Below are 57,671 nucleotides of genomic sequence, written 5' to 3' on the forward strand. Positions count from 1 at the left end.
ATAACTGGCTTTGTTCGAACTCTTCTTTCGAACTCACAATCCACCCCTGAAGTGATGTGAAATACTTTGGCAATACCTCACGCTCCAAGTAATCTTGTATTTTTCTGTTCATCTCTTCATTCAGTTCAATATGAATTTTGCTAAAATTGCTGTCTTCAGTAATGAGCTCCGAACACTCCTGCAACATCTTTGGTACGGTTTTAGAAATGTCATTTTGAATCGCTTCTCTTATTGAACGATATGACTTTATAATTGCCTTCGTTTTTTGCGCTTGCGCATCATTCACTTGATTTAGAGCACCAGTTAACTTGATTACCAACTCTTCGTTCCAACGAACCGATTCAATCAGTTGATTTTCGACATTAATTCTTTTTTGTAAAAGATTCGTTATGGTTGAACGGATAAAGAATAATAACTTTGCTAAACGTTTATCCTCCAGATTGCGATTGTTTTTAATTGACTGAACAAACCCTTTAAAGTCGCTTAACTGTTGACTGCTTTCGTACTGAGAAGAAAATGCAAACACCTTGGCATCCGGTAAATATGCATTAATTGTTGCTTTCGTTTCATCAAAAATTTGAATCGCTTCCTGCTCATTCACAACGGTATCCATCTTATTTAAAAGAAAATGAATCGGAATAGCAGGTGCCAGCTCTTGAATTTGTGAAAGGATTGCTTTTTCCTTGTCAGAAAACGGGGCATTGGCATCAAGGACAAATAATACCGTATCTGCCGTATGAAGATGCTGCAGCACCTCATATCGATCCTGTTGACTTCCCTTTAACCCAGGAGTATCAATAAGGGCCAGACTGTTTTCATACAAAAATGGATTTGGCTGTTTGAATTCGAAAATTGACTCCAGGGCATTCCTCCGTCGATCAAGCCTCACTTGAAATTGTGAAAAATCAGGCAGCGATACGATTTCATGATCAGTGATTTCAGTAATCGTTAATTCCTCAAAATCTTTAAACATAATAACAGATGATGTTGGGCTATCCTGTACATCCTCTCCCAGAATGGCATTCACAAAGGTTGACTTTCCGCTTCCGCTTAGACCGGTGATCAAAAGATGGTGTGATTCAAAATCGATTAATTGTTGAACAATCCATTTTAAGCGGTTATTATCGCCCATATCATGAGCATGTGCCCATTTCATGATCGCTTCAAATAGACTTAAACACTCTTCCAATTCATCCATTTCTGTTATAGTGTGACTGATTAAATTTTCAGCGTCACTCACAATGGACATACTAATACTTGCGGGAAAAAGCTCATTCCAAGATAAAACAGAGGCTGATGCGGCTACTGTTTGAGCGTGATCCGTTAATCGCACCCAATTCGTTAAGAGGTCGGGAATGAGATCCTGTAATTTTTTAATAAAGAACCTTCCATCAATTAAGCCAAAATACGTTTCTTTATGTAGGCTGGAAAGACCGTGCCAATTATCCTTCCTGCTAATATCAAGATTTAAAAGTAGATGATTTATTTCTCTTAACCATGCAAAATAGGACTCTTCCTGTTTATAACTGTTCCAAAGAGAACAGCATAGCTGTTCAAACAGTTGTCTATCGAGGCTAAACAATTCTATTAATGCTTGGGAAAAATAGTTTGGGTTTAGCTTTTTTGTTATGCCATTTTCAACATACATATTGATAATCTCAAACCATTCCAGCGAGCCGGTGCGCTTAGCCTCATTTACGGCCAGTTCAATCGCATTGGTCCAATCCTGCCGCTCTTCAAAAAAGGAGCGGGCAATTTGCGTTACATTCGGATAATCAGGGTTTGAAATAATGGTGCTTTTGATGACTGCTACAGCAGGATCCATTTTACCGCGCTCGATATAAAGTGAAAATAACTGCAAATTTACTTCTGTGTTTAAGGTAAGCTGATCTGTTTCAATGGCCAGATAAAAATCCTCAGCATTTGATAACAGTCCCGATTCATAGTATGCATCAGCAATATTTTTCTTTGCCCAAGGCTCGAGCTCATTTGTGATGTTTTCCCATTTAAAAATAGCTGCTTCATAATCTTTGTTCTGGAAATACACTTCACCCTGTGCAAAACGAATGAACGATAAATCAGGTATATCTTTTTTTAGTTCCTCTTGGTATGCTTCACCAAGGACATGAATGGGATGAACGTTTTCATGCTCATTTATGAACATTTCATAATATGTTTTTTGTATTAGTTGCTTCTCTAACGTCATATCTTTCCCTCCAGTTACAAGCACTTCTATGACATTCATATGGTAAAGAGGCATAATTATTCCTCATACTATTCGTACTACTTGCACTTTATAAGTCCCAATTATACGATTCTATCAAACGATTTTATTAAAATGATGACAGTTGTGTTTCAATTTGGAGACAAAAGCTATCACAAAAGTGTAAGCGTCCGTTTACCGGCGTTTGGAATGCAACGTTCTATGATTCATGGATGCATTCAGAATTATCAATAAATTAATTATACCATTTTTAAAGATTGGAAAAAATAATAATCAGTTCATTTGGTACAAGATTCCTTTTTCGTCCAATTTCAACGTATAATGAATATTAAAGACTAAAGGAGTATCGATTGTGGAAAAGGATCAAGCTATTTTTTTAAGCGATTGTCTGGAGAAATGGAACGGTTCCATCTATGAAATCAATAAGTTAAAAACGGTTGGGGGAACCTTACCTAAGTTTCATCAATGGACAAATGGGAAACAAACACTTGCAGGCTATGAGGTCACCAGGCCTGCCCATGATACAGGCTATTTTCTTTTATTGATTGATTGGCATCGGAACGACAACTATTATTTAGTCATTTATGCCCATGATAAATCCACAACGATTGCGGAGATGCGGCAGATTGAGGAAATAGAAGGTTCCCCCCATTTAGTATGGAAGTACAATCCCCTAAAACGGGACGGAAAAAACGATCAACGAAAAGCCTACTTTAAACAAACATTTGGTACGACTACTATACGTATTAAGCTACCTTCATCCGGCAAAGAAGTCGAAGCATTTTTCAACCAGTTGTTTCAGCTCTGTCAAAATCGGATCAGGGCAGACCGAATAGTAGAAGTATTTGATTTTGATAATTAAACCTGAAAGGTGCTGATTAAAATGAAACCCTACAAAAACTGTCAAAGCTGCGGTATGCCTTTCGCAAAAGATGAACTGGGCGGAGGGACAGAAAAAAACGGATCGAAAAGCCCGATGTACTGCAGCCACTGCTATTTGAACGGAGAATTCACGCTGCCGGACTTAACGGCTAAGGAAATGAAGGAAAGAGTCAAACAGAAGATTGTTGAATTCGGAATGCCAAAGTTTGTTGCCGGTTTTTTCACGAGAAATATACATAAGCTGGAGCGATGGGATAACAGGAAATAAGGGAGGCTACGATGGCCTCCCTTTAGACATTATAACACCTTACTTAAAAATGCCTTTGTTCTTTCTTCCTTTGGATGATCAAATAGTTCACTTGGGACATTTTCTTCAACGATTAAACCGCCATCCATAAAAATAACGCGATCCCCCACTTCTTTGGCAAAGCCCATCTCATGGGTAACAACCACCATCGTCATCCCCTCTTTTGCCAACTCCTTCATAACTTCTAATACCTCGCCAACCATTTCCGGATCGAGTGCTGAGGTTGGTTCATCGAACAGCATAATTTTTGGTTCCATGGCAAGCGCTCTGGCAATTGCTACCCGCTGCTTTTGTCCACCTGAGAGGGAATCAGGATAAGCATTTGCTTTATCCTCTAATCCTACTTTTCTTAATAGCTCTAAGCTCTTTGCTCTTGCTTTTTCTGCAGGAACATTCCTTACCTTCATTGGTGCTAACATAATGTTTTCGATAACCGTTTTATGTGGAAATAAATTAAATTGCTGAAAGACCATTCCCACTTCGGTCCGTACCTTATTAATATCTGTTCTTTTATCTGCCAAATCAGTTCCTTCAATATAAATATGGCCATCCGTAATCGTTTCAAGCAGATTAATACATCGAAGAAACGTTGACTTTCCAGAACCGGAAGGCCCAATTACTACTACAACCTCTTGATGCTTGACGGAAACAGTGATATCCTTTAGAACCTCATTATTTCCAAATGTTTTTTTCAAATTTTTCACTTCTATCATTCTGTTGCCAACCTTCTTTCAAGACGAGTTAACAAGAAGCTCAGGGTGAGAGTTAACACTAGATAAATAGCAGCTGCCGTAAGATACGGCTCCCACACACGGTAATACTGCCCTTGCATTGCACGCCCCCAGTACATAAGCTCCGGAGCGGCAATAAGTGCAGCCAAGGATGAATCCTTAATAAGGACAATAAACTCGTTGCCCAGCGCCGGAATCATCCTTTTAAAGGCTTGTGGCAGGATAACAAACTTCATAGACTGTACATGTGTCATGCCTAGTGACCGGGCTGCTTCCATCTGACCCTTATCAATAGACTGGATTCCAGCACGGAAGATTTCTGCTATATATGCTGCAGAGTTTAATGAAAGACTTAAAATTGCAGCTGTAATCGCATTTGTTTCCCCAAGAAAAAGCGGGACAACGGCAAAATGAATCAATAATATTTGCACCATAAACGGTGTCCCGCGGAAAAAGGTAATATACCAGGTAAACGGCAGTGAAAGAAGCTTCTTACTACTCATTTTCCCTAATCCGATTAACAAACCAAGTATGGTTCCTATTAAAATACTTGCAATCGAGAGACCTATTGTTAGCAAGGTTCCCTTTAAGAAAAAAGGGGCATATTCCGCTATTATATCCCAACGAAAATCCATCCGGTATCCTCCTATTCAGACGTCGAACCTAGTCGCTCTGTTTCTTTGTCATTGTACTTTTTTAGTTAATTTTTCCTAGGACAAGAATTAAAAAATTGCGTAACTGCTAGTATTCAAGAGTTACGCAATTTTATTTGCTGTTACTTATTTCTGTTCTTTTAAAATTTTAAGGTCAGGATCTACTTTAAACCATTGTTTGTAAATTTTTGCATAGGTTCCGTTATCAAGCACCTTCGTAATCGCCTTATCAAAATCAGCTTTTAATTTGCTTCCCTTTGCAAACATTAAACCGTAAAATTCTTTATTAAATGCAGTGTCATCTGCGATTACATCCAAATTGTCTTTCGGATTGTTTTTTACATATTGTTCAACAACCGTGTTATCAGCAACAACCGCTTTTGCTCCGCCGCTTTTCAGCTCCATAATGGCTAGGTTATTGTTTTCGAACTTCTTAAGCTTATCACTGTTTTTCCCGAGAATTGCTTCCACTGCTTCCTGACCGGTTGTACCATTTTGTACGGCTACTACTTTACCTTTCAAATCGTTGGCACTTTTAATATCGCTGCCCTTTGGAACTAGAATTTCATTTTTAGACAAGAAGTATGGTACTGAAAAATCATAAGTTTGCTTCCGTTCATCGTTGATCGTGATAGCAGAAAGTCCGATATCGGCCGTTTTACCTTTAATTTCAACAAATAAAGGATCCCAACCAACATTTTCAACATTGACGTTATACCCGGCTTCCTTTGCAACTGCCTTGATGAAATCAACATCGAACCCAACAACTTGCCCTTTATCCTGATATTCAAATGGTGCATAAGATGCATCCGTTACGACTCGTAGAGTCTTCTTTGCATCACTTTTTTGACTGCCACTACTTTGGCTGCCATTTTGACTCGTCCCACACGCAGAGAGAATAAAGAGAAAAGAAAAGACTAGAACCATTGAAAAAATTTTAAACTTCTTCATTTTTTTGACCTCCTATTATTTTTTTATAAAAGTATTATTTGTAATCAGTTATAACTTTCAGAACATTTATGATTATACATTTTCGTGTGTATATATTCAATATTTATCTTTAATAATTTACTACTTTAGTATGATGAATTTATCATCCAAATATAGTAAAAAATAACTTTTAGTATAATACTTTTTCATTCTACTGAATATTCTGTTTTTTAGCAATATAATTTTTTTTAAGTCCATATAATAATCCTTAATCAGAACATACTTACCTAAAGGAACTGGGAGCAATAGAAATTCTTTCACGTGAAGAAGATATCACCGGTGAAAAAATAAAAGCATTAGATAAGCAGCTCCGGGCTGGAACAGTTGATCCTGTAGGCGGTAAAACACTTGCATCCATTCTTAGCAAAATGAATTACAATGGTTCGATTGCAGTGAGCGGTCTCACTGGAGGAGGCGATGTTCCAACAACAGTCTTTTTCTTCATCCTTCGAGGAATAAATTTGCTTGGGATTGATTCCGTGTATTGTCCAATGGAAACAAGAGTGGCGATTTGGAAACGAATGGCCACAGACTTTAAACCGGACGATTTATTAAAAACGATGAATAAAGAAGTCACTTTAGATGATTTGCCTTTGTATTTATCTTCTATATTTAAAAGCAGATGTACGGGTCAGAACAATTGTAAAACTTACTTTAAAAAATCCAATTCCCACTCTAATCCCATTTACCAATATTCCCATTAACTTTTCCTCTAAAAATCAAAACATTATATTTCCAAATTCATTTTTTATGTGAGAAAATCTAACACATAATGTTGTAATTTTTGAAAAATTTAATAAACTACAGTAAACGATAGAGTGTGGTGAGAGAATAAATGAGTAAAGATTTGTCTTATAAAGATAAGAAGGTGATAACGATTGGGATTGTAAGGGATCTAACCGGACTATCCGAAAGACAAATTCGTTATTACGAAGAAAGGAAACTCATTTTCCCCGAAAGATCCCCTGGGGGGTCCCGAAAATATTCCTTTACAGATGTTGAATTATTGATGGATATTGCCAATAAAATCGAAGATGGGCTTCAGACACATGAAATCAGAAAAGAAATGCTTCGGGAGGAGAAGAAACAAAACCAAGAAGATATCCGCAGAAAAATGATCCAAGGACAGCTAAATGCTCAATTTGGATTTCGCAAGCGGTCATAAACATGTTTTATTTAAAAGAGGATGACTCAAAAGTAATTTTGAGTCATCCTCAGATTGTCGAGAAAGGGTATTTTTCTCTGCAATTTTTTATTTTGTTAGAATCTAAATACCAAATTTATTGATTCTCCCTGCTAATGTGCCTGTTGATTTCCGCTCCGGGCACTCGCTTTCCGCGGAGAGGTCCCGGAGCCTCCTCGGCGCTTTTGGCGCCTGCGGGGTCTCCAGTGACCTCTCTATCCCGCAGGAGTCGAGTGCCCTCCGCTCCAATCAACAGGGAGGCAAATCAACCTAAAGTATTGCAACACACTTTTTCTAACTTTGCTAAATGTATTGCAATCTTTTTTATATTTTGGCAGGCTGCAGTAAGAAGAGCCTGTTCACTTGCATTCTTCAATCCCCGTAACCGGCAGTTGCGAAGCCCGTGCAGCTCTTTTGAGTCTGCGAAGCTTCGCTCAATTTTTTCCTTTCTAAATTTATAAAGCATTTTTCCCAATTTAGATAAGCGATTTAACCTTACCTTTCCCTTGTGTTCCTCCCATACATGTCGTGTTGCCACTTTTACCTTATTTTTTGACCGTGTACATTGGGATAGAATTGGGCAATTCTGACATTTCTTCGAATCAGACTTGTATTCTCTATAACCTTCACGGGTTGTTGTTCTGTATGTTAATTCTTGATTATTAGGGCAAATGTATATATCTCGTTCTTTATCATATGTAAAATTCCATTTAGGGAATAAGCCATTACTTTAAATGAGTTGAATCCGTAAATAAAACACGACCGACCACCATCTTGTGACTCATTACAAGAAGAACAATCTCATCAAAAATCTCCTGAAATAATTTGTATCCTTAAAACGGTGTTGACGATTCCAGCTAATCGTAGAGTGATGAGGTACTGGATCCTTGAATTTTATACCTAAAAACCAGCGGTAGGCAACATTTGTTCTAATTTCCCTTTCTAGTTGACGTTCAGAACGAATGCCGTAAATATAACCAATAAACATCATTTTAAAAAGAATAAGAGGATCAGTAGGACGCCCATTATCATCGCTGTAATAAGGACGGACCTTTTCAAGAAGAAACGAAAAATTAATATATTTATCAATCAAACGAAGAAGATGGTCATCAGGTACCAATTCATCAATAGAAACAAATTCATATTCACTATGGCTAGACTCTTTTGGCTTAAACATTGAATTCTCCACTTATTTTTTTATTTATTCGTTGAACTGAAGGTCTGTATTGAAAACACTCTGTTGATTGGAGCGGAAGGCACGAAGACTCCTGCGGGAGTACGGGGCAGGGGAGACCCCGCAGGAGCGAAGCGACGAGGAGGCTTCCCGGCACGCCCGCGGAAAGCGAAGTGTATGGAGCGCCAATCAACAGACATATTGAAACTGATATACTAATAATATTATAACAAATTAACGCGTTTAACCGCTAAAGTAATTGAATAAAATAATTGGCTGCCGAGGTTTTTTCGACAGCCTGAGGATGACTCAAAAGAATTTTGAGTCATCCTCTTTTTGTTAGTCCATTTTTTAAAAATCTTGTTAGTTTCCCTAACAAATTCTCTGACAAAATATAAATCCTCAGCTATCTTTTACATATAAACAATGGAGAGGGAGAAATTAAAATGAACAGAACCAATGCGGTTAAATTAGCGGAAACAATCCTGCAGTTAGATAAATTAAGAGATGAATTGTATGAAGAGCTAATGATCATCCTTGGCCCAAGAGCTCATGAATTTTTACGCAAACTCCAAAATAGTTAGGGGGGAGAAAAAATGCCAAATCAATTGCGAAGGGGAATGGAAAATCTAAAACAGTATTATATAAACAAACTGGTAACATCTGGAATATACCATACTTCTGACAAAGAACTATACTCTTTTACTTTAAGTGAACTGGAAAGTATAGTTAAAAAAGAATTCACCCCAAAAAAATAATTCCTCATCTTCATGAAACTTCAATTTATCTAACATTCATATTTTCATTCGCCCTCACTCCCAAATTGGCAGTGGGGCTTTTCCTGTTGATCCGACATCCCCCTTTCCCACACAATTACTTCGTAGATTCAGAAACCATGTGAGATTTTCTAACAAGATTATAGATTCCATATCTTTATCCATGTAAAAATACAACTACAGAGAATGTTATAAAAATTAACATACTTAAAAGGAGGCAAAATAATGAATACAACATTTTTATTAAACAGTCTGTGGGTAATGGTTGGAGCAGTCCTTGTCATTCTGATGATCGGAGGTTTCATTCTTCTTGAAACAGGATCAACTCGGATGAAAAACGCGGGGCATATCGCCGGTAAAACCATCCTTACTTTTAGCATTGGTTCCATCATATTTTGGGCGGCTGGATTCGCTTTAGCTTTTGGAAAAGGAAATGCACTTATAGGTTTTACTCACTTCTTTTATTCTGGTTATGATATTAAAGATTTAACATTATCCGGTTCTGTCTACTTTTTATTCCAATTGGCCTTTGCCGGAATTTCCTTAACGATTGCGTTTGGCGGTTTTGCTGAACGGGCAAAATTATCAGCCTATCTTATATTTTCAGTACTTTTCTCGCTATTTGTTTATCCTCCTATTGCCCATTGGATTTGGGGCAATGGCTGGTTGGCATCTTTTGGACAACAAGACTTTGCTGGATCAACGGTTGTTCATTTAACCGGAGCAATGGCATCACTTGCAGCTACAATTCTATTAAAACCTCGGATCGGAAAGTACAATAAGGATGGTTCTGCCAATAATATCGCAGGACATAACCAAGTATTTACGGCATTAAGCGTCTTACTTTTATGGGTAGGTTGGTTTGGCTTCAACGCAGGTAGTACATTATCCGCTGACAAAGCATTCTTTGGATTTGTTGCCCTTAATACCAACCTAGGTGCAGCTGCTGGAACAGTCGCGGCCATGATTGTTTCCTGGGCAGTAATGGGCAAAGCCGATGTACCGATGATGTTAAACGGCGCATTAGCAGGCTTAGTTGCAATCACAGCCTCCTGTGGTTTCGTTGATACATGGGCAGCTGTCGTAATCGGTTTTATCGCTGGTATTCTTGTATTTTATAGTATCCGCTTCTTTGAGAATAGAAAAATTGATGATCCAATTGCCGCTCTATCTGTGCACGGAGCAGCCGGAGTATGGGGAACAGTATCGACTGGATTTTTCGCAACGAAAACATTAGCAACAGTTGGGAAACCAGGTCTATTTTATGGCGGCGGTTTTCATCAGTTAGGTGTACAGGTACTGGGTGTTGTTTCTTGCGGTGCTTTCGCATTTATAGTTTCCTTTATACTTTTAGCGATTATGAAAGCAGTTATGAATGGCTTGCGTGTCACAGAGGAAGAAGAGATCATTGGTCTTGATATGAGTGAACATGGAAGCTATGGTTACCCTGAATTATTAGAGGTTGAACAAAAATTAAAAGCCTAATAGAAAAGCGGAAGCGACCGTTTAGCGCACGACAGGATCGGAGCGCTGGAGCCGGGTATTTCTCAAAGTCAAAATTCATACATTCTTTAAAAAGAGCGGTGGTTAATCCCGGTAATATATATACAGGGATTAACACCGCCATTTACTTTTTCTATAAAGGAGGGAAGTAATGGAATACCATTCCTTCTTAGAAATTAGGAAAGTCAGAGATGACAAAATGTTCGAAGCGTCTCGTGATCATTTTAAATTAAATCATTTGCATGAGGAAATCATAAAGGATGTATTGAACGTCGCACTTAAACAAATAACTGATCGTTACGGTCCTCCCCCTTCGCCTTTCTCATTTTTTGTTATGGGGAGTGCAGGACGTTTTGAACAATCGGTGTGGAGTGATCAAGATCATGGAATTATCTATCAAAAACAAAGTGATAAGGCAAGAGTCTATTTTTTAGCATTAGGAAAAGAGATATCGGATGGCCTGCACCAAGCCGGGTATAAATATTGCGACGGCGGAGTAATGTCGTGTAATCCGTTATGGTGTAAATCATTATTCGAATGGAAACAACAGCTGGAGAATTGGACTTTGGAATCCTCCTGGGAATCGATACGCCATTTGTTAATTTTTATTGATGCCCGATCTGTTGTCGGGGAACATCGCTTAGTTGAACAATTAAAAACGGTTATCTTCCAAACGGATCAAAAAGAACATCTCTTATTGCGAGTCCTCAACAATACACTGCATCTCAAAAAAGGAATAGGCGTGTTCGGGCAAATTTTAGTGGAAACACACGGAGTACATGCAGGTTCACTTAATATAAAGGATATAGCCCTTTTCCCTTATGTAAATGCAATTCGGCTTTTATCAATTCAAGAGAATTTAATGGAAACCTCTACCCTATCCAGACTCGACTGCCTCCAAATTAAGGACAAAGAGTTATACAAAAAGATGGTTCTTTCGCTTTTAGATTATAGATTGAGATTTGGAAATCATACAGACTATGATTCTGGGCATTATTTACGAGTTGACCTCCTAACAAAAGAGCAAAAGAAAGATGTAAAAGAGATTATCAAAAACGGAGCTGCTCTTTATCAATATGCAAGGAAGCAAATAGTAAAGGGGCATTAAGATGGGTATGAATGAAATGATTCAATTCTTTAGACAAATGTACGGAAAACTCGGTTCCAATATTTATGCAGGTGTAGGGGGGCAATCCTATCCACACCAAATCTCTTTCCTGAGACAGCTGCAAAAAGAAATGAAAGAGAATAATAATCTGGACTCCCCTCTTAACGAATTAAAAGTAGTGGTATTCGATATAGAAACGACTGGTTTCTACCCGGAAAAAGGTGATCAAATACTCTCCATTGGAGCGGTTAAAATGACCGGACATCAAGTCCATACTGATGACACTTTTTATTCCCTCATTCATTCCGATCTTCCTCTTACCGACGCCATTTCATCTTTAACCAATATTCAAGAGGAACAACTGCGCATTGCTCCTGCTGCCAGGGACGTTTTAATGCGATTTTTCAAGTATGTTCATAGCGATATCCTTGTTGCCCATCATGCCAAACACGAACAATCCTTTATCCAGAAAATGACATGGGATATATTGAGAACCAGATTCGAACATCGAATTATCGATACATCCTTTTTAACCCGTCTTTCGAACCCCATTAAGAAATCATTGACACTGGAAGAGGTTTGCGAACAATGCAGTGTTGAAATAAAAGACCGTCACCATGCCCTTGGGGATGCACTCATGACAGCTTATATCTGGGGCTACTATATACAAAAAGCACAAACGATGGGCTTTTATAATTTACGGGAGATATATGAACATATTGCTAAATTAAGATAGTAATAAACATACAGAGAAAGTAATAAAAAACCATCCATTTATGTTAGCAGTTTAATAGTTTATATCCACTTTTCCCTATCAAAATTTTCCTCCCTTTTTCCTCTTTTTAATCCTCGTGAATGTCCAAATAAAAATTTTTTTAAAAAAATAAAAAAATTTTTGCACCGCTTTAACCTTACTATAACAAGAATGAAAACGCTATCACAATTTTTGATTGTTTTGAATTATCTGATTTTTATATTGACCATGTTTTCGATTGGTTGTATGATTACTGACAATAAAACATTGTAATTAAACACCGCCTTTGTTCATCAGCTTTCATTAGATGATGTGGCGAGGCTATTCTTTTACTAAGAATTTTTAATCATTTAAAGCGGTTTATCACTAAAGAGGAGTGGTTATGTTGGGAAGTCAATGGATTTTCCTTGGCGGGGAATTCGTCAAGAAAGAGGATGCTGTTATTTCAGTTTATGATCATGGCTTTTTATATGGGGACGGAGTATTTGAAGGCATACGCGTATATAGCGGCAACGTCTTTAGACTCGATGCCCATTTGAAAAGACTATACGAATCAGCACAATCCATTATGCTTAGGATTCCATATTCACAGGAGGAAATGACACAATTAATCGTTGAGACAATCAGAAAAAATCAACTCAACAGCGCTTATATTCGTGTCGTTGTATCCCGCGGTAAAGGAAATCTCGGACTGGACCCTTCCTCTTGCTCGAATCCAAATGTGATCATTATCGCTGAGGAATTATCGATGTTTCCTAAAGAGTTTTACGAACAGGGCATTAAGATTGCCTCAGTTGCGAGCCGAAGGAATCGTCCGGATGTTCTTAGCCCTCAGGTAAAATCGCTTAATTATTTAAATAATATCCTTGTAAAGATTGAAGCCAATCAGGCCGGGGTTCAAGAGGCATTAATGCTAAATGACCAAGGGTATGTAACAGAAGGATCAGCTGACAATATCTTTATTGTAAAAAATGGTGTTGTATATACCCCGCCTGTTTACTTAGGAGCTTTAGAAGGAATTACCCGAAATGCTATCATTGATGTAGCGAGAGCTAAAGGATTTGAAGTAAAAGAATCTCCATTTACAAGACATGATGTATATGTTGCGGATGAAGTTTTCTTAACTGGAACCGCAGTTGAGGTCATTGCTGCCGTTGAAGTGGATGGCCGTAAAATTAACGATGGAAAACCAGGTCAAGTTACCAATCAATTATTAGAAGAATTTAGACGAATCGTAACGACAGACGGGGTCCCTTGTTACCCTTCAGAAACAAATCACGCAATCGTCAGTTAGGAGGCGCTAAAGTGCGCAGCGATATGATTAAAAAAGGGATCGATCGTGCTCCCCATCGAAGTCTATTATACGCAACAGGGGTAAAAGTGAGTGACTTAGAAAAACCGTTTATCGGTGTATGTAACTCATATATTGACATTATCCCAGGTCACAAGCACCTTAATCATTTCGGTCAAATTGTTAAAGAAGCGATCCGGGAAGCCGGAGGCATACCATTTGAATTTAATACCATCGGTGTGGATGATGGAATTGCTATGGGTCATATCGGAATGCGTTATTCCCTGCCAAGTCGTGAAATCATTGCCGATAGTGCAGAAACAGTTATTAATGCACACTGGTTTGATGGAGTATTTTATATTCCGAACTGTGACAAAATAACACCGGGAATGTTAATGGCAGCAGCTAGAACCAATGTTCCTTCTGTATTTGTTTCCGGAGGACCAATGGAAGCAGGTGTTTCCTCTTCAGGAAAAAACCTCTCCCTCACTTCTGTTTTTGAGGGTGTCGGCGCTTACCATAGTGGGTCCATGAGTCAACAGCAACTACTTGAGATTGAAACTCAAGCATGCCCTACTTGCGGTTCTTGTTCCGGTATGTTTACGGCAAACTCAATGAACTGTTTAATGGAAGTTCTCGGAATGACTGTCCCGGGTAACGGTACAATTGTCGCAACTTCCGATGAAAGGCATGAGCTAATCCGCCAAGCCGCAAAACACTTAATCGAATTGGTGAAAAAAGATATTCGTCCACGCGACATCATTACAAGGGAAGCAATTGATAATGCCTTTGCCCTTGATATGGCCATGGGCGGTTCAACTAACACAGTTCTTCATACCTTGGCTATCGCTCATGAAGCCGGTATTGAATATGATTTAGGTGAAATTAACAAAATTGCTGAAAAAGTCCCTTATTTAGCAAAAATTATGCCAGCATCCGATTATTCGATGGCAGATGTCCATCAGGCTGGCGGTGTAAGTGCCATTCTTAATGAGCTTTGCCAAATGGATGGTGTGCTCCATAAGGATTGCATAACCATTACAGGTAAAACAATTGCTGAAAATGTAAAAGACGCAACCATTACCGATGAGAAAGTCATTCGGAGTAGAGAAAATCCATATAGCCCTGTTGGTGGACTATCCATCCTGTATGGAAACCTTGCTCCGGATGGCAGTGTTATCAAGGTTGGTGCTGTTGATCCATCCATAAAAACCTTCCTTGGTGAAGCAATTGTTTTTGAATCCCAGGAAGAAGCACAAGAAAACATTAATAATGGCACTGTTCAAGCTGGTCACGTTGTTGTCATCCGCTATGAAGGTCCAAAAGGCGGTCCGGGAATGCCGGAAATGCTTGCTCCTACATCAGCTATTATGGGTCGTGGATTAGGTAAAGAAGTGGCCTTGATCACTGATGGCCGTTTCTCTGGTGCCAGCCGCGGGATTTCTATCGGCCACATTTCACCTGAAGCCGCTGAAGGCGGTCCAATTGCATTCGTGCAAAATGGTGACAAAATATTAATTGATTTACCAGCACGTTCGATTGAACTTCTTGTTGATGATCAGGTTTTAGCTGAAAGACGCCGTTCATGGCAAAAACCGGAACCAAAAATCAAAACAGGCTACCTTGCAAAGTATGCAAAACTCGTTACTTCTGCCAATACTGGCGGAATCATGAAATTTTAGGGATCAATTAGTACCCCTCCCCTTCCTGAGAAGTAAAGGTACTATATAAAATTAAGTTAACATCATTGAAAATAGAATAATCATAAATCGATGACGGGAATAAAGGAATAAGATCTTGTATTTTCAGAGAGCTGGGGTTGCTGGAAGCCCAGTAATACAACTTATTCTGACATCATCCCTGAGTGTTGAGCTGAACGAACCAGTTTTAGTAGGCTCAATCAGGTGGTCTAAGCATTGATCACCTGTTACCAAAAGAAGCGTTTTATTTATTTAAGTCGCTTCATAAGGCAGTATTCGTGAGGATACTGTAAATCCGGGTGGTACCGAGAAAAGAAAGGCCCTTTCTCCCCGATTATTCTGCGTAGTAGTTTATTTGCTGCAGTTTATTCGGAGAGAATAGGGCTTTTTTTACTATGAATTTTTCAAATATTCAAATACCCTTAAGGAGGGATTAACACGTGAAAACAGAAGCAAAACTGGAAATCCAAACCGGCACAGCACCAAAAACAGGTGGAGACCTTCTTCTTGAATTATTAATAAAAGAAGGGGTTGATACAATATTTGGGTACCCGGGTGGTGCTGTCCTCCCGATATACGATTCCATTCATCGGGCGCAAGGATCCATAAAGCACATCCTCTTCCGTCACGAGCAAGGCTCTATTCATGCTGCAGAAGGCTATGCCCGTATTACAGGCAAACCTGGAGTTGTAATCGGGACATCCGGTCCCGGGGCCACCAATCTGGTTACCGGAATTACAGATGCAATGATGGACTCCTTACCTCTTGTCGTCTTAACCGGACAGGTTGCACGCAGTGTGATCGGAAGTGATGCTTTTCAGGAAGCCGATATCATGGGAATCACTACACCAATTACAAAGCACAATTATCAAGTTCAATCGATTGAGGATTTACCAAGAATCATCAAGGAAGCTTTTCACATTGCTTCTACAGGCCGGCCCGGACCTGTCGTTGTTGATATTCCTAAAGATATCTCGTCTGGAATTGTTCAAGAAGAACCTAAAGAGGTCAACATTCAATTGCCCGGATACCAGCCGACAATAAAGCCGAATCCATTGCAAATTAAGAAGCTTGCTGATGCAATTGCAAAAGCAAATCGACCTGTTATTCTTGCCGGCGCGGGTATCCTACACGGGAAAGCAGCTGCAGAATTCAAATCTTTTGCGGAAAAACATAGTCTTCAAGTAGTCACAACCCTTTTAGGAATTGGAACCTTTCCTGCTAATCATCCCCTTTCATTAGGCATGGGAGGTATGCACGGGACATATGCAGCAAATATGGCTTTATATGAATGTGATTTGCTTATCAATATTGGAGCCCGCTTCGATGACCGATTAACCGGAAATCTGAAGTACTTTGCACCAAGTGCTAAAGTAGCTCATATTGACATTGATCCTGCGGAAATTGGTAAAAACGTACCAACTGATATTCCAATTGTTTCTGATTCGAAAGAGGCATTAATTGAGCTTCTAAACCAAGCCGGTGATTCACCGGAACAACAAGCCTGGGTTGATAAGCTGAATGAATATAAAGAGAATTTTCCTCTTTGGTATAAACATAACCAAAAGGAAATTTGCCCGCAATGGCTTATTGAATCGATTCATAAGGTGACAAATGGTGACGCGATTGTAGCAACTGATGTTGGACAGCACCAAATGTGGGCAGCACAATATTACACTTTTAATGATCCTGATCGCTGGATTACATCAGGCGGACTTGGAACAATGGGCTTTGGCTTTCCTGCTGCCATTGGCGCACAAATCGCTTCACCGGAAAGTACAGTTGTTGCAATTGTTGGTGACGCCGGATTCCAAATGACACTGCAGGAGCTTTCGATTATTTACGAAAGAAATTTACCTGTCAAGGTGATTATCGTCAATAATGGCGCACTTGGAATGGTTCGCCAATGGCAGGAAGCATTTTATGATGAACGTTATTCTGAGTCCCTCTTAATGTCCCATCCGGATTTTGTAAAACTGGCAGATAGTTATGGTATCAAAGGGTTTAGAATTAACACTCCGGAGGAATTGATTACAACTCTACCGGAAATTTTTGCCTATGATGGCCCTGTGCTTGTTGACTGCCGTGTAATTCAATTAGAAAATGTCTACCCTATGATTGCTCCGGGCAAAGGGCTGCATGAAATGATTGGGGTGAAACCATGAAACGGATAATCACAGCAACTGTTCAAAACCGTAGCGGTGTTTTAAATCGGGTGACTAGTTTATTGCAAAGACGACAGTTTAATATCGAAAGTATTTCTGTCGGGCAAACAGAAATAGAAGGCATTTCTAAAATGACCCTGGTTATTGACGTGGAAGATGAGCAAAGGCTTGAACAGGTAACAAAGCAACTTCATAAACAGATTGATGTTTTAAAAGTTTCCGATATTACCGATAAAGCAATTGTTGCCAGAGAGCTCGCACTGATTAAAGTGGCCAGCACCAGTCAGCTCCGAAGTGAAATCAACGGTATCATCGACCCATTCAGAGCTTTGGTTATTGACGTAAGTAAAGATAGTTTAGCAGTTCAGATTACCGGAAGACCCGAAAAAATTGACGCATTGATTGAGCTTCTTAGACCTTATGGAATCAAAGAGATTGCCAGAACAGGGTTGACTGCCTTCTTACGCGGGCATCAGCCGCAAGTAAACGAACTAACTAATTATTCCCTATTAAAATAATAATATACCTTGAAAGGATGATCGATAATGGCAAAAGTACTTTATAACGGAGATATTAATGAAGAGGTTTTACAAGGAAAGAAGATTGCGGTAATTGGATATGGATCACAAGGTCATGCACACGCACTTAACTTAAAGGAAAGCGGCTTTGATGTAGTAGTTGGACTTCGCGGCGGAAAATCATGGGATAAAGCAGTTGAAGACGGTGTAGAGGTTACTTCAGTTGCTAAAGCAACAGCTGCAGCCGATGTCATCATGATCCTTCTACCGGACGAATATCAGCCAAAAGTATATGAAGAAAGCATTAAACCAAACCTTAAAGCCGGTGACGCTCTTGTTTTTGCTCATGGTTTTAACGTTCACTTTAACCAAATCGTACCTCCGGCAGATGTGGATGTATTCCTAGTTGCTCCTAAAGGACCGGGACATTTAGTACGACGCACTTACACTGAAGGTGCCGGAGTTCCTGCCCTTTACGGTATTTACCAAGATTTCACCGGCCAAGCACGCGACCTTGCCCTTGCATATGCAAAAGGTATTGGCTCAGCACGTGCCGGTGTTTTGGAAACAACTTTCCAAGAAGAAACAGAAACAGATCTATTCGGAGAACAGGCTGTCCTTTGCGGTGGAACAACAGCTCTTATCAAAGCAGGCTTCGAAACTCTTGTTGAAGCAGGTTATCAGCCGGAAGTTGCCTACTTTGAGTGTTTACATGAATTAAAATTAATCGTTGACCTTTTATACGAAGGTGGATTAGAAAACATGCGCTATTCTATCTCTGATACAGCTCAATGGGGAGATTTCGTTTCTGGACCACGCGTTGTAAATGAAGATACAAAAGCACGAATGAAGGAAGTATTAAAGGATATTCAAACAGGAGTATTTGCAAAAGGCTGGATCTTGGAAAACCAAGCTAATCGCCCTCAATTTAATGCAATCAACCGCAGTGAAAATAATCATCAGATTGAACAAGTAGGCCGTGAGCTTCGCGAATTAATGCCATTTATTAAAAAGCCAGTAAACGCGAAAAAGGAAGTGGTGGTAAATGGTTCACGTTAAGGTCTTTGATACGACTTTACGCGATGGTGAACAATCCCCAGGTGTAAATTTAAACCAGCTTGAAAAGCTGGAAATCGCCCGGCAACTTGAAAAGTTTGGCGTAGACATCATGGAGGCCGGATTTCCGGCTTCCTCCCAAGGGGATTTTGAAGGAGTTCAAAGGATCGCCCGTACCATCAAAAATGTTTCCATTGCAGGCCTTGCAAGAGCGACAAAGTCGGACATTGACATTGCGTGGGATGCCTTAAAAGAGGGTGTAGAACCTAGGTTGCACATCTTTCTTGCTACTTCCCCCATCCATATGAAATATAAATTGATGAAAACACCTGAGGAGGTCACTCAGTTAGCTGTTGACATGGTTTCCTATGCGAGGAAAAGTTTCCCTCATGTAGAATGGTCAGCAGAAGATGCTACTCGTTCTGACCTGGATTATCTTGTTCACATTGTAGAAAAAGTAATCGATGCCGGTGCAACGGTTATTAATCTTCCCGATACTGTCGGATATGCAACCCCGGAAGAATATGGGCGTATGTTTCGCTATGTAAGAGAAAACGTCCCTAATATTCATAAGGTTCAGCTATCGGCCCATTGCCACGACGATCTTGGAATGGCTGTTGCCAACACCCTTTCTGCTCTTGAAAACGGTGCGACCCAAGTCGAGGGTACAATTAATGGAATTGGCGAACGAGCAGGTAATGCATCATTAGAAGAAATTGCGGTTGCTCTTAATATCCGTAAAGATAAGTATGATATTACAAATAATCTTGTTTTAAAAGAAATCAAACGCACCAGTGACCTTGTTAGCCGCTTTACCGGCATGGTTGTCCCACCTAACAAAGCAGTTGTAGGTAAAAATGCTTTTGCTCATGAATCAGGTATTCATCAGGACGGCGTGTTAAAAAATTCGTTAACCTATGAAATTATTACTCCTGAATTAGTTGGGGTACAATCAAACGATTTAGTTCTTGGAAAACATTCAGGTCGCCACGCTTTTAAAGATAAAATCGAGCAAATGGGCTTCCAATTACCGAATGAAAAGCTTATCGAAGCATTTACTTCTTTTAAACTATTGACTGACCGTAAAAAGGAAGTTACGGACGAAGACTTATTTACGATTTTGACCGATATTCAAACAAACGTAGCAGATGTTAAAAAATATGAGCTTGTTGCGTTCCAAGTTCAGTACGGTTCAGCAAACCTTCCTACTGCTACTGTTGCTCTAACAACTCCTGAAGGAATCCGGGTTGAAACAGCCCGTACAGGTCAAGGAAGTGTTGAGGCAGTATTCAATACGCTAGAGGCTCTAGTTACAGAGGAAATTCATCTAAAAGATTTCAAATTGAGTTCGATCGGTCAAGGACGGGATGCCCTTGCCGAGGTTCATGTGAAAATGACCGTTAACGGTTCCCCTGTAAGTGGGCGCGGTTCTGCACAGGATGTTTTAGAAGCTTCTGCTAAGGCGTTCTTGAATACGGTCAATCGTAAATTTTTTAACCAAAAGGCAGTACTTAAAGAAACAGCCATTCTATAAGAAAAGCCGAAGTGCCTCGGAAGCTTTTGTTCCAATGGTACTTCTTTCAAAATATATTACCCTTAAAACCTAGCGCTTTCGAAGATTACCCTAAAGGTGCTAAAAAATGATGAGGAGGTTGCTTTGATGAAGAAACATGTTGTATTACTCCCCGGTGATGGTATTGGCAAGGAAGTTATTAATTCTGCAAAAGATGTGTTACATGCGATTGCAGAAGAATTTAATCATGAATTCAGCTTCGAAACACATGAAATCGGAGGGGCAGCCATCGATCAGTATGGCACTCCTCTGCCGGAGTCAACGGTAGAAGCATGTGGGCGGGCTGATGCAGTATTACTTGGAGCTGTTGGCGGACCAAAATGGGATAACAATCCCTCCCATTTACGACCTGAAAGAGGATTGCTAGGCATTCGAAAAGCGCTTGATTTGTATGCCAATTTAAGACCGATTAAAGGCTTCAAAAATTTGCTCCATGCTTCGCCTTTAAAAGAAGAAGTAGTGAGTGGAAGCGATCTTTTGATTGTCCGTGAGCTTACAGGCGGTCTTTACTTTGGAACACCAAGCGAACGTCGGGACAACGGGCAAACTGTCGTCGATACCCTTGCCTATACTCGTCAAGAGATTGAAAGAATTGTAGACAAAGCCTTTCAAGCGGCAGAACAAAGACGCGGACACCTAACTTCCGTCGATAAAGCCAATGTCCTTGAATCCAGCAAGCTATGGCGCGAAATTGTTGAGGAGAAAAAAGCGCAATATCCTAATGTAACAGTTGAACATGCTTTAGTAGATTCTACTGCCATGAAGCTTATTACAAATCCTACTCAGTTTGATGTTATCGTTACGGAAAATATGTTTGGCGATATTTTAAGTGACGAAGCTTCCGTATTAACCGGTTCACTTGGAATGCTCCCTTCTGCCAGCTTGCGTGAAGATGGTGTTGGGCTGTATGAACCGGTTCATGGCTCTGCTCCTGACATCGCAGGTAAAGGAATTGCTAACCCAGTCGCGATGATTTTGTCAACAGCACTAATGTTAAGGTATTCCTTCCAATTGGAAAACGAAGCCAAGTTGATTGAAGATGCCGTACAATCAGTACTCGATTCCGGTTTCCATACAGCCGATCTTCAAATTTCTAACGGCCGTCTTGTTGGAACAGCTGAAATGACAAAACATATTGTTGATTATATTAAGTCTCAAAATGCAGCAAAGTGCATTATGAGCTGTTATCTTTAAAAGCTCCAGCTTAGTGCGCTTGCGCTGGACTGTTATCGAAATCAAATAATATAAATTCTGATATTTCAAAAAAACCGGCGGTTAAACCGCAGTACTGGCAGTTTACCCGCCGAATCTAAGAAAAAAACATAAATCTACTAATGTGAGGAAGGAAACTATGCAAAAACCAAAAAATATTATCGAAAAAATTTGGGAACAGCATGTTGTACATCAAGAAGAAGGAAAGCCGGATTTGCTTTATATTGATTTGCATCTGGTTCATGAAGTTACCTCTCCTCAAGCATTTGAGGGATTACGCATGAACGGCCGAAAAGTCCGCCAGCCTAATCGAACCTTTGCAACTATGGACCACAACGTTCCTACTCGTGATCGAAGTGTTATCAAAGATGAAGTTTCTAAAAAACAAATGGACACGCTAAAAAATAACTGTGAAGAATTTGGTGTTTCCCTTGCCGGTATCAATCATCCGGATAACGGAATTGTCCATGTCATCGGTCCTGAGCTTGGTTTAACCCAGCCTGGAAAAACAATCGTTTGCGGTGACAGCCATACATCTACACACGGGGCTTTCGGGGCTTTAGCCTTCGGAATCGGTACAAGTGAAGTAGAGCACGTCCTGGCAACACAAACGCTTTGGCAGGCACCTCCAAAAACACTTAATGTAAAAGTAAATGGAAAGCTTGGAACGGGTGTAACAGCAAAAGATTTAATTTTAGCCATCATTGGTAAATTCGGTGTTCAATTTGGAACCGGCTATGTGATGGAATTCACAGGTGAAGCAATTCGTTCCCTTTCGATGGAAGAGCGTATGACTGTTTGTAATATGTCAATTGAAGCCGGTGCAAGAGCAGGATTAATTACTCCGGATGAAACTACTTTTGAATATTTAAGAGGCAGACGACATGTGCCTCAAGGTGAAGCTTTCGATGCAGCTGTAGCCAATTGGAAGGCTCTTGCCTCTGATGAAGGTGCTACCTACGATGCAGTTGTTGAAATTGATGCTGCTGAAGTAGAACCACAAGTGACTTGGGGAACAAACCCGGGCATGTGTATTCCTGTCACTGGTTCTGTTCCAAATCCGGAAGACGCAGTTAAAGCAAGCGAAAAAGAAGAAATTAACCGTGCCCTTGAATACATGGGTCTTGAAGCCGGGCAGCAAATCACAGATGTTAAAATTAGCCATGTATTTATAGGTTCCTGTACAAATTCCAGGTTGAGCGACCTTCGCAAAGCAGCCGGAGTGATCCAGGGCCATAAAGTTAACCCTTCTGTTACTGCCATCGTCGTTCCAGGATCTTTTAGCATCAAACTTGCAGCAGAAAAAGAAGGATTAGACCAAATCTTTAAAGAAGCCGGGTTTGAATGGCGCGAAGCAGGATGCAGCATGTGCTTAGCTATGAATGATGATATTTTATCACCGGGGGATCGCTGTGCGTCCACATCAAATCGTAACTTTGAAGGCCGTCAAGGAAATGGGTCCCGTACCCACCTTGTAAGTCCGGAAATGGCCGCTGCAGCTGCGATTACTGGCCATTTTGTCGATGTACGTCAATTCAGTGCTCAAACTGTTAATTCCTAGGAGGTATTAGAATAAATGGAACCGCTACGCATTCATCAAGGCCTTGTTTACCCAATAAACCGGGCTAATATCGACACAGATCAGATTATTCCAAAACAATTTCTTAAACGAATTGAGCGCAGTGGATTTGGACAATTCCTTTTTTATCACTGGCGTTTTGATGACAACGGAAATCCACGTGAAGATTTCTCATTGAACAATCCCAAATATAAAGGTGCATCTGTTTTAGTTGCAGGAGAAAATTTTGGCTGCGGATCCTCTCGTGAACATGCACCTTGGGCTGTGCAGGATTACGGCTTCAGAGTTATTATTGCACCAAGCTATGCGGATATTTTTAAAAACAACTGTGTAAAAAATGGCATCCTTGCTATCCAGGCTAGCGAAGAGCAAGTTCAAACCATCATTAAAAAAGCGGAATCCGATAAGTACGAATTAACTGTGAACCTTGAAGATCAAGTAGTTTATGATAATGAGGGATTCGAGTTAAAGTTTGACATTGCACCGTACCCTAAGGAAATGCTGCTTAATGGCTGGGATGAAATTGGTGTAACATTAACATACGAAGAAAAAATCAAGCAATATGAACTTGTAAGAAAAGCGTAAGCGCCCGTTTACTTTCTTATCTTGTTAATAATTAAAATTATCTTTCTATAACATAAATGAGCCGGGAGACATCTCCCGGCTCATTTAATTGTTTATTATTATTGCCCCATAATCTATTATTAAAAATAAGTATTCATTTTCTACCACAGTAAGAAGCGAGGAGAAATTTATGGCCGAAACAAGAACAAATAAAACGCCTTCCTCAAAAAAGAAGAGAAAGAAAAAACCTTTTTTTGAAAATTTAAATATCCTTCGGTTACTTAAGGTAATCTTGCTTATTATCCTATCACTGCTATTTGTTTACTTGTATTATTTACATACAAAAGGAACTCTTACATCCAATTTTGTTTCACTCTGGAAATTACATAAGAAAATTATTATGATTATATTCGGTTTCGCGGCATATAGTTTGGCTGTTTTTTACTTGGGTGTGAGGGAAGGGAGAAAAAGATAATCGTTGATTATTTCATCCGAAATAGAAAAAAACCGAGTAGTATAAAGATACCACTCAGTTTTTAAAATTCAGGTAAATAATCAAGGTTATTTTCTTTTATCCCATCCGGTTCACTGCGAATGATGTCTCTTCCATACTTGTGAAAGACATCAATATGTGCGACCTTTCCTGCCTTGGCCTCATCTAGAGCAGTGACATAATCCAGCTCACGGCCTGTGTTCGTTTTAAAAGCGATAATGTCCCCATCGTTATTTTTTCTTACCGCAACGAACTCTTCCTTTCCATCTGCGTTGTCTAGATTTACTTCTATTTGGGCTTGCTGTTCACTTTGCTGTCTATACTGATCATAAATTTTTTCAAAATCCTTTTCTTCCATTATAGACACCTCCAAACATACGATAGTATTTACGTTCAAGGCAAAATTATGTATGTACCTGCGGTTGTTTAAATCGGATTTATATTTTTCAAAGGATTCAGAAATAGGTTTAAATAGGAAACATCAAAGGTTCGAATCACCTTTGGCGCTTCCCATCTTTTTCTATTACCATGTCATCGACTAGCTTTTCTGCTACTCTTCGATATATGTTACTCATATGAACGAGTGTAGAAATCATTAACACCTGCTCAAGATTCGAAGAATTTCCATCCTCTATTTTGTTTACTTCGTTCTTTATATCCTTCACCCTGGCATTAATATCCGCTTTAAAGTCAACAACATTTTTGCCAGTCAGATTAAGATAGCTTTTATAAAACGAATCTACATTACCATTCTCTTTTATAATCATTTTATTAATCCCATCAAGCGTTGTTTTAATATCATTAATCGATAGAGCACCTTTCAACTGATAAATCAGGCTCATCAAGATCAGATGCTCTTTCGAATACTTTTTGTTTTTAATCGGAAAAATCAGTTTTCCTTTGGCATAGTTATTAATCATTGTTTTGGTTAAAACCTTTTCTTCTTCATTCCGCTTCGAATCTCCGAATTTGTTTTCAAATAATTGAATCACCTGGTCCATGTATAAGTCTATATGGGGGATTTCTTCTAAGGTAAGGCTTGTTTCCAGACCCAGTTGTTCGAGAATTATCTTGATATTGTCCATGCAAAAACCCCATTCTAAGTAATTTCTATTTTTATTATACATTTTTAAGTATTGATTGACTAGTTCACGTTTTATTAGTATGATTATAAGTAGTTATAAAAACTACATGTTGTTTGGGAGGTATTTTAAATGAACCAATACATTCGGGAACCTATCAATGGGCTAACCCATTTAGCAGGAGCAATCTTATCGTTTGTCGGACTCCTTGCAATGGTGATTAAAGCTGCAATGACAACTTCATCTTCACTGGTGATCACTGCTGTTATCATTTTCGGCGTGAGCATGATCCTTCTTTATTCGGCATCAGCAACCTATCACATGGTGTTAGCAAAAGATAAAGTCATCGCCTTTTTACGACGACTCGACCATTCGATGATTTTCATCCTAATTGCCGGCACATACACCCCTTTTTGCTTTATTAGCTTGAATGGGCAAACAGGCTGGATTCTTTTTTCAATTATTGCCTCCGTTGCCATCTGCGGGGTTGTTTTTAAAATGGTGTGGTTTAACTGCCCTCGCTGGATATCCACAGCTTTGTATATTGCAATGGGCTGGATGATTGTGTTCGTTTCCTCTCCACTCACCGGCAGTTTAAATCCGTACGGTTTGTTCCTTCTTTTTCTGGGAGGAATATTCTACACCATTGGCGGCATTATCTACGGGGCCAAGCCAAAATTTTTACAACTAAAATATATGGGGTTTCACGAGATTTTTCATATTTTCATTTTGCTGGGAAGCTTAGCACATTTCTTATGTGTATTCTTATATGTTCTTTAAATAAAAAAAACGACCTTTCATAGGTCGACAGGCTGTCGAAAAACCTTCGGCAGCCTCTTGTTTATTTATTTGCTTTAACAATTCACCGCGTTATTTTATTATAATATTATTGGTATATAGGCTTTTAAACAGGTCTGTTGATTGGCGCTCCAGGCACTTTGCTTTCCGCGGGCGTGCAGGAGTCTTCGTGCCTTCCGCGCCAATCAACAGAGTGTTTTCAATAAAGACCTCCAACTAAACTAATAAATAATTAAAATAAGTGGTGAAATCAATGTTTAAGCCAAAAGAGTCTAGCCAAAGTGAATTTGAATTTGTATCTATTGATGAATTGGTACCTGATGACCATCTTCTTCGTTTGATTGATAAATATATTGATTTTTCGTTTCTTCTTGAAAAAATCCGTCCTTATTACAGCGATGATAATGGACGCCCTACTAATCCCTTTATTCTTTTTAAAATGATGTTTATTGGTTATATTTACGGCATTCGTTCTGAACGTCAACTAGAAAGAGAAATAAGAACAAACGTTGCCTACCGCTGGTTTTTAGGTTTTTGAATTTTTGTCCTTTTTTATCCAAAATAAATCCCTCCTATGTAGCAGTATGTGTTTTTTTCATACTGTCTACACAAGAGGGATAATATCATAGCAAGGTTAGAAAAAGTGTGTTGCAATACTTTAGGTTGATTTCCCTCCCTGTTGATTGGAGCGGAGGGCACTCGACTCCTGCGGGATAGAGAAGTCACTGGAGACCCCGCAGGCGCCAAAGCGACGCCACTGAAAAAGTCCTTTTCTGCTAATAATGAGATTTCCTGCCAACTAAAATCCCAAAAAATTGCGTTTTTCACCATCAAAGTAGGGAGAGGAAAATGGTTTTCATCGATTTTTCAGTCAATAGTGGGGATGGTTTTTTCAGGGAATCACCTATTGCAAAATATCTTGGACTTTTTCAGTGGCCTCCGCCAAAGCGCCGAGGAGGCTTCAGGACCTCCCCGCGGAAAGCGAGTGCCCGGAGCGGAAATCAACAGGCCCATTTGCATGGACAATCAATAAATTTGGTATTTGGATTCTGACATAATAAAAAATTGCCGAGAAAAATACCATTTCTCGACAATCTGACGACCTTTCATAGGTCGATTTTTTTATTTATTCTTATGAGTAGCTCTTCTAGAAGGACTTGGGCATGGTTATGAATCGGGTCCTTTGCAGCGTATAAAAGGGTTACCGGTCCGGAAGAAGAAAAGCCAATAATTTGCTCTACAGCAAACGATTGCTTCTCATTCAATTGCAGCTCTTTTAAATATTTACACCGGAACTCTGCAAAGCGCTCCGGTTTATGGTCAAACCATTTTCGCAGCTCATTGCTTGGAGCAATGTCCTTTAACCAAAACGCCAATTTTGCATCATCTTTGGAAATTCCTCTCGGCCACAATCTATCAATTAAAATTCGCATGCCATCCAATTCATCATAAGGTTGATAAATTCTTTTTAAAAATATATTGTTCATTTTTCGCCTCGGTTGTATCGATAATTAACCTAAACCCTTAATTCCCTTTGCTGCTTTACTTCCTGGCGTTGTTCCTTAATGAGAATTCCTCCAATTAAACCTACCAATGAAAATATAACCGGAATCATAAAACCGTAGTGGTATCCAACACTACTTTCAGCCGAATGAAAATGGTCTAACACTTTTCCAAAAATACTTGGTAAGAGGACAGCACTTAGAAATCCCCCGGTATTCGCAAATCCTGAAATAACACCGACCTCTTTCATTGCAAAGGACTTTCGTACGACGGCAAAGGTTAACGAACTTGAACCATTTCCGTAACCAATGATAAAGAAAAGAATAATAAGCATGAAAAATGATGGCTTCCCGCTAAATAGAAGAAAAGCAACCCAACTAAAAAATACAATCATATGAACAATAATATAGGGGCGTTTTATCGATTCTAACCGGCTTGAAATCCAACTTGTAAGAGGAGCGCCTATGATGGCACCAAAAAGGCCCATCATAATAAGCTGGCTCGCACCCGAACGTGTCATTCCATACACATGCATCCCATAAGGTACTGCCCAAGAACCAATAAATCCTACATATGTACCGACAAGACCAAAGTGACATAAGAATGTTGCCCATGCTTGACGATCAGAAAAAATCCGACGTAACATAGTAAGCGTTTTTTCAGGTTTATGCACCATTTTAACAGAAGATTTTTTCGTAACAGAATCGTTCTTTATCAGTTGTTTTGGCTTTTTAACGAGAACAAAATAAAGAAGAATTCCACACAGAAATAAAATAATTCCCATTGTAAAAAATGGACTTCTCCAACCGGTTAAGGCAATCCACGCTGAAAAAGGAACGGTCGCCACCAAAGAACCAAGACTCCCCGCCATTCCCGCAAGGCCAAGTAATCCAACAAATTCTTTCACTTTAAACCATTGACTTAATATCAAAACCAAATTCACCCAAATGGTTGCATCCCCCATTCCCACCAGTAATCTGGCAAGCAGTAAAACGAATTCATTGGGTGCAAGACTATAAACTATTGTACCTAAACCATTAAGTAGTGCCCCTCCAATCAGAAAAAGATTAGGACCAAAACGATCAGACAGGATCCCAATTGGAATTTGGAAGCCGGCATAGGCCAAAAATTGAATACTCGTCAATAATCCAATGGTAGATGCTGTAACATTAAAATCTTTCATTAATTGATCGGAAATTAATCCCGGTGCTGTTCGTTGAGTCACGATTAAAAAATAAGTTAACAATACGGTTGCAAAAACAACCCATCTATACCTGCTATTTTGTTTTTCCAATTACCTCTACCCCTGTTTGTATTTATTACTTTCCTATTATACGCTATTTTTTTCTTAATTGAATTCTACTGCTCAAGCATTACTACGCCAACATGAGAACTTTTAATTAGTTACTTACTACCCAAAACGATATTCATTCATAATCCTTCCAGTTAAGGAAACAATATTATTAAGGATGAGTATGGCGGTGAGACAACAATGGGATGGTTTACAAAAAAGCTAGGACAAAAAGATGAAAAAGAATCACTGGAACAATATCTTGAGCGTTCAACCGATTTTAAAAAGGTTCATTATATCAATCAGCAAACTAATAAATATTTTTGTTTTATGTTTATTTCTACACTAATTGACGAAAGCATTATACAGAATAATGCACTTCCTTATTTAATGGAGAGATCCTTCGAAACGATTGAGGACGTTAAGAAGCTTGTCGCGATAGCAGACGTTGAAATCAGCAATGACAAAAGCGTAATCGAACAAAAATTGTTTAATGGCTATGTACTGTTAACAATGGAATCTGACAGTCAAAATTTTGCATTTTTGGCTGCGCAAAAGGAGATTGTCCGAAGTATCACGGCGCCGGAGGTTGAATTTAGCGTCATCGGCCCAAAGGAAGCCTTTGTTGAATCGTTAGATCAAAATTTAAATTTGATCCGCAAAAGGCTTCCCGTAAAAGAACTGATTATTGAAGAGTTAACAATCGGCTCTCTTTCAAAATCAAAAATAGCCATTCTGTACATGGATGGCATTACAGATCCGGATAATGTCCAAACCGTTAGAGAAAGGATACAAAAAATTCAATTTGATGCAATCACTGATAGTTCCTATATAGTCCAATTACTATCAGACAATAAAAATTCCCCTTTTCCTCAGCTTCTGGATACGGAGCGTCCCGACAGGGTAACGGCCATTCTCGCAGAGGGTAAAATTTCCATACTTGTGGATGGGTCTCCCCATGCACTGATTGGACCAACAACGCTGGTTGAATTCTTCAGCTCTTTTGAGGATTATTTCTTAAATTGGATGTTATCTTCTTTTTTCAGGCTGATCCGGCTTTTCGCCGTTGCGTTTTCTATATTAATTACGCCTGTGTATGTCGCGACCTTATCGTACCATTACGAACTCATCCCAAAGGATTTAATGAATACTTTGGTTACGTCCCGTCGGGAAATACCGCTACCGCCTATTTTGGAAGCCCTTTTTTTGGAGCTGACAATCGAACTGCTCAGGGAAGCGGGAGCACGTCTTCCCACCAAAGTTGGCCAAACGATCGGTATCGTTGGCGGTATCGTTATCGGAACGGCCTCTGTTGAAGCAGGGTTGACAAGTAATGTCCTCTTAATTATTGTTGCGCTTGCTGCACTGGCATCTTTTACGACACCTGTTTACAAAATGGGCAATGCGATTCGTTTACTGCGATTTCCATTCCTGCTTTTTGCAGAACTTTGGGGGCTGATTGGGATTGTTTTCTGTTTTTGTCTCCTAATGACACACTTAATCCGGCTTACTTCCCTTAATAGGCCATTTTTAGAACCATTATATCCACCAAGAATGAAGGATCTTAAGGATGCTCTTATTAGACTCCCTTTCAGCAAACAATCTTTAAGACCGCAATATTTACGGACACAAAATCCTGTTCGCTTTAACATTACGGAAAAAAAAGAGAAAAGAGATATAGACGAATAGGTCGGAGGAAGGGCTATGGAACATTCAGTGCATGATAAAGCAAAAATATCTCCTTTTTTAGTTTTTTTTCTGATCCACAAGATGCAGGTTGGTATCGGCATTCTTGGATTCCAGCGGATTATCGCTAAGACAGCAGGATATGATGCCTGGATTTCAGTCCTTCTTGCAGGCTTAAGTATCCATATCATTCTTTGGATCATGTACAAGATTGCAGAGACTGTGGATGGGGATATTATATCGGCTCATATATTTGTTTATGGAAAAAAACTGGGCAACCTCCTGACCCTGCCATTTGTTTTATATTTTTCACTGATTACTGTCACGTTGCTTAGGGAGTTTATTGAGGTTATCCAAGTATGGATGTTTCAGGATATTAGTCCCTTTTGGTTTTCCTTGGCTTTTTTCGGTTTAGCCATTTACATTATTTTCGGCGGATTTAGAACAGTAACTGGTGTGGCATTCTTTGGAGTCGTTCTGCCAGCCTATTTAATCGTGACTTTTTTCGCGACCATACCCTATGCAAATATCAGAAATTTACTGCCCATTTTTGACCATTCAATCAAGGATTTGGCTTTGGGCGCTTATCAAATGTCACTCACCTATCTTGGCTGGGAGGTATTGATGTTTATTTATCCTATGATCAAAGATCCCCAAAAATCAAAGAAATGGGCCCATCTTGGTGTCCTATATACCACCTTTCTCTATACATTGATTACCATTATAACCTTTACCTATTTTTCAGAGGGACAGCTTCAAAAGAATGTATGGGCGACCTTAACAATATGGAAAATAATTGAAATGCCTTTTGTGGAGAGATTTGAATACATTGGCATCGCCAACTGGATTATTATTATTCTCCCCAATTTTTGTATTGGCATCTGGTGTGCGACCCGCATTTTAAAAAGAGTGACCAAAATGAAACAAAAACACGGGGTACTTTTGTTTTCCCTGGTTTCTCTAATTGCCATTAATTTTTTTAAGACACGGGAACAAATTAACAATCTGATCTCCTATACAGGTAAAATTTCTTTTTTTATTAATTATGGGTATATCCCTCTCCTCTTTTTTCTAGTGTTAATTGTCAAGAAGGTGAAGCACAAATGAAGAAAATTATGAAAGCCCTCTTAATCGTAACCATTGTTACGACCGGGTGTGTACAAAAGGAGATCGTAGATGATGTCAATCTCGAAACGGGAGGGGCATATGATTTAGTTGGAAATAAGGTCCGCGGGACGGCATTAATCCCGGTCTATTTGCCGGATAAAGCCGTAGAGAATAAAACCTTCACGGCCTCTTCAAAGTTAAGCAGAGACTTCTTAAGGGATGTGCAGCGCCAATCTCCGGACCCGATCGTAACAGGTAGCCTTGAAGTGGTCCTATTTGGTGAACGACTATCAAAAAAAGGCATATTAGACCTCCTCGATGCTTTTCAACGCGATGCCAGCATTGGTGCAGGACTTTACCTCGCCGTAACAGAGGGTGAAGCAAAGGATATCATTACAGGCAATTTCGGGGAAAGAGGAAATGCCATATATATTTCCAATCTCATTCGCCATAATATGAAAAACAAAGATATGCCAAAAACAAATCTTCAGCGTTTTTTATTTGATTTTTATCAAAAAGGAAAATCCGGCTATCTTCCCCAGCTAAGAAAAATCGGGAAGGATCAGATTGAAATCAGCGGAATTAGCTTATTTCAAAACGATCGTGTTGTAGATACCATTCCGGCTAAAAAAATGTTCTTTTTCAAGCTGCTGGTCGATGACTATAGTAAAGGAACCTTAAAGGTGAACATGGGCAAGGAAATGGCAGCCGTTGAAAGCATCCGTTCAAAATACAAAATGCAGCTAACAACAAGAGATCCATTTACAGTAAACGTCCAGCTTAAGGTAAAAGCTGTCTTAAATGAATACTCCGGTAAACTGGTTACACCAGTGCTAATTAAAAAAATAGAAAAAAAACTTGTAGAGAAAATTGAATTTGAATGTGCAAAGTTAATAAAGAGGTTCCAGGAAAAAAATATTGATCCTGTAGGATTTGGGCAATTTGTAAAAAGCCAGACAAGGGGATTCAATTTTAAGAAATGGGAAAATGTTGACTATCGACAATTAAAAGTGAACGTTCAGGCAGATGTATCGATTACCGAGTCAGGGGTTATTGAATAATAGGGATGTTAAGCGCCTTCTGTAACTTTTTCTTTTCCGCCATTGTTTTAAATAACCATGAGGAGTTCATGATGCCCGAAACCAGAAAGAAAAAGAGAAAGCGGGTACCATGGGGCGTTCATGATGCCCGAAACCAGAAAGAAAAAGAGAAAGCGGGCACCATGGGGCGTTCATGATGCCCGAAAACTGAAAGAAAAGAGAAAGCGGGCACCATGGGGCGTTCATGATGCCCGAAAACAGAAAGAGAAAGAGAAAGCGGGCACCATGGGGCGTTCATGATGCCCGAAAACTGAAAGATAAAGAGAAACGGGTCACCATGAGGAGTTCATGATGCCCGAAAACAGAAAGAAAAAGAGAAAGCGGGTACCATGGGGCGCTCATGATGCCCGAAAACTGAAAGAAAAAGAGAAACAGATCCCAATGGAAATTCTTACAATTAGGACTAAGTATCTATATTTTGCAAGGTTCTGGTTATTTAAATGAAAAAATCGACCTTTAGTATCATAGGTCGATTTTTTATTTATTTTTCTTGTAGATTTGGTTAAAGATTGGATCTTTGTTACGTTTAAAGGTAATGACTTTATAGTTGCTGAGAATCGAAAACCTAAGCTTTGTAATAAGGCGGAATACGAAGCCACTCATGCTTATCCAAATACTGTTTCACAGTTAAACCAAAAGTTGTCTTCCTTAAGATAATTTTTGAGAAAATTAAACCAACATCTGCCCGAATGGATTCAGTAAGTCCTCTGGCAGCATAATTGACCCCCATAGCAAGATTATAGGACATTAGATTAGCCAATTCTTCATCATTTAATTTGGCACCCTCCGGTATATTCCGAAAGTCACCAACCGGTTTTTCCGGAGTTGATTGAGGTAAAGGGACTCCTTCTTTCATTAAAAATCTGCTGATCTCGTCTCTAATCGGGATGTGTAAAGTTTCTCTTATATCCTTTAAAATTTGTTTCAGTTCCGGATCTTGGGCAAGATTGTAGCCGATTTCTTCATTACGCATTGTCGTTTCTGTACCTAAAAGAAAAAACCAAAGGTTGGTAACTTCCATCACATTCAATGGTTTTTTCTCGCCGTCCATAAATGGTTCAAATGCATCATGAATCACGTCAAATAGTTTCATGTTTGATAATCCCACCAAACTTTGGATATGATTTGTTATGATGGTATCTTTTCCATTTAGAAATTAAAACATGCTAATTGAAATACTTTTTAAATAGTTTTTCTGCTGTACGAGTAGCTAGTGCTTGTGTCGTAAGGGTTGGATTAGGTCCGCCCAAACTATTATAATGGACGCTATTGTCAGCAATATATAACCGTTTTACTTGGAATGATTCACAATTCTGATCAACAACAAAGCCAATTCGCATCGTACTTTCCATATGAATCATCATACCGGCTGGCCAATCAGACCAAATAATTTTTTTTGCCCCCATTTTTCGTAACATGTCAGCAGCCATCTTAACCAGCTCGTTTCGCTTCCTTATGGATGGTTTGGCAGGTTTATAAATCACAACGGGGACCGGGCCATTTTCATCACTAATTAACGGATCAAGAGTAATTCCATTTTGCTGATCCACTTCATCATCGGTACTTACTAAAATATTTAAAGTTCTTCGGTAGGAGGCCATTGATTCTTTTAATTCATAACCGAAAAGACGCCCCCTTATATCCCATGGATCGCCCTTAGTAGGCGGTGGTTGTAAGAAAAAGTAACCTGACTCACTTACTCCATAAAAAGAAGCTGTTAATCCAGGGCTCATCCCAACCGACTGCAAAGCACCAAGTCCCGGATAATCAAACCTTGCCCCACATGTATTTCCCACAAAGGGGTTAATTTCCGGACTTCCCAATATAGAAATCAAATCTTTTTCATCAAATATCCCGGATAACCAGTCCATATAATGATTAACCAAGCCTTTTCCTACCCAGGGATTGTCAGGAAGAGCTGAATTTAACCAAAGACGCGGACTTTCAATGGATCCCGAAGCCATCACTACGATTTCCGCCCTTAGCTCTTCCTGCTCCCCCGTCCATGTGTCCCTTATTTTTACTCCAATGGCGCGCAATCCTTCAGAAGCATTTTTATCCGTTAATATTTTTATAGCAAAAGTATTTGGCCTAATGCTGACATTACCTGTCTCTAATGCAAGCGGAACATAGCTGACATTTGTCGAGCGCTTCGCAATTTTATCCACTGATGGTCCATGCGGACATCCGTTAATACAATGCCCCGAAAGCGTACAGCCTTCCATCCGTGATAGTTTCTCTACGGAGAGGTTTGGATTTGTGATGTTTTCATTAGGAGGCAATATTGCATTAGGCTGCGGCCTAAACCCGGGGACTGTCACATCCAGTGTAGGAATCAAGGGCCACCCCGCCTTCTTCGCTCCATAATAAAATAATTCTTCTTTTGCAGTTGTAGCCGCAAAGTTCACGGGTAATGTAGCTTCAACCTTTTCATAATAGGGAATTAGTTCCCGATAAGAAAGGGGCCATACATTATCAATAGCCTCCGGAAATGCCCGGGGGCAATTAGCCGTATACGTTTGGGTCGTTCCTCCGACACCGGAGCATTGCCAAATCATCCCCTTCTGTTTAATATTCCGAAACCATTGGGAACGACTGCGGTCTGCAGGGCCCCACCGAAACCTGCCTGACACCAAATCATTCATATTTGATTCATACTTATTTAACAATCGTTTATATAGGATTATATCCAAATCATCCAATGACGAACTTAATTTGGCTCCGGGTTTTAAATTGGGATTGGTCCACTTTTTATTCCCGTACCAGGGGCCTGCTTCTAGAACTAAAACCTTTAAACCCATCTCTCCTAACTCTTTTGCTATAACGGCTCCCCCGCCGCCTGCTCCGATTACAATCACGTCCTGACTCGCCATTCGTCTTTCCCCTTCTTGTGCGGAATAACTGCTAAGAATCCTCGAAAATCACGATATCCAAATGACGGACCCGGATATTGGGACTGGATCCATCCATATGGAAAATATTCTATTCTCCTGTAATCAGGAGAAAATAGACGTGTGGTTCCGTACGCTATCCATTCCGAATAATGGCCAAACATGGTAAGTTGATTTAGTACATCCATCATATTTCGAATAAGTCCAGGGTTATTTTTATAAGGTGGATTTAAGTTTTCAAGATTAATTTCAAGCCTCTCTAATAGAGATAGGGCTCTTAACCTGTCAATCGGCCATAGCTTAGTGAATGGACCGCCTTCAGGAAATGCATATACATTAAGCGGGTAATGAATCTTCTTTGTTCTGATTAATTGAGTGGCAGCAACGTCGAGCAATTCAGCAGTTGCTTTCGACATCGATCTAGTAACTAAATTTAGTGGCACTTTTGCCGGAATAGCAATAGAATGATCCAATACCCAAATGGCATACTCATAAACATCCAATTCCAACGCCCCGTCCACTTGAACAGTTCCTAATGATTCAGTAAATCCGGGAGTCGGTGGAATAATAGCCTGAACAAGTGACTGAAAAGTGGACTTGGTATAACTATTTCTCTTTCGCTCACTTCCTTTTGCTCCTGTTATTTTCCACACCCCCTTCTAATATTTTAGAATGATTCCTTGCCTTTCCTAATAGTATTTATGAACCCGTTTTTCTATGTCAGGAAGTTTTTAAACCGGTAAAATGAGGTATAAAAAATAAAGAAATCCTACATATTGCATATCTTTTCTTGACTACAATACCCTACTTTTATATAATTCTGTTAAATAAAAAAAGCACAAAATGGGGAACACCACCGAAAGGGTGTTAGTCTCATTTTGTGCTTTTTTATTGTAAAAATTTGGAAAGAAAGTGAAAAAATGAAGGTAAATGGCACCTTTATAGAATTGGGGAAAAAGCAGACTTTATTTGATTTTTTAACCATGCAAAAATTTGAAATGGCTACTATTAGTTGAACGGAATGGCGAAATTATTCCAAATGCCGTATATAAGGAAGTTCTCCTTGAAAATGAAGACAATCTGGAAATTGTTAGATTTGTAGGAGGTGGTTGATCTGTGAAAATATTATTTTAAATGGCTTTCAAATAGAAAAAGATTTCCAACTATCAGAAAACAATGGTACTTAAAAAAAGATCGAAGAAATTAACCCATTTATTAAAATATACACCCAAAATATAAAAATAACCGAAGAGAATTTATTGGTAGGACAAGAAGATATATAAGAGAGGATTTTAAAAATGAATGATAAGTTAACAATTGGCGGACATGAGTTTCAATCAAGATTTATTTTAGGATCAGGAAAATTTTCATTAGAAATGATGCAAGCAGTGATTGAACATGGTGAAGCAGAAATCGTAACCCTTGCACTAAGGAGGGCAAACACAGGCGGAGAAGAGAATATATTGGATTATATTCCAAAAAACCTTACATTGCTGCCAAACACTTCCGGGGCAAGAAATGCAAAGGAAGCAATGAGAATTGCACGTCTATCAAGGGAACTAGGCTGCGGTGATTTTGTAAAGCTCGAGGTCATTCATGATTCTAAATATTTGTTGCCTGATAACTATGAAACAATTAAAGCGACAGAAATGCTGGCTAAAGAAGGGTTTATTGTGATGCCCTATATGTACCCGGATTTATATGCAGCGAGATCGTTAGTCAATGCCGGTGCAGCTGCCGTTATGCCTTTGGGTGCACCAATTGGAAGCAATAAGGGTCTTTGTACAAAGGATTTCATCAAAATCTTAGTGGATGAAATAGATTTGCCTATCATTGTCGATGCAGGAATCGGCCGTCCTTCACAGGCATGCGAAGCAATGGAGATGGGTGTTGATGCTATTATGTGCAATACGGCAATTGCTACAGCAAATGATGTGGCTTTAATGGCAAAAGCTTTCAAACAGGCTATTGAGGCAGGCCGGTCTGCCTATCTTGCAGGATTAGGTCGAGTATTAAACTTTGAGGCAGAGGCTTCCAGCCCTTTGACCGGATTTTTGGAGGATTAATGATGCAACGAAAAAAAGTCGATCACATGCAATATATGGATGGAATGGAAGCCATCAAGTCTGATCTGATGGAAAAAGTTTTAACAGCTGTAAAAGAATATGATTATGATCAATATACCAGCAGAGATGTGGAAAAGGCCTTAAGTAAAGAACAGCTTTCGATTGAGGATTATGCGGCAATTCTTTCCCCTACAGCCCTTCCATATTTAGAAGATATGGCAAGAAAAGCAATGAAAGAAACAAGGAAGCATTTTGGAAATTCTATTTCTCTCTTTACACCTTTATACATTGCTAATTATTGTGAAAACCAATGTGTTTATTGTGGATTTAAAGCTACAAATAAAATTCATCGAGCAACCCTTTCCTTACAAGAAGTGGAGGATGAATTAAAAGCAATTGCTGCCACAGGTTTGAAAGAGATTTTATTACTCACTGGGGAATCTCGTCATAAATCAAACGTTGAGTATATTGGAGAAACAATTAAATTAGCAACGAAATATTTTTCGACAGTCGGGATTGAAATCTATCCATTAAACACAGACGAATACGCATTTTTACATAGCTGCGGTGCGGATTTTGTCTCAGTCTACCAAGAAACCTATAATACGGATACTTATGAAAAGGTTCATTTATGGGGGTCAAAACGTATTTTCCCATACCGTTTTCATGCCCAAGAGCGGGCTTTATTAGGGGGAATGCGTGGTGTTGCGTTTGGTGCACTGCTAGGACTGGATGATTTTCGAAAGGATGCATTCGCAGCTGGTTTACATGCCCTTTTAATCCAACAAAAATATCCGTATGCAGAGATTTCTTTCTCTACACCGCGTTTAAGGCCATATATAAACAATGCGGAAAATAACCCAAAAGATGTGCATGAAAAAAAACTTTTGCAGGTCATACTGGCTTATCGCTTGTTAATGCCCTATGCTGGAATAACCATTTCTACAAGGGAAAGAGCAGGATTTCGTGATAATGTCATTGGAATGGCAGCTACGAAAATATCAGCAGGCGTTAATGTTGGTGTGGGTGGCCACAATGAAGAACAAAAGGGAGATCAACAGTTTGAGATTTCGGATGAACGAAATGTGAATGAGGTTCATCAGATGATTCTTAGCAAAGGATTACAGCCTGTTTATACAGATTATATTAGAGTTTAATAGAGTATTTCCATTGATAAATAGCCTTTGCTCCCGATGAGTAAAGGCTACTTTTGACGAGTTTCTTTTATTTTGTTAATTAGTATAGCTACAGCCAGGGAAGGTGTCCCGTTTCCTTCGGTTATAGAGACGGCGTTGATGAAATTTATGTCGTAAATTAAGATAAAAACCGCCTCTATTTATAGTACGGTTCACCGCCCTTAATCCTCATCCTTTACATCGGGATCTTCCGGAATCGGTTCACTAAGTATTTCCTCAACTAATTGTTTATACTTCTCCATTTGTTTTAGATGACTGTTGAATTGCTCTTTATATATCAAATACTCCTCACCATCATATATAGCTCGGATTTTCTTCTGCTGAATCAAGCTTTCGACCGTAGCCTCCGGAATGGACAAATATTCTGCTGTCGCTTTTAATGTAAGATACAATTCGATCAATCCTTTTTTATAATGGAATTTTCTGAACAACCCTGCCTGCTCGCCCTTTTGTTGTCACCGAATTCTCCCCTGTCTCATCCAGAGAAAAATCAAGTGTCACATGTCCAACCATAACACCGTTGACATCGGTAATACAATTTTTTTCACCTGTCGGCAGCTTGCCGATTATCCATCCGTTTTCTCGAACCTTCATCGTCCCACCCCCGGGCGACGGTCGAGAAAGTTTTGGCAGGCAAATCCTTTTACCTCTTCTTCGGAATAGTATTTTAAAAGTTCATTAATGAGGTTTTGGCTTTTAGATGCATCCTCTAAATCCGTAATAAAGGTAGCGATCCCATCAAAATCCGAACCCAAACCGATTTGTTTCACACCGCCTAACGAACAGAAATGATCAATATGCTTTACAAGATCCTGTATCGATGCTTTTCCACTTTCATTAATAAACGGCGGATTGTAAACAACGTGAATCAGGCCGCCTTTATTAAACATAGCAGTTGCTTGCTCATCGGTTAAATTGCGGGGATGGTCACAAAGCTTTTTAGAATTTGAATGACTGGCTATTGGGTATTTGGCAATCTCCATCACATCCCAAAATGCTTTTTCGCTTAAATGAGATACGTCTGTGAGAATTTGATACTCATTGTTAGAATGAACAATTTCTTTCCCAAACAGTGTAAGACCGCCACCGCGCGGTTCTCCTGCCCCATCTGCAGCAAGATTGGCATTGTTCCAGGTTAAACCGACAGAACGGACGCCGAGCCGGTAAAGAATGCGCAGTTTTGTTAAATCATTGCCAATTGCATCAACGCCTTCGAGTGTTAACATTGCACCGATCTGCCCGAGCTTTAATTGATCAAAATCTGACCAATTCTTCAGATGTACCATATCAGGGTTTTTCCCTATGACTTCCTTATAAAAATAATCTATTTGTTCAAGAACGACTTGAAATTTTTGCTCTGAATGAATCTCAGGTTCAATAAAAATGGCAAAGCATTGAACCTTGATCTTTCCTAGCTGCAATCGGGTTTTATTTGTTTCTAATTCAGGTGCATCAAAATATCGTAAAGACCCTTTTGCTTCCTGCAATTTCATTAATGCATCACAATGCAGATCAATTATGTACATTTGCGTAAACTCCTTTTTTTAAAAATTTTATCATATCTAAAAGGTAATGGCTAAATGTTCCAATGACCATCATTTCTTATTAAAATGCAAAAAGCTAGCCCTTATGGTTTAGGCTAGCAGCTTTATTAATTTAATATTTTCTAAGAAACACCGGCTCTTTTTCAAACAATTTCCCCCTTATGCTCTCGTGACAGAGGTTTAGGATATTTTCAACCTCTTGTGTTGTATTCCCTAATACCCGAAGAGCAAAACCGGGAACCGACAACCTTGATAGACCAACCCTGCACGCAGATAAAGATTGAAACATAGTAGAGATATCTTCTAAAAACAAACGATTCACCCGATTATCAATGACTAACATGGTACCAAAATGAGTATACCCCTCCATATAACCTATGCCTGTAATTTCTTTATCCGGTTCTATCTTAATATGATCAAATAAAATTAAATGATCCTCGAGATAAACCTCTAATTTGGATTGAAGCAGGTCATAACGAAAGAGCGTTCCATCCGGAGCCCATCCGGGGGTTAAAATATCCGTAAAGATTAGTGATGCCCCGTGCTCCATCCTAATCACAGTCTGCTGCTTAAAACGTGCATTTTGATAAGCAATAATCGGATCAGGTAGATATTCGAAGACACTTCCTTTTTTCAAGAAGATTTCCATTTCTTGAAAAGCAGGCCGATTACGTGTTTTATAAATTTTCGTGGAAGATTGAGTCGTAACCGCAGCCTCAGCCCCTTCTTCCAAATAGATATCCATCCTATAAGTATCGCCATCAAGGAACCCGCCACCAGGGTTCATCACATACAGATACGCCTCTCCGCTCCCTGTTAGATAAACAGGTCTCGTAATTTTAAGGGCCCCCTCTGAATAGGCTTCTTTTAAAATCGTTTTTTCCTTTTTCTTCTCACAAAATAGCTTTAAATATCCCGTTCTCTTCTCCACTTACCCTAATCCTACCAATAAAGCATTTTTCTTAATCCAGTCAATGACCTCACTGACACCAATATCCTCTTTTAAATTTGTAAAAATATAAGGCTTTCTCCCTCTGGAAATTTTTGTATCAGCTTCCATCACTTCGAGGCTTGCCCCGACATATGGGGCCAAATCAATCTTATTGATGATAAATAAGTCAGATTTAATCATCCCTTGGCCGCCTTTACGAGGAATTTTTTCTCCCTGCGCTACATCAATAATGTAAATCGAAAAGTCAACAAGTTCCGGGCTAAAGGTTGCCGCCAGGTTATCGCCTCCGCTTTCGACAAAAATAAGGGACAAATCCGGGTGTTTTTCCTTCAATTCTTCAATTGCCGCAAAATTCATGGAGGCGTCTTCCCGAATCGCTGTATGCGGGCAGCCGCCCGTTTCGACACCAATAATCCGATCTTCAGGCAGGACACTGTTTTTTATTAAAAATTGAGCATCTTCTTTTGTATAAATATCATTCGTTACAACTGCAATCTTACATTCATCATTCATGTATCTCGTTAATCTCTCAACGAGCATGGTCTTACCGGCACCAACCGGCCCCCCGATTCCAATCCGTATCGGCTCCATCATCATTCCTTCTTTCCTTATTTTCTATGACATAAATAACCGTACATGCAGCTGTTCGTGGCGCATTTGCGCGATTTCCAGTCCAGGCGCAACTGCCCCAAAATCGTCTACATCCAAAGTATCAATTTTCTCAAAAGCTTTTAACAAATAGGGCTGCACTTCTATCAAAATACGCTGACCGTCTGTTTGCCCCAGCGGAATCCCGCGAACACCGTTTTGAACAAGCGTTACAATAGTAGAATATAGATAAGTCAAGATCGCTTGTTTTTTATCTATTTGTAAGAAATGGCTGATAATCGCAAATGCAATCGCCGGATGTCCGAAAGCTTCCTTCGTTCGGATTTTCCCAATATATTCATCTAATAAAGGAACTGAATATAAGTCCATCCCCATTCGGACCAGCCTCTCCCCAATTCGTCTGTTTGCTTCCCGGGCCTCTTCAGGCATATTTTGAACGAATAATTTACGATCTAATTTCCATATCACACTTATTTCATTAGTAGACAATGCTTCAAAGGCCAATCGGCAGGCAAAGCCATCTGTAAAGGTCAATTGTTTTTCCAAAAAAATGCGAATCCATTCAAAAAACGTTTTTTTATTATGGACCGCTTCTTCCTGGATGTAGGTTTCCAATCCAAATGAATGTGAAAACGCCCCAGAAGGAAAATTGGAATCACCTAATTGCAATAAAGTTAAAAGCTGATTATCCATGATGATGACCGATATGTCGAAACGCCTGCTTAACGGTTCTTTTTTCTCTAGCGTAAGGGATTTCTAATTGTTTCAGCAGATCCTCGACTAAATAATCATATTGTACGAGCATTTCCTCTCCTTCAAATTGAGCAGGCAAATGTCGGTTACCCAGCTGATGGGCAATTTCCCCCATTTGTTTCATACTCACCGGTCGAAGTACGAGCAAGTCATCCGCCGTAACATTAACAATGATCATGTTTCGGTCATCCATGTACAATATATCGCCATCCAATAAATCTTTCGGTTCCTTTAAGCGGATTCCCACTTCCTTTCCATGGTCAGTCGTTACCCTTTGAATTCGCTTCACTAAATCATCACTTGTTAAATAGACTCTTTCAATATGCAGGCCTTTAGGTCCTAAATTGGCAACATTCCCAACGATTTGCTCTATGATCATTCTTCTCCCCCTAAAATAAGAAATAGCGCTGAGCCATCGGCAGCACATCCATCGGTTCACAGGTTACAAGTTTTCCATCCACTTTTACTTCATACGTTTGCGGATCGACTTCAATCCCGGGCATTTCAGAATTTAGTTTCATATCTTTTTTTGATAATTGCCTGATACCATGTGCCGGTTTGATTTGCTTTTGTAAGCCTAATTTTTCATGTACACCAAGCCTAATGGCTGCTTTTGACAAAAACGTTATCGACGTGGAGTTCTTTGCTTTCCCAAAGGCTGCAAACATTGGGCGGTACAAAACCGGCTGCGGTGTTGGAATAGAAGCGTTTGGATCCCCCATAAAACTGTGGGCGATCATACCGCCTTTAATAATCATTTCAGGCTTAACGCCAAAAAATGCCGGATCCCAAAGCACGAGGTCTGCCAATTTCCCCACCTCTACCGAACCGACCTCATCGGCAATTCCGTGGGTAATCGCCGGATTAATTGTATATTTGGCAATGTAGCGTTTCACTCGATAGTTATCGCCGATACCCTTATCTTCCGGAAGTTTTCCCCGTTGCTTTCTCATCTTATCCGCCGTTTGCCAAGTACGTGTAATTACTTCTCCTACTCTGCCCATCGCCTGCGAATCGGAACTTATCATGCTGAATACACCCAAGTCATGCAGAATATCCTCAGCAGCAATCGTTTCTTTACGAATACGTGAGTCAGCAAAGGCAATATCCTCCGGAACATCCGGATCTAAATGATGACAAACCATTAGCATGTCGAGGTGTTCATCTAAGGTGTTTTTTGTATAGGGTCTTGTGGGATTCGTTGACGATGGCAGAATATTAGAATAGCCGGCAACCTTAATTATATCTGGAGCATGCCCTCCGCCGGCGCCTTCTGTATGATAGGTATGAATAACCCTTCCTTTAATGGCTGCTAAAGTATCTTCTACAAATCCTCCCTCATTTAAGGTGTCGGTATGTATCGCTACTTGAATATCATATTGGTCTGCTACTCGGAGGCTAAAATCAATGGCAGAGGCAGTGGTTCCCCAGTCTTCATGAAGCTTAAGACCAATTACCCCTGCATTTATCTGTTCGATTAACGGAGCTTCTGCTGAAGCATTTCCTTTTCCTAAAAATCCAAGATTCATTGGAAATTCCTCAGCAGCTTCCAGCATACGATGAATATTCCATTCACCAGGAGTACAAGTGGTGGCATTCGTCCCGGTGGCCGGACCCGTACCACCGCCAATCATCGTGGTAATCCCGGAGGCCAAGGCGGTTTCGATTTGTTGCGGGCAGATAAAATGAATGTGTGCATCAACTCCGCCCGCAGTCACTATCATTCCTTCACCGGCAATTACCTCTGTTGAAGCTCCAATAATCATATCCACTCCTTCCATTAGCAACGGATTCCCGCTTTTGCCAATTCCACAAATCCTCCCGTCACGAATGCCAATGTCTGCTTTATAGATTCCTGTATAATCAACAATAATCGCATTGGTAATAACAGTATCCAGCACCCCTTCTCGTCGAGTTGCCAATGGATGCTGTCCCATCCCATCCCGAATGACCTTGCCGCCGCCAAATTTCACTTCATCTCCATAAACGGTAAAGTCCTTTTCAATTTCTATAAACAAGTCTGTATCGGCAAGACGAACAGCATCCCCTGTTGTGGGACCAAACATGTCTGCGTACTGCTTTCTCGACATCCGAAAACTCATGATTTGCCCCCCTTTCTTTCGTCTAATCGACCATCGGTTTTATTATTTAGACCGTAGACCTCCCGCTTCCCGGCAAACGGAACAAGTTCAATTTCTTTCGCATCTCCCGGTTCGAAGCGGACAGCAGTGCCGGCAGGGATATTCAAATGCATGCCAAAAGCTTGGTCACGTTCAAATTGAAGCGAGGCATTTACTTCAAAAAAATGAAAATGCGATCCCACCTGTACGGGTCTATCTCCTCTATTTAACACCTTTAACTTACTTGCCGTTCTTCCCTGGTTACAGACAATTACTTCTTTACTTAGTCGATACTCACCCGGAATCATAGAATCATCTCTTTTCTATTAATAATTCAATCTACCGAATTGGTTCATGAACAGTTACCAGCTTTGTCCCGTCCGGAAAGGTAGCCTCTACCTGTATCTCTCGAATCATCTCCGGAATCCCTTCCATCACATCATCGGCTGCTAGAATTTTTGTTCCCTCACTCATTAATTCGGCAACCGATTTTCCATCTCTCGCCCACTCCATTATTTCAGATGTAATAAGGGCGACTGCTTCAGGATAGTTTAGTTTTAATCCCCGTTCTTTTCTTCGTCTTGCTAAGTCTCCTGCGACAACAATTAATAATTTTTCTTGCTCCCGCTGTGTTAATTTCATCCTGCTCCTCCTTTATCTTCCTTACTCTACACTTCATGTTAGCTATTCTAACACCAACTCCATTGAAATTAAAGACAATTTTCTGTAAATTTAAAAAACATTTCCTGTTGTTTTTTAAATAAACCTTATTCTATTAAGTTTAAACAGATTTTTTCAACCAGGTTATCGGAGGGGGAGAAAAAAATAATGTAAGATTTTATACCATACTACTATTGTTAATAAATTTTTACTTATAAAATGTTTGCAAAAGCGTGACACCCGTACAACAAGAATCACTTTAGATCAAGAAAGCCTGAAGATTTTCACATGAATATAACAGGGAGGTATATTCATATGGTAACTATTAAGTAGTTAAATGGGATGTAAATCAGATATTAATATGGATGAAAGGAAGATCATGATGGATAGAGCCATGTACTATGGAAAAGGAGACGTTTTTGCTTATCGGACTTATGTTAAACCGCTTGTCGGGGTCCGTCGGATTCCTGAATCCAATTTTAGCGGACGTAATAATATTGTATTTGGAATAAATGCTAAAGTTAGTGTTGGCGGTAAAGACTTCCTCCCGTCCTTTACAGAAGGAGATAATTCAGTAGTTGTAGCCACTGATTCGATGAAAAATTTTATCCAACGCCATCTGGCAAGCTATCAAGGATGCACCATCGAAGGGTTTTTGTCTTATGTGGCAAAATCTTTTTTAGAAAAATATTCTCAGATGGAAACAGTAAAAATAGTTGGCGAAGAATTGCCTTTCGAAGCAGCTACTGCCCTTTCACCGGACGGAACCAAAGAAAGTGATCTTGTTTTTAAAAGATCTCTAAATGAAACATCACAATCCATGGTTGAGATGGTCCGCACAGAGAACGGAACCATGATTACCAATCATTCCAGCAGCGTTAAAAAGCTGCAACTCATTAAAGTTCGTGGAAATTCCTTCGCCGGTTTTGTACGTGATGAATTTACTACTCTACCGGAAGACAATAACCGGCCATTATTCGTTTATTTAAATATTAGTTGGAAGTATGAGAATGTAAAAGACTCCTATGGAGAAAATCCTGCTATATATGTAGCTTCTGAACAGGTTCGCGATATTGCCACTTCCGTTTTTCATGAAACAGAGACTCCGTCTATCCAAAATCTCATTTACCTTATTGGCTGCCGAATATTAGAAAGATTTCCTCAACTTGCGGAAATAACATTTGAATCACAAAATCACACATGGGAAACAGTTGTCGATTATATCCCGGACACTATTAGTAAGGTATATACAGAGCCGCGGCCCCCGTATGGATTCCAGGTGTTTTCCGTATTAAGGGAAGACTTAGGTCAAGGTATAAATGCAAAAAGTACGACTAAAAGTGCACCTCAAGGAAGCTGACGCCATGAACGGATTAACAACACACGTACTTGATTTAACCCATGGCAAGCCTGCAGCAAAGGTAAAAATTGAATTATTTCAGTTAAAAGATGGGACTAGAACTCTATTAAAAGAGACGATGACAAATGAAGATGGCCGGATCACCCATCCCCTTTTAATGGCTGAAGAAATCGAGACAGGAGAGTACGAGCTTTTATTCTATATAGGGGATTACTTTAAAGCAAAGGGACTTCAGCTGCAGGAACCTCCATTTTTAGAAAAGGTAGCGGTAAGAGTTTGCCTCGAAGGAACAGCCTTACACTATCATGTACCGCTTTTGATATCACCTTGGGGCTATCAGGTATACCGGGGAAGCTGACTTCCTGATAGCCCTATTTGAGCGACGGTTTTTGTACAAAAACTCTATCAAAAAACCGCAGTCTGCTTTTAGAACTGCGGTTTTATCATTATTATTGAGTACCTCACAAAATACAAACTCCATTTTGCTCTTTTGTCACCCCCGTTTGGTCATCATAGACAACCTTTCCCCGCAGGAGCGTTTTTTTCACTTTCAGCCGAAAGGTAAAATTTTCATAAGGTGAGTATGCATTACGAAAAGCCATGGATTCTTTTTCAGCTATTGTGGTTTCATCTAACCGAATGAACACAAGATCTGCATCTAAACCTGTAGATATTCTTCCCTTTCTTTTCGAAATTCCGAAACGATCAGCTACATTTGATGTACCTAAAGGAATAATGCTTTGAAGACTGATCTTTCTTTTAAGAGCCTGATCAATCAATGCCAGCCATGTGTATTGAACTCCTTGAATACCGCCCCAAGCATCCCAAATAGAAGTAGTCGACTTCATCGAAAATAAACATGGTGAATGATCGGAACCAATCGTATCAATCCATCCTCTCCGGATACAATCCCATAAACCTTCAACGTCTTCCCTTGGTCGTAATGGCGGTGCACATTTTAGTATTGCTCCCTTACGAATAAAATCTTCTTCATCAAAAATAAGATAATGCGGGCACGTTTCAACTGTAACATTAACACCGCTTTCCTTCGCCTGTTGAATGAGTTCTACCGTACCGGGTGAACTGATATGGACGAAATGAAGTGCTGTTCCATATTTTGCAGCCAATTCTAAAGCATAGCTAACCGCCTTTTTTTCAGCGGCGATTGGCCTGCTTGCTAAAAACGCTCTACGCTCGTTCGCTTCATATTGCTTTTGAAAAATGGTTTGTTCTTTTATTTCATCATCCCATTCAGCGTGAAGGGCAAGAATTTTCTTTTGATCCTTTGCTATTTTCATCGCACGATTCAATTGAACCGGGGATACCATTTCAAAGTCGTCAATCCCGCTCTCACTCATAAAAGCCTTCCAGGCGATGATACTCTCACTCATTTGTGTGAGTTCCTGACTATGATTGAGAGTAGTTCCGGTCAATCCGCCCCAGAGAGCATAATCAATATGAGAGAGCTTGGTTAGGTATTCTTTTTTATTGAGCAAATTCTGTAAATTTGTCACAGAAGGTGAACAATTCAGCGGCATATCAAAAATAGTTGTCGTACCTCCAATAGCTGCCGCACGGCTCCCTGTCTGAATTCCCTCCCAATCCGTTCGACCCGGGTCATTGAAATGAACATGCGAATCTATAAACCCGGGGACGACTAGACATCCGCTGGCATCTATCACATTCGATTGTTCCTCCGATATAGGTCCTCCTTGACAATCTGAAAAAGAATCAATCCGCTCGTTATTGACCATAATATTGGTTTGCCTAAATCCATTTTCGGTAAAAACAATTCCATTTTTCACCCAAAGATGGTTCATACCGCTCACCCCTTACCTGCAAATATTACTGTTAATTTCCCTTTCTTTTTAAAGTGTTTATATTACGTTGCTTTTGCTCGCTCGGTACTTCGCTTATTAGCTTCCTCACATGAAACGGAATCTCACCCTGCCATTTACCAAATATATGCTGATCATTTACAAAAAATAAATAATCAGTAACAGAGTATTTATCGGTTAATTTTCTAATCATCGTTACCCGGTATCCACTATCAAGATAAACCTCTTTTCATTGTCTTTTGAACAATCATAAACAAAAGGTAGGGTCCTATCTATTTGAATGTCATATTGTCTAACAAACAATTGTGCCAACAAAAAAAACTCAGTAAGAATTAGATACCTACTGAGTTTTTAATATTATTATTAATTCAGGAAAACTGTTCTTCATACTATTATAAAACTACCGACCCCTGTCTTTTTATCTTTCTATTATAATACCGTTCTAAAACATGTCCATTTAATGAGGCTAACACTTGTTGAAACAGCATGCCGACCACGACCGGGACTGCTACGGATGCCGGAAAATAGGAAACAGCAATGACCGCACCGGCACTAATGTTTCTCATCCCTCCGGTAAAGGTCAGTGAAATTACGGTATTTCGATCGCTATGAATAAGCCGTCCAATTAGAAAGGAGAACAAATAGCCGGTCAAAGCAATGAAAAAAACAACTAGTGTGATACTTACCAGTTTTAGATTAATATGCTTTAAATACGGAGCTACAACTGCCCCATTCAGCATAACAACAAAGCCAATGCTGATTTTCGAAAAAGGAGCGAGTCTTGATCCGAGAGAATTTTTAATTCTCCCTTTTGTCAGCTGATTGAGAAACATGCCAATCAGCGAAGGGATAACGACCATTCCCAACAGACCCTTCATGATGCTGAAAACGTCCATTTCAATTTTTTGACCTATAAACAGCGAAAGCGAATAGGGAACGATGATTGGGGATAGCAGCGTATCAATTAGTATAATCGATAAGGTCATCGGAATATTCCCTTTGTATATCGATACCCAAATAAAGCTGGTTACACCCGTTGGAATGACCATTGCTAAAGTTAGGCCCGTGATGGTATAAACATCACCGGTAAAGACAATATGTCCAACACCCATTGCCCAGATCGGCATGATCACATGCAACATTCCCATTGTCATCAGAACAGGAAAAGGATGGGAGACGACCTCTGTCAACGATTTGAAATTCGAGCTCAAACTCCCGGTAAAGGTCATAAAGGCAAAAATCCATGGAATGAGAAAGGATAAGTCTTTAAGATAGCCAGTCAGCAAAACCCCAAGTACAACACTAACAGGAGTGATCAAGGGCATAATTTTTTCCAGTTGTTTATTTAGCTTTAGAAGCATTTACGACCACTCCAACTGATTATTCCAATGTTTTTTTATATTCCTTCCAAGCCGTAAGACCGCCCTCTAAAACCGTTACGTTAAACCCTTGACCGTCCAGGATTTTTGCACACTTTGCTGCTGAATTCCCTGTTGTACAAGTCACGATAAATTCATTCTCCTTCGGAAAGGATAATGGTTCACCGGTTTCTTCATGACCAAAAATCACCGTTTTCGGGATATTCATTGATCCTTCTATATGGTATTCCCGGTATTTTTCTTCTGCTCGGACATCGATTAGCGATACTTTATCATTACCTTTTAACTTTTCATGTAATTCATTTGGCGTAATTTTTTTTATCGTCACCGTAGACACCTCCAGTACAAGAATACCACAATTTCAGGTTTAATATTACGTCTAGCGAAACAATCATGGCAGTTACTTAAAATCAACAGAGGAGTAGTGTCATTATTAGCCCCTGTTTGTAACTTATATAATTCAAATGACATATCGTATAGTGCCTTGTGTTTTTATCACGGAAGGAGTGTTTTGATGTATTACAACCCTTTTCCTTATTCTCCATATCCTCCTTTTATCCCCCAACCAGGGTATTTTCTAAGTCATCCATTTCCGAGAACTTACCCGCCGGTCGATGTAAAAATATTTTCTCATTCCGTTAAATCTTTTCGGCTTCTAATGGAACAAGCAAGCATTTTGTTAGACCGCTTGGAAGATAATCTGTTTGCAAAAAAAATCATGAGTGCTGCCCAGCAAGGTAAAAAGGCCGAAGTGGACCATTTAATCAAATCCATTGGTCTAAAAGTGCCTGTGATAACGAAGTTTACGCCGTCCGGTGTCATTTACGAACTTAGCACACATCCAAACCAAAGCACCCCCGTCAGCTGTTGTACTTTAACCGTTTCGATGAAGTGGGGTACTTAACCTATTTTACTCAATCATAGATATGATTTTTATCTGCTAACAGGCAACGCCGGGATTCGGCTTGTCTGTTGGTTTTTTTGTTATCCTTCATTTCTTTACGGACAGAAAAAAGATGTGAGGTTCTCTTACAAAAAGATAGAATTTAATTGCTCAATGAAGAATAATGTATTCCAAGGCAGAGAACCAATACTGGAGTGATATAGGATGACAGATTTTCTTTTTATGGAAAAAGCTGTTCAAATAGCATTGGAGAATGTTTTAACCAATCAAGGAGGACCTTTTGGGGCCATAGTTGTCAAAGATGGAAAAGTAATAGGAATAGGAAGAAATCAAGTAACGGCCGCCAATGATCCCACCGCACATGCCGAGGTGCAGGCGATCAGAGATGCCTGTAAATATCTAAATGACTTTCAACTAAGTGACTGCGAAATTTATTCAAGCTGCGAACCCTGTCCGATGTGTATCGGCGCTATTTATTGGGCTAGACCAAAGGCCGTTTACTTTGCTTGTACGAAAGAAGAAGCTGCCAAAATAGGATTTGATGATCAGTTTATTTATGAACAGCTCTCTCTTCCGAGGGAATCGCGAAAAATAACAATGAAACAGCTTTTTCCAAAACAAGGTGACTTACCATTTAGAACTTGGGAAAATTCACAAAATAAAGTAGAATACTAAGAAAAGCGCAAGCGCCCCGTTTAGCGGCGTATGGACTGGAGCGCTTCGACTGAGATAAAGGAAACACGGAGAGCGTTAGCGATCCGATGTTGACTTATCGTAGGGAGAAGAGCGAAGTACACTAGCCGCTGGGCGCTGGAGCTAGACAGTTCTCAAAGTTCATAAGATTTTTTATCCTACTTTAAAAGGATGTTGCCAATTGGAAAATCTAAAAAGAAGAATCGCTGTAGCTTCCGGCAGAAAACCTGCAGATAGTGTAATTAAGAATGGCAAAATAATTGATGTTTTTAATGGTGAAATTATCGAGGGAGACATCGCGATTGTGGACGGATACTTTGCCGGAATCGGAGAATATACGGGGAAAACCATCATTGATGCTAAAGGCAGTTATATTTCACCTGCATTTATAGATGGTCATGTTCATATTGAATCTTCCATGGTCCCACCGGATGAGTTTGCAAAAATACTCCTGGTACATGGTGTAACCACCGCTATTGCAGATCCGCATGAAATTGCCAATGTTTTAGGTGTCGAAGGTATCCAATATATGCTCGACTCTTCAGAAAACCTCCCATTTGATTTTTACATGATGCTTCCTTCCTGTGTTCCGGCTACTGAATTTGAAAATGCAGGTGCCAATCTTATAATAGAAGATTTAAAACCTTTCTATGATCACCCGCGTGTACTGGGATTAGCTGAAGTGATGAATTTCCCGTCTGTCATTAGTGCTGAAAATTCCATGATGAAAAAAATAATCGAAACCAAAAATATGAAAAAAAAGATAGACGGCCATGCTGCGGGGTTATCCTCCAATGACTTAAATGTTTATATGGCTGCAGGCATCCGGACTGACCACGAGAGCGCTACGGAAGGAGAAGCGAAAGAACGGTTGAGAAAAGGAATGTATTTGATGATTCGCGAGGGTACCGTTGCCAAAGATTTGCGGCAGCTGATCGGTGTCGTGAATGATCGAAACGCTCGCCGTTGTTTATTTGTCACTGACGATAAACATTTAGATGATCTTGTTCACCAAGGAAGCATTGACCATAACGTACGGTTAGCAATTGCTGAGGGAGTCCCGCCTCTTACTGCCATTCAAATGGCCACTCTCAATGGTGCAGAATGTTTCGGACTTGAAGAAAAAGGGGCAATTGCACCTGGATACAAAGCCGATTTTCTGCTTATTAATAACCTGGAAACACTTCAGATTACGGATGTTTTTAAGGATGGAAAAAAAGTTGTCGAGAATGGCAAATTGGTTCATTTTCCCAAAAAGCTCGTTCTGAAAGAGAACCCGCGATTAAAACAGACAGTCCACTTTCATGAACCATCCTTAAACGATTTATCTATTCAGTTAAAGACCAATAAAGCTAATATTATTGAAATTATCCCAAACAGTCTTATTACAAGACATATTATTGAAGAAGCGGATAGGTGTGAGAGTGGATTTTTTCAACCATCAATAAAAAAGGACCATTTAAAACTGGCTGTCATTGAGCGCCATCAAATGACTAAAAATATCGGTTTAGGCATTGTAAAGGGGTTAGGATTAAAGACAGGAGCGATTGCCACTACGATTGCTCATGATTCCCATAATCTCATTATTGCCGGAACATGTGATCATGATATGATCGTTGCAGCGAAAGCCATTAAAGAAATGCAGGGCGGACTTATTGTTGTAAACCATGGTAAAATAATTGCTTCATTAAAATTACGGATTGCCGGCTTAATGTCTGATCGTACTTATCAAGACGTATATTCAGGTCTGACCGAAATCAATCATGCGTTAAAGGAGTTAGGTGCAAACCGCCATTTCAATCCATTTTTAACCTTATCCTTTTTAGCTTTGCCGGTAATCCCAGAATTGAAGCTCACGGACATGGGATTATTTCACGTTTCTAATTTTAAACATATTAGCATTGATGTAATGTAATAGTAATTAATTGAATTGTCCAAGGATGATACTTTTTACAAATAGGAGGATAAATCCTTTGGCTAAAAGCTGTTAAATAAAAATGGTATCCCTATTGAACAGGGATACCATTTTTCAGTAGAAATTCCTTCATCCGGTCTGCAGGCAATGGATGGCTAAAGTAATAGCCTTGTCCTATCTCACACTCATTTTGCTTTAAAAAATTGACCTGTTCTTCAGTCTCTATTCCTTCTGCAATAACATTAAACTGCAAATTTAGTCCCATATCAATAATCGTTTTCACCATCATTCCTTGATTGGAATGACCAGCAGCACCGAAAAAAGGATTAACCCTAAAATGAGTATCCAATTAAGTGTAATTTTTATATTTGTGGTCCTCACTTTAGTTTTTCTCCCTTATTTTTACATTCATTGAGATTCTTCGACCAATGAGAAATATTGTATATATTTAAAATATCAAAAATTTATCCAGTTAACAATCATAGGTTTTTGAAAATGAAAGCGGTTACATGTAGTGTTATTTTCCTTCAATTTAATGTGGTTAGATTGGTGTCGTAAGCTCCACTTTAATTCTGTCATGGTCCTCGAAGTAGACCCCTACTATAAAGTGATTAGGAAGATTATCTGCAAAATGGAAAAATCTAGTATTGCTAGAGGAATAATTTATTTATATATTTATATTACAATTATGACAATCTCTTTAAAAATAAATTATATCCTGAGGGGGAGAGAAAAAAATGAGGAAAGTTTTTTCATCGTTTTTAGTCCTATTACTGCTGCTTTCATCTATTCCTTTTATCAATACTGCTATGGCCGACGAACTACCTTCCATCTCTATTAAACTAAAAAACTACATAGGAAATCAGAATCAAGTCAACATCACCATTAAAGGTGAATATGACATTACCGGGTCCGATTTTTCATTAGTAGAAGGAAAAACGTATACGGTGAAGGTGGAAAATAGTATCCTTTCCCTTTACGAAAATGGCACCCTACTTTCTAAATTTACAAGTTTTACTGCTGTTCCAAAAGAATATGGCACAAACAACTATATCTCTATTAACAACCGCCCTTATTTGGGAATGATGAAATTTGATCTTGAAAATAATACCTATATTCGCCCCACAAACACTCTTCTATTAGAGGATTATTTAAAAGGTGTCGTCCCTTTTGAAATGGTGGCTTCATGGAATAAAGAAGCATTAAAGGCACAGGCAGTTGCAGCCAGAACCTATGCTGTACGCTACAAAACGCTAAACATGGATGATACGATCAGTTATCAAGCATACGGCGGATATACTTGGTATAGCAACAGTTCAAGCGCAGTGGACGAAACAACTTCCCAAACGCTCATGTATAACGGTAAACTTATTGATGCCTTTTATTCAGCTAGCAATGGAGGAAAAACGGAATCTAATGCCAATGTTTGGGGCGGAACACCATTAGACTTTTTCCCAATAAAAGAAGATCCCTATGATACAAAAGTTCCGTGGAGCTTTACCTTAAAGAAAACACAGATAGATACGACATCATTAGATTTAGCGAATCCGCAAAATTGGTGGAACTCTATAAATGAAACTGATACTTCACTTGTTTCGAATATTAAAAGTTGGATGTATCTAAACGGATACGCCAATAATGAAATTAAAGTTACGTCTATTCCAACGTTATCTTTTTCGGACAACAAAACAACCGGCGGACGGGTAAAACTCGCTTCTATTAATCTACAATTCTTTTTAAAAGATAAAACTACCGGAAGGTTTGTTATGGATGACCAAAACAAACTAAAAACCAACACCATCACCTATACTGATACAAGTGCTTCAAAAGTACGTGCTATGATTGGGATTAATGTAATAAAAAGCTATTTAGTTACAAACTATCAAGATAACGGTACTTCCTATTCTGTTAGCGGTTTGGGGAATGGTCACGGTGTAGGTATGAGTCAGTGGGGAGCCAAAGTAATGGCTGACCAAGGAGTAGGCTACCGGGGCATATTAAGCTTCTACTATCCGGGTACCACCTTAACAAATACTGATTCAGTACCGGCAGCAACTTCAACGGTACCAGCAACAACTACGACACCTGTAACAGCAACTACGACAGCACCGGATACTGTAACAACAACAGTAACCGTACCGGTATCCACTACGGTAGCAGCTGCGGCACCGGCAACTAATGTTATGAGTCCGCCAATCATTTCAAATGTAAGCTCGTTCTATACTGCTTCGGCGCACCAAATAGCAATTGATTACGTCCTAAAAGAAAATGTCACGACAACCGTTTATGTTAAAGACTCTAAAGGGACAATTATTGGTTATCCAATAAAAAATAGAAACCAAATTCCAGGAAAGCAGCGTATTACCTTTGATGTAGCAAAGGTACCGAATGGTAACTACACATTTGGTATTACGATTACGAATACGAATACATTATCTGCTTCCGCCATAAAGAATGTAACGGTAAACAAACTGCTTCAAGCACCTAAGATAACGTCTGTTTCCAACAAAGATACTGCTGTATCCGGAACAGCTGAAGCAAAAGCTTCTATAACGATAAAAGTTGGAACTAAAGTGATTGCAACCGGCTCAGCTGATGCAGCAGGTAAATATAAACTAACCATTGCTAAACTAACGGCTGGAACAAAACTAGCTGTCACAGCCAAAGATGGTGCAGGTAATGTAAGCTCTGCCGGCACGACTGTACTAGACAAAATAGCTCCTGTTGCTCCAAAAGTAAACAGTGTAATTTATACTGATATAGCGGTAACCGGAACAACCGAAGCTAATGCTACTGTGGCCATAAAAGTTGGAACCAAAGTGATTGGAAACGGTAAAGCAGACACTAAAGGGAAATTTAGAGTCAGTATTCCAAAACAAAGAACCGGTACGACACTTTTAATAACTGCCAAAGACAGTGTGGGTAATGTAAGTACGGCTGCAGCTTTGAAAGTGAAGATACGAAGATAGAAAAAGGGACTGAACCTGGCAATTTATGCTGTTGGTCAGTCCCTTCGCTCTCTACGTATTATTTATTATTGTTCGGCTTTGTCGATGTATTAATAAATATGTACCTTTTTGGAGAATCAAAAAAAAAAGCCGGGCGTGTTTTCAGCGTTAATCTGATTATAATTGGTGTAATGGGATTAAGGGCAATTTTTACAACATAGGCGGTGCCTTTCGATAGGTTACCATCCGCCAAATCCATTCTAAGGGACCGAAATTGAAGAGCCTTAGCCATGTTACACTAAAGATGAGCTGGATGGCATAGATGGCTAAGCATACATACATTGATTGCAGATGGGTAATCTGCCCGAACAAGTTGAATAATTTTCCGGCTGCCAAAATCAGAGCTGTTTGCATTACATAGTTGGTCAGGGCCATTCTTCCATAGCTTTTTAATGGCGATAATACTTTTTGTATGATTGAAAATTGAAGAAGCAGGATTAACATCCCTACATAAAAAGCCGCAATGAAAGGTCCTGCCGTGATTCCCAAATGCAGGAAGCTGACCATCTGTAATGAATTACTTTTCTTCTCATCAACAAAACGATCAAAGGGAAGGTTTGGCACATGCCGGTATTGGCAGATTAAGCCGGTAATACTTAAAACAAACATAATCACCGTAAAAATAGCAACATTCCTTCTTTTTGGAGCGATATTTTCAAATACCTGATATTGACCCGCAGCAAGCCCTAATAATATCAGTGGTGGGGCCATAAAAACCTTTGCAGCGAAAATGGCCGTAATGATTAAAAGCAATACTCCTAAAACGAGATTCACCTCTTT

Annotated in this window: 57 protein-coding genes and 4 pseudogenes (2 of these 61 running past the window's edge); 33 read left to right on the forward strand and 28 right to left on the reverse strand. The window is 39.5% G+C overall.

Features of this window, described 5'->3' with window-relative positions; translation table 11 throughout:
* Nucleotides 1-2,260 carry the 5' portion of a dynamin family protein gene (locus AC3ANV_RS24165; RefSeq protein ID WP_488311142.1) on the reverse strand. 548 nt of this gene lie to the left of the window's left edge, so 2,260 of the gene's 2,808 nt are visible here — the first part of the coding sequence; the start codon lies at nt 2,258-2,260; its stop codon lies beyond the left edge, outside the window.
* A 316-nt stretch (nt 2,261-2,576) separates the two neighbouring features.
* Between AC3ANV_RS24165 and AC3ANV_RS24170 the strand changes: the two genes are divergently transcribed.
* A complete protein-coding gene (locus AC3ANV_RS24170; RefSeq protein ID WP_488311143.1) occupies nt 2,577-3,086 on the forward strand; it encodes a hypothetical protein in 510 nt (169 codons plus the stop codon).
* Between the two features lie 21 nt (nt 3,087-3,107).
* Nucleotides 3,108-3,374, forward strand: a complete 267-nt coding sequence (locus AC3ANV_RS24175) for a zinc ribbon domain-containing protein (RefSeq protein ID WP_488311144.1) — start codon at nt 3,108-3,110, stop codon at nt 3,372-3,374.
* Nucleotides 3,375-3,403: 29 nt separating this feature from the next.
* Here AC3ANV_RS24175 and AC3ANV_RS24180 read toward each other — a convergent pair whose 3' ends face one another.
* The 3 genes from AC3ANV_RS24180 to AC3ANV_RS24190 form a co-directional block, all read right to left on the reverse strand.
* Nucleotides 3,404-4,126 carry an amino acid ABC transporter ATP-binding protein gene (locus AC3ANV_RS24180; RefSeq protein WP_488311145.1) on the reverse strand — a complete coding sequence of 241 codons (723 nt, stop codon included), beginning with the start codon at nt 4,124-4,126 and terminating at the stop codon, nt 3,404-3,406.
* Nucleotides 4,123-4,779 (reverse strand): amino acid ABC transporter permease, encoded by a 657-nt coding sequence (locus AC3ANV_RS24185; RefSeq protein ID WP_488311146.1) that lies wholly within the window; start codon nt 4,777-4,779, stop codon nt 4,123-4,125. Before AC3ANV_RS24185 ends, AC3ANV_RS24180 begins: the two co-directional genes overlap by 4 nt.
* A 144-nt stretch (nt 4,780-4,923) precedes the next feature.
* Entirely contained in the window at nt 4,924-5,748 is an 825-nt protein-coding gene (locus AC3ANV_RS24190; RefSeq protein WP_488311147.1) for a basic amino acid ABC transporter substrate-binding protein, read from the reverse strand.
* Between the two features lie 407 nt (nt 5,749-6,155).
* On the opposite strand from AC3ANV_RS24190, the gene AC3ANV_RS24195 reads away from it, so the two are divergent.
* Together AC3ANV_RS24195 and AC3ANV_RS24200 are read left to right on the forward strand one after the other, a co-directional pair.
* A complete protein-coding gene (locus AC3ANV_RS24195) occupies nt 6,156-6,491 on the forward strand; it encodes a hypothetical protein (RefSeq protein WP_488311148.1) in 336 nt (111 codons plus the stop codon).
* A 131-nt stretch (nt 6,492-6,622) separates the two neighbouring features.
* The gene (locus AC3ANV_RS24200) at nt 6,623-6,952 is read left to right on the forward strand and encodes a MerR family transcriptional regulator (RefSeq protein WP_488311149.1); all 330 of its coding nucleotides are present in this window, start codon (nt 6,623-6,625) and stop codon (nt 6,950-6,952) included.
* 283 nt (nt 6,953-7,235) lie between these two features.
* On the opposite strand, the pseudogene AC3ANV_RS24205 reads toward AC3ANV_RS24200, so the two are convergent.
* Nucleotides 7,236-8,147, reverse strand: a pseudogene (locus AC3ANV_RS24205) (transposase).
* A gap of 443 nt (nt 8,148-8,590) precedes the next feature.
* Between AC3ANV_RS24205 and AC3ANV_RS24210 the strand changes: the two are divergent.
* From AC3ANV_RS24210 to leuD, 14 genes are all read left to right on the forward strand, one after another.
* Nucleotides 8,591-8,728: a hypothetical protein gene (locus AC3ANV_RS24210; protein WP_488311150.1), complete on the forward strand. Its 138-nt coding sequence runs from the start codon at nt 8,591-8,593 to the stop codon at nt 8,726-8,728.
* Between the two features lie 12 nt (nt 8,729-8,740).
* The gene (locus AC3ANV_RS24215) at nt 8,741-8,902 is read left to right on the forward strand and encodes a Fur-regulated basic protein FbpA (protein ID WP_488311151.1); all 162 of its coding nucleotides are present in this window, start codon (nt 8,741-8,743) and stop codon (nt 8,900-8,902) included.
* Nucleotides 8,903-9,145: 243 nt separating this feature from the next.
* Nucleotides 9,146-10,405, forward strand: coding sequence for an ammonium transporter (locus AC3ANV_RS24220; protein ID WP_488311152.1), 1,260 nt, complete (start codon nt 9,146-9,148; stop codon nt 10,403-10,405).
* Nucleotides 10,406-10,574: 169 nt separating this feature from the next.
* Nucleotides 10,575-11,531: a DUF294 nucleotidyltransferase-like domain-containing protein gene (locus AC3ANV_RS24225; protein WP_488311153.1), complete on the forward strand. Its 957-nt coding sequence runs from the start codon at nt 10,575-10,577 to the stop codon at nt 11,529-11,531.
* Nucleotide 11,532: 1 nt separating this feature from the next.
* Nucleotides 11,533-12,267 (forward strand): exonuclease domain-containing protein, encoded by a 735-nt coding sequence (locus AC3ANV_RS24230; RefSeq protein ID WP_488311154.1) that lies wholly within the window; start codon nt 11,533-11,535, stop codon nt 12,265-12,267.
* Nucleotides 12,268-12,670: 403 nt separating this feature from the next.
* Nucleotides 12,671-13,579, forward strand: coding sequence for a branched-chain-amino-acid transaminase (gene ilvE / locus AC3ANV_RS24235; protein ID WP_488314325.1), 909 nt, complete (start codon nt 12,671-12,673; stop codon nt 13,577-13,579).
* 11 nt (nt 13,580-13,590) lie between these two features.
* On the forward strand, nt 13,591-15,258 hold the full coding sequence (gene ilvD / locus AC3ANV_RS24240; protein ID WP_488311155.1) for a dihydroxy-acid dehydratase: 1,668 nt from the start codon (nt 13,591-13,593) through the stop codon (nt 15,256-15,258).
* A 458-nt stretch (nt 15,259-15,716) separates the two neighbouring features.
* Nucleotides 15,717-17,441: an acetolactate synthase large subunit gene (ilvB, locus tag AC3ANV_RS24245; RefSeq protein WP_488311156.1), complete on the forward strand. Its 1,725-nt coding sequence runs from the start codon at nt 15,717-15,719 to the stop codon at nt 17,439-17,441.
* The gene (gene ilvN, locus AC3ANV_RS24250; RefSeq protein ID WP_488311157.1) at nt 17,438-17,959 is read left to right on the forward strand and encodes an acetolactate synthase small subunit; all 522 of its coding nucleotides are present in this window, start codon (nt 17,438-17,440) and stop codon (nt 17,957-17,959) included. Before ilvB ends, ilvN begins: the two co-directional genes overlap by 4 nt.
* 27 nt (nt 17,960-17,986) lie before the next feature.
* Nucleotides 17,987-19,018 (forward strand): ketol-acid reductoisomerase, encoded by a 1,032-nt coding sequence (gene ilvC, locus AC3ANV_RS24255; protein WP_488311158.1) that lies wholly within the window; start codon nt 17,987-17,989, stop codon nt 19,016-19,018.
* On the forward strand, nt 19,005-20,549 hold the full coding sequence (locus tag AC3ANV_RS24260; RefSeq protein WP_488311159.1) for a 2-isopropylmalate synthase: 1,545 nt from the start codon (nt 19,005-19,007) through the stop codon (nt 20,547-20,549). The genes ilvC and AC3ANV_RS24260 overlap by 14 nt, the downstream gene beginning before the upstream one ends.
* 126 nt (nt 20,550-20,675) lie before the next feature.
* Nucleotides 20,676-21,782, forward strand: coding sequence for a 3-isopropylmalate dehydrogenase (leuB, locus tag AC3ANV_RS24265; RefSeq protein ID WP_488311160.1), 1,107 nt, complete (start codon nt 20,676-20,678; stop codon nt 21,780-21,782).
* 157 nt (nt 21,783-21,939) lie between these two features.
* Complete coding sequence (gene leuC / locus AC3ANV_RS24270) at nt 21,940-23,361, forward strand: 3-isopropylmalate dehydratase large subunit (protein ID WP_488311161.1); 1,422 nt, start codon at nt 21,940-21,942, stop codon at nt 23,359-23,361.
* A gap of 15 nt (nt 23,362-23,376) precedes the next feature.
* On the forward strand, nt 23,377-23,964 hold the full coding sequence (leuD, locus tag AC3ANV_RS24275) for a 3-isopropylmalate dehydratase small subunit (protein WP_488311162.1): 588 nt from the start codon (nt 23,377-23,379) through the stop codon (nt 23,962-23,964).
* Between the two features lie 515 nt (nt 23,965-24,479).
* Here leuD and AC3ANV_RS24280 read toward each other — a convergent pair.
* Together AC3ANV_RS24280 and AC3ANV_RS24285 are read right to left on the reverse strand one after the other, a co-directional pair.
* The gene (locus AC3ANV_RS24280; protein WP_488311163.1) at nt 24,480-24,794 is read right to left on the reverse strand and encodes a DUF3892 domain-containing protein; all 315 of its coding nucleotides are present in this window, start codon (nt 24,792-24,794) and stop codon (nt 24,480-24,482) included.
* A 136-nt stretch (nt 24,795-24,930) separates the two neighbouring features.
* Nucleotides 24,931-25,521, reverse strand: coding sequence for a DUF1836 domain-containing protein (locus AC3ANV_RS24285; RefSeq protein WP_488311164.1), 591 nt, complete (start codon nt 25,519-25,521; stop codon nt 24,931-24,933).
* Between the two features lie 129 nt (nt 25,522-25,650).
* Between AC3ANV_RS24285 and trhA the strand changes: the two genes are divergently transcribed.
* Both trhA and AC3ANV_RS24295 read left to right on the forward strand, forming a co-directional pair.
* Nucleotides 25,651-26,298: a PAQR family membrane homeostasis protein TrhA gene (gene trhA / locus AC3ANV_RS24290; RefSeq protein ID WP_488311165.1), complete on the forward strand. Its 648-nt coding sequence runs from the start codon at nt 25,651-25,653 to the stop codon at nt 26,296-26,298.
* 271 nt (nt 26,299-26,569) lie between these two features.
* Nucleotides 26,570-26,848 (forward strand): annotated as a pseudogene (locus tag AC3ANV_RS24295) (transposase); the annotation flags it as partial.
* Nucleotides 26,849-27,422: 574 nt separating this feature from the next.
* Here the strand turns inward: AC3ANV_RS24295 and AC3ANV_RS24300 are convergent.
* Nucleotides 27,423-27,803, reverse strand: coding sequence for a DUF488 domain-containing protein (locus AC3ANV_RS24300; RefSeq protein ID WP_488311166.1), 381 nt, complete (start codon nt 27,801-27,803; stop codon nt 27,423-27,425).
* Between the two features lie 29 nt (nt 27,804-27,832).
* Complete coding sequence (locus tag AC3ANV_RS24305; RefSeq protein ID WP_488311167.1) at nt 27,833-29,113, reverse strand: MFS transporter; 1,281 nt, start codon at nt 29,111-29,113, stop codon at nt 27,833-27,835.
* Nucleotides 29,114-29,311: 198 nt separating this feature from the next.
* On the opposite strand from AC3ANV_RS24305, the gene AC3ANV_RS24310 reads away from it, so the two are divergent.
* The 4 genes from AC3ANV_RS24310 (at nt 29,312) to AC3ANV_RS24325 (ending at nt 33,243) form a co-directional block, all read left to right on the forward strand.
* Nucleotides 29,312-30,799 carry a spore germination protein gene (locus tag AC3ANV_RS24310; RefSeq protein ID WP_488311168.1) on the forward strand — a complete coding sequence of 496 codons (1,488 nt, stop codon included), beginning with the start codon at nt 29,312-29,314 and terminating at the stop codon, nt 30,797-30,799.
* A 15-nt stretch (nt 30,800-30,814) separates the two neighbouring features.
* A complete protein-coding gene (locus AC3ANV_RS24315; RefSeq protein ID WP_488311169.1) occupies nt 30,815-31,903 on the forward strand; it encodes a GerAB/ArcD/ProY family transporter in 1,089 nt (362 codons plus the stop codon).
* Nucleotides 31,900-32,964 carry a Ger(x)C family spore germination protein gene (locus tag AC3ANV_RS24320; protein WP_488311170.1) on the forward strand — a complete coding sequence of 355 codons (1,065 nt, stop codon included), beginning with the start codon at nt 31,900-31,902 and terminating at the stop codon, nt 32,962-32,964. Before AC3ANV_RS24315 ends, AC3ANV_RS24320 begins: the two co-directional genes overlap by 4 nt.
* Before the next feature lie 120 nt (nt 32,965-33,084).
* A complete protein-coding gene (locus AC3ANV_RS24325; RefSeq protein ID WP_488311171.1) occupies nt 33,085-33,243 on the forward strand; it encodes a hypothetical protein in 159 nt (52 codons plus the stop codon).
* A gap of 325 nt (nt 33,244-33,568) precedes the next feature.
* On the opposite strand, the gene AC3ANV_RS24330 is transcribed toward AC3ANV_RS24325, so the two are convergent.
* The 3 genes from AC3ANV_RS24330 to AC3ANV_RS24340 all read right to left on the reverse strand — a co-directional run bounded on the left by AC3ANV_RS24330 (nt 33,569) and on the right by AC3ANV_RS24340 (nt 36,547).
* Nucleotides 33,569-34,096, reverse strand: a complete 528-nt coding sequence (locus AC3ANV_RS24330) for a DUF3231 family protein (protein ID WP_488311172.1) — start codon at nt 34,094-34,096, stop codon at nt 33,569-33,571.
* A gap of 73 nt (nt 34,097-34,169) precedes the next feature.
* Nucleotides 34,170-35,876, reverse strand: coding sequence for a GMC family oxidoreductase N-terminal domain-containing protein (locus AC3ANV_RS24335; RefSeq protein ID WP_488311173.1), 1,707 nt, complete (start codon nt 35,874-35,876; stop codon nt 34,170-34,172).
* Nucleotides 35,858-36,547 (reverse strand): hypothetical protein, encoded by a 690-nt coding sequence (locus AC3ANV_RS24340; protein ID WP_488311174.1) that lies wholly within the window; start codon nt 36,545-36,547, stop codon nt 35,858-35,860. The genes AC3ANV_RS24335 and AC3ANV_RS24340 overlap by 19 nt, the downstream gene beginning before the upstream one ends.
* A 340-nt stretch (nt 36,548-36,887) precedes the next feature.
* On the opposite strand from AC3ANV_RS24340, the gene thiS reads away from it, so the two are divergent.
* From thiS to thiH, 3 genes are all read left to right on the forward strand, one after another.
* On the forward strand, nt 36,888-37,007 hold the full coding sequence (gene thiS / locus AC3ANV_RS24345; RefSeq protein WP_488311175.1) for a sulfur carrier protein ThiS: 120 nt from the start codon (nt 36,888-36,890) through the stop codon (nt 37,005-37,007).
* A 185-nt stretch (nt 37,008-37,192) separates the two neighbouring features.
* Nucleotides 37,193-37,960: a thiazole synthase gene (locus AC3ANV_RS24350; RefSeq protein WP_488311176.1), complete on the forward strand. Its 768-nt coding sequence runs from the start codon at nt 37,193-37,195 to the stop codon at nt 37,958-37,960.
* A complete protein-coding gene (gene thiH / locus AC3ANV_RS24355; protein WP_488311177.1) occupies nt 37,960-39,117 on the forward strand; it encodes a 2-iminoacetate synthase ThiH in 1,158 nt (385 codons plus the stop codon). The genes AC3ANV_RS24350 and thiH overlap by 1 nt, the downstream gene beginning before the upstream one ends.
* 200 nt (nt 39,118-39,317) lie before the next feature.
* Here thiH and AC3ANV_RS24360 read toward each other — a convergent pair whose 3' ends face one another.
* The 10 genes and pseudogenes from AC3ANV_RS24360 to AC3ANV_RS24405 form a co-directional block, all read right to left on the reverse strand.
* Nucleotides 39,318-39,557: an excisionase family DNA-binding protein gene (locus AC3ANV_RS24360; protein WP_488314326.1), complete on the reverse strand. Its 240-nt coding sequence runs from the start codon at nt 39,555-39,557 to the stop codon at nt 39,318-39,320.
* Nucleotides 39,558-39,609: 52 nt separating this feature from the next.
* Nucleotides 39,610-39,750, reverse strand: a pseudogene (locus AC3ANV_RS24365) (P1 family peptidase); the annotation flags it as partial.
* Nucleotides 39,747-40,682: a dipeptidase gene (locus AC3ANV_RS24370; protein ID WP_488311178.1), complete on the reverse strand. Its 936-nt coding sequence runs from the start codon at nt 40,680-40,682 to the stop codon at nt 39,747-39,749. The gene AC3ANV_RS24370 and the pseudogene AC3ANV_RS24365, both read right to left, overlap by 4 nt.
* Nucleotides 40,683-40,812: 130 nt before the next feature.
* Complete coding sequence (locus AC3ANV_RS24375; RefSeq protein WP_488311179.1) at nt 40,813-41,631, reverse strand: urease accessory protein UreD; 819 nt, start codon at nt 41,629-41,631, stop codon at nt 40,813-40,815.
* On the reverse strand, nt 41,632-42,243 hold the full coding sequence (gene ureG / locus AC3ANV_RS24380) for an urease accessory protein UreG (protein WP_488314327.1): 612 nt from the start codon (nt 42,241-42,243) through the stop codon (nt 41,632-41,634). It abuts the gene before it with no gap.
* Nucleotides 42,244-42,267: 24 nt separating this feature from the next.
* Nucleotides 42,268-42,954: an urease accessory protein UreF gene (locus AC3ANV_RS24385; RefSeq protein ID WP_488311180.1), complete on the reverse strand. Its 687-nt coding sequence runs from the start codon at nt 42,952-42,954 to the stop codon at nt 42,268-42,270.
* A complete protein-coding gene (gene ureE / locus AC3ANV_RS24390) occupies nt 42,947-43,393 on the reverse strand; it encodes an urease accessory protein UreE (RefSeq protein ID WP_488311181.1) in 447 nt (148 codons plus the stop codon). Before ureE ends, AC3ANV_RS24385 begins: the two co-directional genes overlap by 8 nt.
* A gap of 10 nt (nt 43,394-43,403) precedes the next feature.
* Nucleotides 43,404-45,116 (reverse strand): urease subunit alpha, encoded by a 1,713-nt coding sequence (gene ureC, locus AC3ANV_RS24395; RefSeq protein WP_488311182.1) that lies wholly within the window; start codon nt 45,114-45,116, stop codon nt 43,404-43,406.
* The gene (locus AC3ANV_RS24400) at nt 45,113-45,442 is read right to left on the reverse strand and encodes an urease subunit beta (RefSeq protein ID WP_488311183.1); all 330 of its coding nucleotides are present in this window, start codon (nt 45,440-45,442) and stop codon (nt 45,113-45,115) included. The genes ureC and AC3ANV_RS24400 overlap by 4 nt, the downstream gene beginning before the upstream one ends.
* A gap of 31 nt (nt 45,443-45,473) precedes the next feature.
* Nucleotides 45,474-45,776, reverse strand: a complete 303-nt coding sequence (locus AC3ANV_RS24405) for an urease subunit gamma (RefSeq protein ID WP_488311184.1) — start codon at nt 45,774-45,776, stop codon at nt 45,474-45,476.
* Nucleotides 45,777-46,143: 367 nt separating this feature from the next.
* Here AC3ANV_RS24405 and pucL point away from each other — a divergent pair.
* A pseudogene (pucL, locus tag AC3ANV_RS24410) lies at nt 46,144-47,154 on the forward strand (factor-independent urate hydroxylase); the annotation flags it as partial.
* Nucleotides 47,155-47,158: 4 nt separating this feature from the next.
* Complete coding sequence (gene uraH / locus AC3ANV_RS24415) at nt 47,159-47,512, forward strand: hydroxyisourate hydrolase (protein WP_488311185.1); 354 nt, start codon at nt 47,159-47,161, stop codon at nt 47,510-47,512.
* 103 nt (nt 47,513-47,615) lie between these two features.
* On the opposite strand, the gene allB is transcribed toward uraH, so the two are convergent.
* From allB to AC3ANV_RS24435, 4 genes are all read right to left on the reverse strand, one after another.
* Nucleotides 47,616-48,974: an allantoinase AllB gene (allB, locus tag AC3ANV_RS24420; protein ID WP_488311186.1), complete on the reverse strand. Its 1,359-nt coding sequence runs from the start codon at nt 48,972-48,974 to the stop codon at nt 47,616-47,618.
* A gap of 31 nt (nt 48,975-49,005) precedes the next feature.
* The gene (locus AC3ANV_RS24425; RefSeq protein WP_488311187.1) at nt 49,006-49,185 is read right to left on the reverse strand and encodes a hypothetical protein; all 180 of its coding nucleotides are present in this window, start codon (nt 49,183-49,185) and stop codon (nt 49,006-49,008) included.
* A gap of 199 nt (nt 49,186-49,384) precedes the next feature.
* A complete protein-coding gene (locus tag AC3ANV_RS24430; RefSeq protein ID WP_488311188.1) occupies nt 49,385-50,353 on the reverse strand; it encodes a bile acid:sodium symporter family protein in 969 nt (322 codons plus the stop codon).
* A gap of 19 nt (nt 50,354-50,372) precedes the next feature.
* Nucleotides 50,373-50,699, reverse strand: coding sequence for a rhodanese-like domain-containing protein (locus AC3ANV_RS24435; RefSeq protein ID WP_488311189.1), 327 nt, complete (start codon nt 50,697-50,699; stop codon nt 50,373-50,375).
* Between the two features lie 186 nt (nt 50,700-50,885).
* Here AC3ANV_RS24435 and AC3ANV_RS24440 point away from each other — a divergent pair, with 186 nt between their 5' ends.
* From AC3ANV_RS24440 to ade, 3 genes are all read left to right on the forward strand, one after another.
* Entirely contained in the window at nt 50,886-51,275 is a 390-nt protein-coding gene (locus tag AC3ANV_RS24440; RefSeq protein WP_488311190.1) for a YuzC family spore coat inner layer protein, read from the forward strand.
* 204 nt (nt 51,276-51,479) lie between these two features.
* The gene (locus AC3ANV_RS24445) at nt 51,480-51,950 is read left to right on the forward strand and encodes a nucleoside deaminase (protein WP_488311191.1); all 471 of its coding nucleotides are present in this window, start codon (nt 51,480-51,482) and stop codon (nt 51,948-51,950) included.
* A 199-nt stretch (nt 51,951-52,149) separates the two neighbouring features.
* Nucleotides 52,150-53,883 (forward strand): adenine deaminase, encoded by a 1,734-nt coding sequence (gene ade / locus AC3ANV_RS24450; RefSeq protein WP_488311192.1) that lies wholly within the window; start codon nt 52,150-52,152, stop codon nt 53,881-53,883.
* Nucleotides 53,884-53,974: 91 nt separating this feature from the next.
* On the opposite strand, the gene AC3ANV_RS24455 is transcribed toward ade, so the two are convergent.
* On the reverse strand, nt 53,975-54,232 hold the full coding sequence (locus AC3ANV_RS24455; protein ID WP_488311193.1) for an EAL domain-containing protein: 258 nt from the start codon (nt 54,230-54,232) through the stop codon (nt 53,975-53,977).
* Between the two features lie 388 nt (nt 54,233-54,620).
* Here AC3ANV_RS24455 and AC3ANV_RS24460 point away from each other — a divergent pair, with 388 nt between their 5' ends.
* On the forward strand, nt 54,621-56,852 hold the full coding sequence (locus tag AC3ANV_RS24460) for a SpoIID/LytB domain-containing protein (RefSeq protein WP_488311194.1): 2,232 nt from the start codon (nt 54,621-54,623) through the stop codon (nt 56,850-56,852).
* Between the two features lie 189 nt (nt 56,853-57,041).
* On the opposite strand, the gene AC3ANV_RS24465 is transcribed toward AC3ANV_RS24460, so the two are convergent.
* Nucleotides 57,042-57,671 carry the 3' portion of a DUF418 domain-containing protein gene (locus AC3ANV_RS24465; RefSeq protein ID WP_488311195.1) on the reverse strand. 387 nt of this gene lie beyond the right edge of the window, so only the last 630 of its 1,017 coding nucleotides appear in the window; its start codon lies off the right edge, out of view; it ends in the stop codon at nt 57,042-57,044.

It is taken from the genome of Neobacillus sp. DFD-2R (genome assembly GCF_057747865.1).

Coding starts and splice junctions, on each gene's coding strand:
- AC3ANV_RS24230 (WP_488311154.1), top strand. CDS start 11,533: ATGGGTATGAATGAAATGATTCAATTCTTTAGACAAATGTACGGAAAA.
- AC3ANV_RS24200 (WP_488311149.1), top strand. CDS start 6,623: ATGAGTAAAGATTTGTCTTATAAAGATAAGAAGGTGATAACGATTGGG.
- AC3ANV_RS24300 (WP_488311166.1), bottom strand. CDS start 27,803: ATGAACAATATATTTTTAAAAAGAATTTATCAACCTTATGATGAATTG.
- AC3ANV_RS24215 (WP_488311151.1), top strand. CDS start 8,741: ATGCCAAATCAATTGCGAAGGGGAATGGAAAATCTAAAACAGTATTAT.
- AC3ANV_RS24195 (WP_488311148.1), top strand. CDS start 6,156: ATGAATTACAATGGTTCGATTGCAGTGAGCGGTCTCACTGGAGGAGGC.
- AC3ANV_RS24460 (WP_488311194.1), top strand. CDS start 54,621: ATGAGGAAAGTTTTTTCATCGTTTTTAGTCCTATTACTGCTGCTTTCA.
- AC3ANV_RS24335 (WP_488311173.1), bottom strand. CDS start 35,876: ATGGCGAGTCAGGACGTGATTGTAATCGGAGCAGGCGGCGGGGGAGCC.
- AC3ANV_RS24405 (WP_488311184.1), bottom strand. CDS start 45,776: ATGAAATTAACACAGCGGGAGCAAGAAAAATTATTAATTGTTGTCGCA.
- AC3ANV_RS24350 (WP_488311176.1), top strand. CDS start 37,193: ATGAATGATAAGTTAACAATTGGCGGACATGAGTTTCAATCAAGATTT.
- AC3ANV_RS24400 (WP_488311183.1), bottom strand. CDS start 45,442: ATGATTCCGGGTGAGTATCGACTAAGTAAAGAAGTAATTGTCTGTAAC.
- AC3ANV_RS24185 (WP_488311146.1), bottom strand. CDS start 4,779: ATGGATTTTCGTTGGGATATAATAGCGGAATATGCCCCTTTTTTCTTA.
- AC3ANV_RS24260 (WP_488311159.1), top strand. CDS start 19,005: ATGGTTCACGTTAAGGTCTTTGATACGACTTTACGCGATGGTGAACAA.
- AC3ANV_RS24430 (WP_488311188.1), bottom strand. CDS start 50,353: ATGCTTCTAAAGCTAAATAAACAACTGGAAAAAATTATGCCCTTGATC.
- allB (WP_488311186.1), bottom strand. CDS start 48,974: ATGAACCATCTTTGGGTGAAAAATGGAATTGTTTTTACCGAAAATGGA.
- AC3ANV_RS24440 (WP_488311190.1), top strand. CDS start 50,886: ATGTATTACAACCCTTTTCCTTATTCTCCATATCCTCCTTTTATCCCC.
- AC3ANV_RS24445 (WP_488311191.1), top strand. CDS start 51,480: ATGACAGATTTTCTTTTTATGGAAAAAGCTGTTCAAATAGCATTGGAG.
- leuC (WP_488311161.1), top strand. CDS start 21,940: ATGCAAAAACCAAAAAATATTATCGAAAAAATTTGGGAACAGCATGTT.
- AC3ANV_RS24385 (WP_488311180.1), bottom strand. CDS start 42,954: ATGGATAATCAGCTTTTAACTTTATTGCAATTAGGTGATTCCAATTTT.
- AC3ANV_RS24180 (WP_488311145.1), bottom strand. CDS start 4,126: ATGATAGAAGTGAAAAATTTGAAAAAAACATTTGGAAATAATGAGGTT.
- ureE (WP_488311181.1), bottom strand. CDS start 43,393: ATGATCATAGAGCAAATCGTTGGGAATGTTGCCAATTTAGGACCTAAA.
- ureC (WP_488311182.1), bottom strand. CDS start 45,116: ATGAGTTTTCGGATGTCGAGAAAGCAGTACGCAGACATGTTTGGTCCC.
- trhA (WP_488311165.1), top strand. CDS start 25,651: ATGAACCAATACATTCGGGAACCTATCAATGGGCTAACCCATTTAGCA.
- AC3ANV_RS24370 (WP_488311178.1), bottom strand. CDS start 40,682: ATGTACATAATTGATCTGCATTGTGATGCATTAATGAAATTGCAGGAA.
- AC3ANV_RS24285 (WP_488311164.1), bottom strand. CDS start 25,521: ATGGACAATATCAAGATAATTCTCGAACAACTGGGTCTGGAAACAAGC.
- AC3ANV_RS24225 (WP_488311153.1), top strand. CDS start 10,575: ATGGAATACCATTCCTTCTTAGAAATTAGGAAAGTCAGAGATGACAAA.
- leuB (WP_488311160.1), top strand. CDS start 20,676: ATGAAGAAACATGTTGTATTACTCCCCGGTGATGGTATTGGCAAGGAA.
- AC3ANV_RS24280 (WP_488311163.1), bottom strand. CDS start 24,794: ATGGAAGAAAAGGATTTTGAAAAAATTTATGATCAGTATAGACAGCAA.
- AC3ANV_RS24210 (WP_488311150.1), top strand. CDS start 8,591: ATGAACAGAACCAATGCGGTTAAATTAGCGGAAACAATCCTGCAGTTA.
- AC3ANV_RS24425 (WP_488311187.1), bottom strand. CDS start 49,185: ATGATTAGAAAATTAACCGATAAATACTCTGTTACTGATTATTTATTT.
- AC3ANV_RS24330 (WP_488311172.1), bottom strand. CDS start 34,096: ATGAAACTATTTGACGTGATTCATGATGCATTTGAACCATTTATGGAC.
- ureG (WP_488314327.1), bottom strand. CDS start 42,243: ATGGAGCCGATACGGATTGGAATCGGGGGGCCGGTTGGTGCCGGTAAG.
- ilvC (WP_488311158.1), top strand. CDS start 17,987: ATGGCAAAAGTACTTTATAACGGAGATATTAATGAAGAGGTTTTACAA.
- AC3ANV_RS24325 (WP_488311171.1), top strand. CDS start 33,085: ATGATGCCCGAAACCAGAAAGAAAAAGAGAAAGCGGGCACCATGGGGC.
- uraH (WP_488311185.1), top strand. CDS start 47,159: ATGAACGGATTAACAACACACGTACTTGATTTAACCCATGGCAAGCCT.
- thiH (WP_488311177.1), top strand. CDS start 37,960: ATGATGCAACGAAAAAAAGTCGATCACATGCAATATATGGATGGAATG.
- AC3ANV_RS24190 (WP_488311147.1), bottom strand. CDS start 5,748: ATGAAGAAGTTTAAAATTTTTTCAATGGTTCTAGTCTTTTCTTTTCTC.
- AC3ANV_RS24315 (WP_488311169.1), top strand. CDS start 30,815: ATGGAACATTCAGTGCATGATAAAGCAAAAATATCTCCTTTTTTAGTT.
- AC3ANV_RS24175 (WP_488311144.1), top strand. CDS start 3,108: ATGAAACCCTACAAAAACTGTCAAAGCTGCGGTATGCCTTTCGCAAAA.
- AC3ANV_RS24320 (WP_488311170.1), top strand. CDS start 31,900: ATGAAGAAAATTATGAAAGCCCTCTTAATCGTAACCATTGTTACGACC.
- AC3ANV_RS24220 (WP_488311152.1), top strand. CDS start 9,146: ATGAATACAACATTTTTATTAAACAGTCTGTGGGTAATGGTTGGAGCA.
- ilvN (WP_488311157.1), top strand. CDS start 17,438: ATGAAACGGATAATCACAGCAACTGTTCAAAACCGTAGCGGTGTTTTA.
- leuD (WP_488311162.1), top strand. CDS start 23,377: ATGGAACCGCTACGCATTCATCAAGGCCTTGTTTACCCAATAAACCGG.
- AC3ANV_RS24310 (WP_488311168.1), top strand. CDS start 29,312: ATGGGATGGTTTACAAAAAAGCTAGGACAAAAAGATGAAAAAGAATCA.